The sequence below is a fragment of the Arthrobacter gengyunqii genome, from assembly GCF_023022985.1.
In the GTDB taxonomy this organism is placed as follows: domain Bacteria; phylum Actinomycetota; class Actinomycetes; order Actinomycetales; family Micrococcaceae; genus Arthrobacter_B; species Arthrobacter_B gengyunqii.
Genome location: NZ_CP095461.1, coordinates 3132088 through 3186740 on the forward strand (window position 1 = coordinate 3132088; position 54653 = coordinate 3186740).

General features: G+C 65.9%; 55 protein-coding genes, 2 pseudogenes and 1 riboswitch (2 of these 58 only partly in view). Of the genes and pseudogenes, 14 read left to right on the forward strand and 43 right to left on the reverse strand.

All coding sequences use genetic code 11. The features are described 5' to 3' along the window. The 6 genes from menD to hisC all read right to left on the reverse strand — a co-directional run. Positions 1-88, reverse strand: partial view of a 2-succinyl-5-enolpyruvyl-6-hydroxy-3-cyclohexene-1-carboxylic-acid synthase gene (gene menD / locus MUG94_RS14405; protein ID WP_227906784.1) — the 5' portion only. The gene continues 1661 nt to the left of window position 1, outside the view; 88 of the gene's 1749 nt are visible here — the first part of the coding sequence; its start codon is at positions 86-88; its stop codon lies off the left edge, out of view. A gap of 58 nt (positions 89-146) precedes the next feature. Further along, positions 147-1862 (reverse strand): thiamine pyrophosphate-dependent enzyme, encoded by a 1716-nt coding sequence (locus MUG94_RS14410; RefSeq protein ID WP_227906785.1) that lies wholly within the window; start codon positions 1860-1862, stop codon positions 147-149. Positions 1863-2102: 240 nt separating this feature from the next. Beyond that, positions 2103-2678 (reverse strand): GNAT family N-acetyltransferase, encoded by a 576-nt coding sequence (locus MUG94_RS14415; protein WP_227906787.1) that lies wholly within the window; start codon positions 2676-2678, stop codon positions 2103-2105. 84 nt (positions 2679-2762) lie between these two features. After that, positions 2763-4529 (reverse strand): BCCT family transporter, encoded by a 1767-nt coding sequence (locus tag MUG94_RS14420; RefSeq protein WP_279324708.1) that lies wholly within the window; start codon positions 4527-4529, stop codon positions 2763-2765. 263 nt (positions 4530-4792) lie between these two features. Next, the gene (locus tag MUG94_RS14425) at positions 4793-6445 is read right to left on the reverse strand and encodes a thiamine pyrophosphate-binding protein (protein WP_227906791.1); all 1653 of its coding nucleotides are present in this window, start codon (positions 6443-6445) and stop codon (positions 4793-4795) included. A 15-nt stretch (positions 6446-6460) separates the two neighbouring features. Next, entirely contained in the window at positions 6461-7546 is a 1086-nt protein-coding gene (hisC, locus tag MUG94_RS14430) for a histidinol-phosphate transaminase (protein WP_227906793.1), read from the reverse strand. Positions 7547-7868: 322 nt separating this feature from the next. Between hisC and MUG94_RS14435 the strand changes: the two genes are divergently transcribed. After that, complete coding sequence (locus MUG94_RS14435) at positions 7869-9275, forward strand: amino acid permease (protein WP_227906796.1); 1407 nt, start codon at positions 7869-7871, stop codon at positions 9273-9275. A gap of 7 nt (positions 9276-9282) precedes the next feature. Here the strand turns inward: MUG94_RS14435 and MUG94_RS14440 are convergent, their stop codons facing one another. The 9 genes and pseudogenes from MUG94_RS14440 to MUG94_RS14480 form a co-directional block, all read right to left on the reverse strand. Then, positions 9283-9477: a helix-turn-helix transcriptional regulator gene (locus MUG94_RS14440; RefSeq protein ID WP_227890409.1), complete on the reverse strand. Its 195-nt coding sequence runs from the start codon at positions 9475-9477 to the stop codon at positions 9283-9285. Further along, complete coding sequence (locus MUG94_RS14445) at positions 9477-9932, reverse strand: hypothetical protein (protein ID WP_227906798.1); 456 nt, start codon at positions 9930-9932, stop codon at positions 9477-9479. The genes MUG94_RS14440 and MUG94_RS14445 overlap by 1 nt, the downstream gene beginning before the upstream one ends. A 194-nt stretch (positions 9933-10126) precedes the next feature. After that, a complete protein-coding gene (locus tag MUG94_RS14450) occupies positions 10127-10558 on the reverse strand; it encodes a hypothetical protein (protein WP_227906800.1) in 432 nt (143 codons plus the stop codon). Between the two features lie 2 nt (positions 10559-10560). Continuing rightward, the gene (locus tag MUG94_RS14455) at positions 10561-11742 is read right to left on the reverse strand and encodes an alpha/beta hydrolase (RefSeq protein WP_247098819.1); all 1182 of its coding nucleotides are present in this window, start codon (positions 11740-11742) and stop codon (positions 10561-10563) included. After that, a complete protein-coding gene (locus MUG94_RS14460; protein WP_227906803.1) occupies positions 11715-12719 on the reverse strand; it encodes a hypothetical protein in 1005 nt (334 codons plus the stop codon). The genes MUG94_RS14455 and MUG94_RS14460 overlap by 28 nt, the downstream gene beginning before the upstream one ends. Beyond that, the gene (locus tag MUG94_RS14465; protein ID WP_227906805.1) at positions 12716-13186 is read right to left on the reverse strand and encodes a hypothetical protein; all 471 of its coding nucleotides are present in this window, start codon (positions 13184-13186) and stop codon (positions 12716-12718) included. The genes MUG94_RS14460 and MUG94_RS14465 overlap by 4 nt, the downstream gene beginning before the upstream one ends. Before the next feature lie 309 nt (positions 13187-13495). Beyond that, entirely contained in the window at positions 13496-14878 is a 1383-nt protein-coding gene (locus MUG94_RS14470; RefSeq protein ID WP_227906807.1) for a rhodanese-like domain-containing protein, read from the reverse strand. 55 nt (positions 14879-14933) lie between these two features. Next, positions 14934-15838: pseudogene (locus MUG94_RS14475) on the reverse strand (sulfite exporter TauE/SafE family protein); the annotation flags it as partial. Then, positions 15835-16479 (reverse strand): rhodanese-like domain-containing protein, encoded by a 645-nt coding sequence (locus tag MUG94_RS14480; RefSeq protein ID WP_227906810.1) that lies wholly within the window; start codon positions 16477-16479, stop codon positions 15835-15837. The pseudogene MUG94_RS14475 and the gene MUG94_RS14480, both read right to left, overlap by 4 nt. A 119-nt stretch (positions 16480-16598) precedes the next feature. Between MUG94_RS14480 and MUG94_RS14485 the strand changes: the two genes are divergently transcribed. After that, positions 16599-16856: a metal-sensitive transcriptional regulator gene (locus MUG94_RS14485; RefSeq protein ID WP_104053005.1), complete on the forward strand. Its 258-nt coding sequence runs from the start codon at positions 16599-16601 to the stop codon at positions 16854-16856. Between the two features lie 116 nt (positions 16857-16972). Further along, a complete protein-coding gene (locus MUG94_RS14490; protein ID WP_227906812.1) occupies positions 16973-17542 on the forward strand; it encodes a hypothetical protein in 570 nt (189 codons plus the stop codon). A 32-nt stretch (positions 17543-17574) separates the two neighbouring features. Here the strand turns inward: MUG94_RS14490 and MUG94_RS14495 are convergent, their stop codons facing one another. The 5 genes from MUG94_RS14495 to MUG94_RS14515 all read right to left on the reverse strand — a co-directional run bounded on the left by MUG94_RS14495 (position 17575) and on the right by MUG94_RS14515 (position 22387). After that, entirely contained in the window at positions 17575-19662 is a 2088-nt protein-coding gene (locus MUG94_RS14495) for a PhoX family protein (protein ID WP_227906977.1), read from the reverse strand. A 206-nt stretch (positions 19663-19868) separates the two neighbouring features. After that, the gene (locus tag MUG94_RS14500; RefSeq protein WP_227906814.1) at positions 19869-20762 is read right to left on the reverse strand and encodes an LLM class flavin-dependent oxidoreductase; all 894 of its coding nucleotides are present in this window, start codon (positions 20760-20762) and stop codon (positions 19869-19871) included. Positions 20763-20830: 68 nt separating this feature from the next. After that, on the reverse strand, positions 20831-21073 hold the full coding sequence (locus tag MUG94_RS14505; protein WP_227906816.1) for a GNAT family N-acetyltransferase: 243 nt from the start codon (positions 21071-21073) through the stop codon (positions 20831-20833). Positions 21074-21101: 28 nt separating this feature from the next. After that, positions 21102-21359, reverse strand: coding sequence for a hypothetical protein (locus tag MUG94_RS14510; RefSeq protein ID WP_227906817.1), 258 nt, complete (start codon positions 21357-21359; stop codon positions 21102-21104). Further along, positions 21356-22387, reverse strand: a complete 1032-nt coding sequence (locus tag MUG94_RS14515; protein ID WP_227906819.1) for an o-succinylbenzoate synthase — start codon at positions 22385-22387, stop codon at positions 21356-21358. The genes MUG94_RS14510 and MUG94_RS14515 overlap by 4 nt, the downstream gene beginning before the upstream one ends. A gap of 98 nt (positions 22388-22485) precedes the next feature. Here MUG94_RS14515 and MUG94_RS14520 point away from each other — a divergent pair, with 98 nt between their 5' ends. After that, positions 22486-23397, forward strand: a complete 912-nt coding sequence (locus tag MUG94_RS14520; protein WP_227906821.1) for a phosphatase PAP2 family protein — start codon at positions 22486-22488, stop codon at positions 23395-23397. On the opposite strand, the gene MUG94_RS14525 is transcribed toward MUG94_RS14520, so the two are convergent. The 5 genes from MUG94_RS14525 to pdhA all read right to left on the reverse strand — a co-directional run bounded on the left by MUG94_RS14525 (position 23369) and on the right by pdhA (position 29420). Further along, positions 23369-24700, reverse strand: coding sequence for an MFS transporter (locus MUG94_RS14525; RefSeq protein WP_423724275.1), 1332 nt, complete (start codon positions 24698-24700; stop codon positions 23369-23371). The genes MUG94_RS14520 and MUG94_RS14525 overlap by 29 nt on opposite strands. After that, on the reverse strand, positions 24685-25536 hold the full coding sequence (locus MUG94_RS14530) for an MBL fold metallo-hydrolase (protein WP_227906825.1): 852 nt from the start codon (positions 25534-25536) through the stop codon (positions 24685-24687). Before MUG94_RS14530 ends, MUG94_RS14525 begins: the two co-directional genes overlap by 16 nt. Positions 25537-25695: 159 nt before the next feature. Beyond that, a complete protein-coding gene (locus MUG94_RS14535; RefSeq protein WP_227906831.1) occupies positions 25696-27141 on the reverse strand; it encodes a dihydrolipoamide acetyltransferase family protein in 1446 nt (481 codons plus the stop codon). Next, positions 27138-28253: an alpha-ketoacid dehydrogenase subunit beta gene (locus MUG94_RS14540; RefSeq protein WP_227906833.1), complete on the reverse strand. Its 1116-nt coding sequence runs from the start codon at positions 28251-28253 to the stop codon at positions 27138-27140. The genes MUG94_RS14535 and MUG94_RS14540 overlap by 4 nt, the downstream gene beginning before the upstream one ends. A gap of 12 nt (positions 28254-28265) precedes the next feature. Then, positions 28266-29420 carry a pyruvate dehydrogenase (acetyl-transferring) E1 component subunit alpha gene (gene pdhA, locus MUG94_RS14545; protein WP_423724276.1) on the reverse strand — a complete coding sequence of 385 codons (1155 nt, stop codon included), beginning with the start codon at positions 29418-29420 and terminating at the stop codon, positions 28266-28268. Positions 29421-29603: 183 nt separating this feature from the next. On the opposite strand from pdhA, the gene MUG94_RS14550 reads away from it, so the two are divergent. Further along, the gene (locus MUG94_RS14550; protein WP_227890428.1) at positions 29604-30068 is read left to right on the forward strand and encodes an Lrp/AsnC family transcriptional regulator; all 465 of its coding nucleotides are present in this window, start codon (positions 29604-29606) and stop codon (positions 30066-30068) included. A gap of 116 nt (positions 30069-30184) precedes the next feature. Here the strand turns inward: MUG94_RS14550 and MUG94_RS14555 are convergent, their stop codons facing one another. From MUG94_RS14555 to paaA, 11 genes are all read right to left on the reverse strand, one after another. Continuing rightward, positions 30185-30439, reverse strand: coding sequence for a DUF6480 family protein (locus tag MUG94_RS14555; RefSeq protein ID WP_104160330.1), 255 nt, complete (start codon positions 30437-30439; stop codon positions 30185-30187). Between the two features lie 192 nt (positions 30440-30631). Next, the gene (locus MUG94_RS14560) at positions 30632-31873 is read right to left on the reverse strand and encodes a Dyp-type peroxidase (protein WP_227906839.1); all 1242 of its coding nucleotides are present in this window, start codon (positions 31871-31873) and stop codon (positions 30632-30634) included. After that, positions 31873-32466: a copper chaperone PCu(A)C gene (locus MUG94_RS14565; RefSeq protein WP_227906841.1), complete on the reverse strand. Its 594-nt coding sequence runs from the start codon at positions 32464-32466 to the stop codon at positions 31873-31875. The genes MUG94_RS14560 and MUG94_RS14565 overlap by 1 nt, the downstream gene beginning before the upstream one ends. 134 nt (positions 32467-32600) lie before the next feature. Next, positions 32601-33284 carry a copper resistance CopC family protein gene (locus MUG94_RS14570; protein ID WP_227906842.1) on the reverse strand — a complete coding sequence of 228 codons (684 nt, stop codon included), beginning with the start codon at positions 33282-33284 and terminating at the stop codon, positions 32601-32603. 69 nt (positions 33285-33353) lie between these two features. Then, positions 33354-33998: a hypothetical protein gene (locus MUG94_RS14575; RefSeq protein WP_227906844.1), complete on the reverse strand. Its 645-nt coding sequence runs from the start codon at positions 33996-33998 to the stop codon at positions 33354-33356. Positions 33999-34543: 545 nt separating this feature from the next. Beyond that, positions 34544-35311, reverse strand: a complete 768-nt coding sequence (locus MUG94_RS14580; RefSeq protein ID WP_227890434.1) for an enoyl-CoA hydratase/isomerase family protein — start codon at positions 35309-35311, stop codon at positions 34544-34546. 23 nt (positions 35312-35334) lie between these two features. Then, positions 35335-36528: a 1,2-phenylacetyl-CoA epoxidase subunit PaaE gene (paaE, locus tag MUG94_RS14585; RefSeq protein ID WP_227906845.1), complete on the reverse strand. Its 1194-nt coding sequence runs from the start codon at positions 36526-36528 to the stop codon at positions 35335-35337. A gap of 3 nt (positions 36529-36531) precedes the next feature. Beyond that, positions 36532-37050, reverse strand: a complete 519-nt coding sequence (gene paaD, locus MUG94_RS14590; protein ID WP_227906847.1) for a 1,2-phenylacetyl-CoA epoxidase subunit PaaD — start codon at positions 37048-37050, stop codon at positions 36532-36534. 6 nt (positions 37051-37056) lie between these two features. After that, positions 37057-37881, reverse strand: a complete 825-nt coding sequence (paaC, locus tag MUG94_RS14595; RefSeq protein ID WP_227906849.1) for a 1,2-phenylacetyl-CoA epoxidase subunit PaaC — start codon at positions 37879-37881, stop codon at positions 37057-37059. Continuing rightward, entirely contained in the window at positions 37878-38255 is a 378-nt protein-coding gene (gene paaB, locus MUG94_RS14600; protein ID WP_227890438.1) for a 1,2-phenylacetyl-CoA epoxidase subunit PaaB, read from the reverse strand. The genes paaC and paaB overlap by 4 nt, the downstream gene beginning before the upstream one ends. A gap of 3 nt (positions 38256-38258) precedes the next feature. Then, on the reverse strand, positions 38259-39266 hold the full coding sequence (gene paaA, locus MUG94_RS14605; RefSeq protein WP_227890439.1) for a 1,2-phenylacetyl-CoA epoxidase subunit PaaA: 1008 nt from the start codon (positions 39264-39266) through the stop codon (positions 38259-38261). Positions 39267-39415: 149 nt separating this feature from the next. On the opposite strand from paaA, the gene MUG94_RS14610 reads away from it, so the two are divergent. The 3 genes from MUG94_RS14610 (at position 39416) to MUG94_RS14620 (ending at position 42758) form a co-directional block, all read left to right on the forward strand. Beyond that, entirely contained in the window at positions 39416-39808 is a 393-nt protein-coding gene (locus MUG94_RS14610) for a PadR family transcriptional regulator (RefSeq protein WP_423724277.1), read from the forward strand. Continuing rightward, the gene (locus tag MUG94_RS14615; protein WP_227906851.1) at positions 39795-40496 is read left to right on the forward strand and encodes a hypothetical protein; all 702 of its coding nucleotides are present in this window, start codon (positions 39795-39797) and stop codon (positions 40494-40496) included. The genes MUG94_RS14610 and MUG94_RS14615 overlap by 14 nt, the downstream gene beginning before the upstream one ends. Before the next feature lie 87 nt (positions 40497-40583). Then, positions 40584-42758 carry a S9 family peptidase gene (locus MUG94_RS14620; RefSeq protein ID WP_227890441.1) on the forward strand — a complete coding sequence of 725 codons (2175 nt, stop codon included), beginning with the start codon at positions 40584-40586 and terminating at the stop codon, positions 42756-42758. A gap of 24 nt (positions 42759-42782) precedes the next feature. On the opposite strand, the gene MUG94_RS14625 is transcribed toward MUG94_RS14620, so the two are convergent. Beyond that, on the reverse strand, positions 42783-43472 hold the full coding sequence (locus MUG94_RS14625) for a DedA family protein (protein WP_227906853.1): 690 nt from the start codon (positions 43470-43472) through the stop codon (positions 42783-42785). A 221-nt stretch (positions 43473-43693) separates the two neighbouring features. Between MUG94_RS14625 and MUG94_RS14630 the strand changes: the two genes are divergently transcribed. The 3 genes from MUG94_RS14630 to MUG94_RS14640 are packed head-to-tail and all read left to right on the forward strand — an operon-like array spanning position 43694 to position 46262. Then, positions 43694-44173 carry a hotdog fold thioesterase gene (locus MUG94_RS14630; RefSeq protein WP_227890443.1) on the forward strand — a complete coding sequence of 160 codons (480 nt, stop codon included), beginning with the start codon at positions 43694-43696 and terminating at the stop codon, positions 44171-44173. A 60-nt stretch (positions 44174-44233) separates the two neighbouring features. After that, positions 44234-45586, forward strand: a complete 1353-nt coding sequence (gene paaK, locus MUG94_RS14635) for a phenylacetate--CoA ligase PaaK (protein ID WP_227906855.1) — start codon at positions 44234-44236, stop codon at positions 45584-45586. A 37-nt stretch (positions 45587-45623) separates the two neighbouring features. Further along, positions 45624-46262 carry a TetR/AcrR family transcriptional regulator gene (locus MUG94_RS14640; RefSeq protein WP_227906857.1) on the forward strand — a complete coding sequence of 213 codons (639 nt, stop codon included), beginning with the start codon at positions 45624-45626 and terminating at the stop codon, positions 46260-46262. Between the two features lie 89 nt (positions 46263-46351). Here the strand turns inward: MUG94_RS14640 and paaZ are convergent, their stop codons facing one another. Beyond that, positions 46352-48448, reverse strand: coding sequence for a phenylacetic acid degradation bifunctional protein PaaZ (paaZ, locus tag MUG94_RS14645; RefSeq protein WP_227906859.1), 2097 nt, complete (start codon positions 48446-48448; stop codon positions 46352-46354). A gap of 314 nt (positions 48449-48762) precedes the next feature. Beyond that, positions 48763-49146 carry a hypothetical protein gene (locus MUG94_RS14650; RefSeq protein WP_227906987.1) on the reverse strand — a complete coding sequence of 128 codons (384 nt, stop codon included), beginning with the start codon at positions 49144-49146 and terminating at the stop codon, positions 48763-48765. 45 nt (positions 49147-49191) lie between these two features. Here MUG94_RS14650 and MUG94_RS14655 point away from each other — a divergent pair. Continuing rightward, positions 49192-49941: pseudogene (locus MUG94_RS14655) on the forward strand (SGNH/GDSL hydrolase family protein); the annotation flags it as partial. A gap of 2 nt (positions 49942-49943) precedes the next feature. Here MUG94_RS14655 and MUG94_RS14660 read toward each other — a convergent pair. Together MUG94_RS14660 and MUG94_RS14665 are read right to left on the reverse strand one after the other, a co-directional pair. Then, entirely contained in the window at positions 49944-51023 is a 1080-nt protein-coding gene (locus MUG94_RS14660) for an ATP-dependent DNA ligase (protein WP_227906861.1), read from the reverse strand. 22 nt (positions 51024-51045) lie between these two features. After that, positions 51046-51597, reverse strand: coding sequence for an RBBP9/YdeN family alpha/beta hydrolase (locus tag MUG94_RS14665; RefSeq protein WP_227906863.1), 552 nt, complete (start codon positions 51595-51597; stop codon positions 51046-51048). A 73-nt stretch (positions 51598-51670) separates the two neighbouring features. Here MUG94_RS14665 and MUG94_RS14670 point away from each other — a divergent pair, with 73 nt between their 5' ends. After that, positions 51671-52696: an LLM class flavin-dependent oxidoreductase gene (locus tag MUG94_RS14670; RefSeq protein ID WP_227906865.1), complete on the forward strand. Its 1026-nt coding sequence runs from the start codon at positions 51671-51673 to the stop codon at positions 52694-52696. Between the two features lie 58 nt (positions 52697-52754). Then, a riboswitch (SAM riboswitch) is annotated at positions 52755-52894 on the forward strand. A gap of 15 nt (positions 52895-52909) precedes the next feature. Further along, positions 52910-53293 (forward strand): hypothetical protein, encoded by a 384-nt coding sequence (locus tag MUG94_RS14675; RefSeq protein ID WP_227890452.1) that lies wholly within the window; start codon positions 52910-52912, stop codon positions 53291-53293. Here the strand turns inward: MUG94_RS14675 and MUG94_RS14680 are convergent. Further along, positions 53250-53975: a tyrosine-protein phosphatase gene (locus MUG94_RS14680; protein ID WP_227906866.1), complete on the reverse strand. Its 726-nt coding sequence runs from the start codon at positions 53973-53975 to the stop codon at positions 53250-53252. The two genes, MUG94_RS14675 and MUG94_RS14680, sit on opposite strands and share 44 nt — an antisense overlap. Positions 53976-53984: 9 nt before the next feature. Further along, a protein-coding gene (locus MUG94_RS14685) for a 3-hydroxyacyl-CoA dehydrogenase family protein (protein ID WP_227906869.1) crosses the window boundary here: on the reverse strand, positions 53985-54653 show its 3' portion. The gene runs 180 nt beyond the window's last position; the window shows 669 of its 849 coding nt (coding positions 181-849); its start codon lies off the right edge, out of view; its stop codon occupies positions 53985-53987.

Here is a 54653-nt window from a genome sequence, read left to right on the forward strand (position 1 = left end):
CCTGCAGCGAGCTGAGGTTGTTTGCTGCTGTGGGCTCAGACGAGCCGTCAGAGGGAGACGGGCTGGGGGATTTCGAGGTTCCGGTCACCTACCCATCCTAGGGTTGCCGGGTGCGGGTGGGGTGTCCGCTCCCCCGAACCCGTTCCTCAGTAGGCCCGGACCCGCTGTTCCACCACCAGGTGGATGAGCGCAAAGGTCTTGTCCTCATCAATGGCCCGGAGCGCCGCCTCGACAGCGCCGGGAACATCGGCGTCGCGCTCCACCCTGACGCCGAAGCCGCCAAAGGCCTGCGCCATTAGCGCGAACTCGGGGTTCTTCAGCTGGGTGCCGGAGACCCGGTCCGGATAGTGCCGCTCCTGGTGGGTGCGGATGGTGCCGTACTCCTGGTTGTCCATCACGATCACCAGCGGGGTGGCCCCGTACTGCGCGGCGGTGGCCAGCTCCTGGCCGTTCATCAGGAACTCGCCGTCGCCGGCAATCGTCACCACGCGCCGGCCCGGATGGGTCAGGGACGCAGCGACCGCCGACGGCACGGAGTAACCCATCGACCCGTTGCGGGCACTGAGCATGGAGGCGTACCGCTTCGTCGGGAAGTACCGGTGGGCCCAGTTGGTGTGCTCGCCGGCACCCAGGGTGACCACGGCGTCGTCGGGCAATGTTGGCACCAGATGCGCCATCAGCGTGTCCATCCGCGCCTGCCCCGCGCCGGGGGCGGCCGGCGGCAGGGCGGCGAACGCTTCCTGTTCACCGCGCATGCGGGAGGTCCAGGCCTTCCACTCGTCCTTCACCGGCAGGTCCATCAGCACCAGGTCGCGGACAAAGACGTCCGGCTTGGCCACGATCTGGTAGGAGACCGGGCCGGAGCGGCCGCGCAGCGAGGGGTCGATGGAGACCAGGAAGTTCTTCTTCGCCCAGTCCTGCCGGACCACAAAACCGTCGGTGAGCACGTCGCCGGGCACGGTGCCCACGAAGATCAGCAGGTCGGTCTCTTCGAGCAGGTCGTAGGTGGGCTTCGGCCGGCCGTAGCCGATCGGCCCGACATAGGAGGGCGAATCGAAGGGCACCGTGCCCTCGCAGCGCCACTCCGCGGCGGCAGGCAGGTGGTGTTCCTCCAGCCACCGGGTCAGGGCATCCGCCCCTTCCTGCGTCCAGTCATTGCCGCCGGTCACAAACAGCGGCTTGTCCGCTTCCTTCAGCGCCGCCTTCAGCGCCTTCCAGTCCGTCACGGTCATGCCGCCGGGGGCGACGGGAATCGGCGGATGCAGGACGGCGCTGATCTCCTGCCGGATAATGTCCTCGGGCAGGCCGACGACGACGGGGCCCGGGCGGCCGCTCATCGCGGCGAAGATCGCTTCGGCCACGATTTCGGACGCCCGCTCGGCGTGGTCCAGCACCATCACGCGCTTGGCTCCCGTATCGAACCAGGCCTTGATGTCGAATTCCTGAAACGCCTCACGGTCCCGGTGCTCAAACGGAATCAGCCCAACAAAGAGCACCATGGGGGTGGAGTCCTGCCAGGCCGTGTGCAGGCCAACGTGCGCATTGGCGGCGCCCGGTCCGCGGGTGACCATGGCGATCCCCGGCAGTTGCTGCATCTTGCCGGCGGCCTCCGCCATGTAGGCGGCCCCGCCCTCGTGCCGGCACACGATGGTTTCAATCGACGATTCGGCCAGGCCGTCCAGCACGTCCAAGAAGCTCTCGCCGGGCACCACATAGGTCCGCTTCACCCCATGCGCGGCCAGCGAATCGACAATCACGTGGCCCGCCGACTTTGTTGCCGGGGCATCGGTTGCTCCCGCCGTGGAGGGAGCTGGCACGCGGGAAATGGAGGATGCCTGAGGCAGCCCTGACGTCGTTGTCATCAATTCGCTTTCGTTGCTCGGATACATCGGTCTGTGCCGTCATGCTGTCAACGGCTGGCCTAAATCCCCTTGTCACGCCACCTGCTGCGCTCCGGGGTGGGATCATAGTACCGACAGCGGCCGGCAGACCGGCGAAATGTGACGCCGCCGGAAATCGAGTCGTCTTGGCCACCCAACCAGCAGGTGCTTCCGCGACCCTTGGCACCAAACCGGCACGGCCTCGTTTCCTGAGGCATCTCCTCAGGAAACGCGGGATCCGCACCATTCGTCTGCCAGCACTGCATAGCCATACCCGTCGAGCCAGCGGCCCGAGCGGTGCAGGGAGGCCTGGCGGGTCACTGTTTCCCGCCGCATACCGGCCTTTTCCATCACCCGCCACGATGCCACATTTTCCGCCAGGCATTCCGCCGTCACACGGCGCAGGCCGAGGTCCTCAAAGCAGATGCGCAGCAGCTCGGCCACGGCTTCATTTGCATACCCCTGGCCCGCGTAGTCGGGCGCAATGACGTATCCGATCTCGGCCTGGGTGGCGTGTGCCTGCGCCTGAACTTCCTTCTGTGCCCACGCGTCCCGGATGCCCATGTAGAGGTCGCCGATGTGGATGTCGCCACGTTCCACAACATAGATGCACGCCAACAGCTCAGGCTGCCGGGCCCGTTCGATGAAGGCGTCCAGGTCCGCGGGATGCGATGCCAGCCATTCCGACACCTCCGGCTTGCGGTAGTACTCGAAGATGCGCGGCAGGTCTTCGACAACGGCGGGACGGATGGCAAGGCGGGCGGTGCTGGCGGGCCATAGGAGATCAGCAGGTTTCACGGACGGCATACTAGCCGCGGCTGCTTAAAGAGCGGAAGCGGGAACCAGAGGGTTCCCGCTTCCGCTTTCAGTCAGGCAAGAGTGCTAGTCGACGGCGCCGGCCTTTACCTTGTCCGGCTGCTCCTCCGGCCCCTCCACGACGTCCGGATCCTGCACGTTGTCCGTGTACCACTCGGTCAGCGCGGGGTTGTCGCTCCCAAAATCGGCGCCGGCGCCTTCGGCCTCCGGCACGTGCGCGGTGCCGAAGACAAAGTCGTCGCCGTGTTCGTCGATGCCTCGGCGGACGCCGCCCCTAATGGCTTCCAGCGCATACCGGCGGCGGATCATCAGTGGGTCGTTGCGCAGGTCCTTGGCCCAGGAGACCATCACGCCGACAAGGATGATGGTAAACGGGAGGGCGCAGGTCACCATGATGGCCTGGAGCCCCGAAAGGGCGTTCTGTCCCCCGGCCAGCAGCAGGAACATGGCGATCAGCCCGAGTGCCGCCGACCAGATGATGGTCACCGATTTCGAAGGCACGGGCCGGCCCGACTGGGACATCGAACCCATGACGTTGGCGGCCGAGTCCGCGGCGGTGACGAAGAAGACCAGAATCGCAAGCATGCACACGATGGGCGTCACGGAGCTGAACGGCAGGTTGGCCAGCAGATCGAACATGACGTTCTCTCCGGAGCCATTCACGGACAGGTCCACCCCGTTCCGGTTCATCCAGATGGCGGTGCCGCCGAAGACCGTGTACCAGCAGATGGAGATGGACAAGGGAACGAAGACGACGACGGTGACGAACTGGCGCAGGGTGCGGCCCTTGGAAATTTTGGCGATGAACATTCCCACGAACGGCGACCAGGAGATCCACCAGGCCCAGTACAGGGTGGTCCAGCCGGTCAGGAACTCCTCCTGCTCGGCGCCCTGGCCGGCGAAGACGGTCAGCATGTCCGGCAGGTTTCCGACAAACGCGATGAGCGATGTCGGCAGCAGATCGAGCAGGAAGAACGTCGGCCCGGTCAGCAGGACAAAGAGCGTCAGCAGAATGACCAGGGTCATGTTGAGGTTGGAGAGCAGCCGGATGCCCTTCTTGATCCCGGCGACCGCGGAGATGGTGAAGACAACCGTCAGGATGCTGATGGCGACGACAACGAAGCCGTTGCCCAGCTCCTGGCCCGTGATGATCGAGACTCCGGTGCGGATCTGGAGCGCGCCGATGCCCAGCGAGGTCGCGGTGCCGAACAGTGTCACCAGCACGGCGGAAACGTCGATGATCTTTCCCAGCACGCGGTTGTTGCCGTCGGGGAAGACCGGTTCAAACAGGGACGAAATCAGCGGCAGCCGGCCGCGCCGGAACGAGGCGTAGGCCAGGGCGCCGCCCACCAGGGCGTAGATGCACCAGGCGAGACTGGCCTGGTGCAGGAAGGTGGTCGTCATGGCCGGCAGGATGGCGGCGGAGGTGCCTGCCTCGGCATCAGTCGAGGGCGGCGGGGAGAGGAAATGGCTGAGCGGTTCCATCGGTCCGTAGAAGATCAGCGCGATACCCAGACCAGCTGCGAACAGCATGGAGATCCAGGACGCCGTGGAGTACTCCGGCGTGCTGTCGTCGGCCCCCAGCCTAATCTTGCCGGTCGGTCCGAAGCCGACCACCAGCATGAAGATCGCGGCGGCAACCATGGTGGCGTTAAACAGCCAGCCGAAATGCACAACCACCCAGCCCTGCATGCCTGTGCCTACGGAACTGAGGTTGCTGGGGGCAAAAATCGCCCACGCCAGAACGGCGAGAGAGATGGCCATGGCAAAAATGAACACACTGCGCCGGGTCGGATAGCTGACCCCGGTATCCTCAACGCTGATGCCCGGCACAAGTCCGGGATGAATGCCGAAGATTGGTTCCAAAGCCGCGTGGCGCAGTGCCTTCTTTACCCGTTCAACAGACCGCCCGCCGGGTTTCCCCTGCGGACCGGATGCCGGTGGCCTGTCAGTGCGGCTTGCGGCTCCGTCTAAACGTGAAGGGTCAGAATTCATAACGAACGACTTTAGCGCACTAGTGCGCCACTACTTGCATCCATAACGATTGGGCAACGATGCAAGCAGCACCGTGAAGGAGGCTTCGGCTGCCGTGCTCCCTACCCGACAGACGCCGCAGCAAGGATGGGCGCCATGCTCTCCTGCATGTAATCGGCCACCTCGCTCTGAGTGACAGCAACATCGAGTACAAACAGACCCTCGGCACCGTCGGCCAGCCATTCCTTGAGAACCTGGAGATCGCTCAGTGAACGCATTTTCACGCCATGCGCACCCATCGCGTGCCCCAGCGCACTGAAGTCGACCTCCGGTATCTGCATGGCCGTATCATCAAGGCCTCGCGCTGCGTACTGGTGGACCTCGGCCCCGTACGCAGCATCGTTGAACACCACCATGACCCCGCTCGGAATGGCGCGCACGGCCGACTCCAGATCCGCCAGAGCCATCAAGGCTCCGCCGTCTCCGGCAATCAGCACCGTGGTCCGGTCCGGACGGGCCACCGCCGCACCCACCGCCGCCGGAATACCCAGACCGATGGACTGAAACGCAGTGCCCACCATCATGAGGCCCTGCGGGTCCGGCGCTTGGCAGTACATCGGAATCCAGCCGCAGAAGTGCCCGCCGTCCTGGACAATGGTGCGGTTAGCAGGCAGGACGGCGTCGAGCTCCTGCGCGACGGCACGGGGATTCAGCCGCCCGTCGGCTGCGAATTCATCCGCGGCAGCGACAGAGGAGAACGACGCCGCGGTCACTTCCGGATGCTGCGTCCGCCAGCCCTCCTGCACGCCGGAAACCGCTGCTGCCAGTGCCACGGCGGTTTCCCTGGCGTCTGCCTGAACGAAGCAGGAAACCCGCGGGTTTGTAGGCGCATCGAGTTCATCAATCTGAATGACCTCGGCGTCTTCCGCAAAGAGGGATCCGTAACGGGCCTGGAAAGCGTTGAGGCTGGCGCCCGCCACGAGGACGAGGTCCGCGGAGCGCATGAGCTGCAGCGGTGCCGGAAGCGCAAAACCGCCTGCGATGCCCAGGTCCCAAGGCGTATCGAGATAGTTCCTTGCCATGAGGGAGGTCGCGAACATGGCGCCGATCCTGTCCCCCAATTCCACCAGCGCAGTCCCGGCACCGGAGACCACGGCACCGTTGCCGGCCAGGATCAGGGGCCGCTTGGCCCGGTTTATCAGGGCCGCTGCGCGTTCCACGGCGTCAGGCTCTGGCTGCATCCGTGCGGCAGGCTGCAGAGATGCCGGCTGCTCCTGCGGCCCGGCTGCTTCGCTGGCCAGGTCATAGGGAATGGAGACGATCACGGGACGCCGGTCATTCCTGGCGGTTGACCAGGCCTCTTCGGTGAGGCGCTCGGCGTTGCCGGCGGCGACGGTGAGAGTGAATACTCCCAAGCCCTGGGCAACCATCAACTGGTCGATGTCCCACGGCCGGGCTCCGGTGGTCGGAGCTTCCCCCACAACAAGCACCATGGGGATCCGTGCCTTGGCGGCCTCGGTGAGGGCGGTCAGGGAGTTGGTAAAACCGGCCCCGTAGGTCACGGTCGCCACGGCAATCTTGCCCGAGGCACGGTAATACGCGTCAGCCATGGCAACGGTTCCGGCCTCGTGCCGGGCGCTGATGTACGGCAGGCCGCGGGCCGTGAGATTGGAGGTGAAAAAGGCGTTGCCGTTTCCCATCAGGCCAAACACGACCTCAGTGTGACGCGCGCACACTTCAGCGACGACGTCGGATACGTTCAGTTGTTCTGTCATGTCGGTTCCTTGAGATCAGTGCCGGGATGCCAGCAGGCCGGCTGACTGCCGGGCGACGTCCAGAATTCTGTCATTGGCAGCAGGTGCGCCTACGGTGATGCGGATGCCCTCGTTCGGAAAGACGCGGACGGAAAGGGCGTTCTCTTCAAAGAGCGCGGCAAGGGCGGCCGTCCGGTCCCGGCTGTCCAGCCAGAGGAAGTTGGCCTCCGACGGAAGAACGGGCAGCCCGGCCGCCAACAGTGCGTCGTACACGCGCCGGCGCTCCGTCACGAGGACGTCGATCCGCTCCTGGAGTTCGTCTTCGGCCTGCAGGGATGCCAGTCCCGCCTGCTGTGCCAGCGAAGTGACTCCGAACGGAACAGCCACCTTTTGGAGATTGGTGACCAGATCCGGTGCGGCGATGGCATAGCCCAGCCGCAGCCCGGCCAGCCCGTAGGCCTTGGAGAAGGTGTGCAGGACGGCAACGTTGGGATACTTGCGGAACATTTCGATCCCGACGGCGGTGTCGGCGTCGCGGTTGAAGTGGACATAGGCCTCATCCAGTACAACAAGGACGTCCGCGGGGACGGATGAAATGAAGCTGTCCACCGCTGCGGCGCTGAGGACCGTGCCCGTGGGATTGTTCGGATTGCAGAGAAAGATCACCCGGGTTTTCGGGGTAACAGCGGCGGCCATGGCCGCCAGGTCATGGCCGCCGTCCTCGGCCAGCGGAATGGGCTGCGGTTCCGCCCCTGCCGTGGTGGCCAGAAGCGGGTAGGCCTCGAAGGAACGCCAGGCGAACATCACCTGATCATTCGGGTTGGTCACGGCGAGGATGATCTGACTGGCAACCTCCACCGACCCGGCACCGAGCGCAATGTTCTCCGTTGAAACCGCCCAGCGCGACGCGATGGCACCGCGAAGCTCCTCCGCTGCCATCTCCGGATAAAGATTGATGCCGGCAACGGCGCCGATCACTGCCTCCACCACGGACGGCAGGGGCGGATACGGATTTTCGTTCGAGGAGAGCTTGAAGGCCTCCAGGCCGCCAACGTCCGCGGGTGTCTTTCCCTGGCGGTAGGGCGGGAATTTGTCGAGTCCGGCACGGTGCGGGATGTTCATGGTTCTCCTGATGAGCCGGAACTGAAGGATAAAGGGCAGCGGCTGTGCGCTGCCCAATGAGGTTATGTAAGGTAGGTCACTCAAAACAAGCTGCACAGCAGACACCTCACAGAGTGCCACCTTAGACCCGGTTCTGCGGGGTTCTGGCTATACAAATTGCACAGTATTTCCCCATGAATTTGCTCCTGACGCATTTTGTGATTAGCGTCACTGCGAGGTTGCCGCCTTCGGACCTCACTCACTGACGAGTGTGCCGCCGGCCAGCCCCCGATTCTTTACGAAGCGGAGCACCTCCGCATCCTGACGCTTGTGAGGCCCCTGCATGACCAGTGTTGATCTGACAACCAGCCCGGCACCACCCGAGAACCGGCCAGGTCTGGGACGGTCAATGAACTCCCGCCAGCTGACCATGATGGGGCTCGGCAGTGCGATTGGTGCCGGGTTGTTCCTCGGCTCGGGGGTAGGTGTCCAGGCGGCCGGGCCAGCCGTCCTGATTTCCTACCTCGTGGCCGGCGCGCTGGTCATCATCGTGATGCAGGCTCTGGGAGAGCTTGCCGCAGCCAATCCCAGTTCGGGTGCTTTCTCCGTCTACACCGAAAAAGCCTTTGGAAAGACGGCCGGATCGGCTGTCGGCTGGCTGTGGTGGTTCCAGCTCGTTGTGGTGATTGCTGCTGAAGCCATAGGCGCCGCAGGCCTTTTGGGGTCCGTTTTCCCGGACCTGCCGGTCTGGCTCATGGCTTTGTTCTTCATTGCAGTGTTCTCACTGATCAATGTGACCGGGGTGAAGAACTATGGAGAATTTGAATTCTGGTTCGCGATCCTCAAGGTCGCCGCCATTGTGGCGTTCCTCGTGATCGGTGCCGCCCTCATCTTCGGCTGGCTGCCCAACGTATCCTCGCCGGGATTGACCAATCTCTTCGGGAGCGATGGTTTCGCACCGACCGGGCTGGCAGGCATCGCCTCGGCCCTTCTGGTAGTGATCTTCGCATTCGGCGGCACGGAAATCGTGAGCGTTGCCGCAGCCGAAACCGCCGATCCCATCCGCAGCGTGGGCAAGGCGATCAAAACCGTTGTCTGGCGGATTCTTGTGTTCTACATCGGCTCATTGGCAGTGATCGTCACCGTCATCCCCTGGGATTCGGAAGCACTGGATTCCCCCTTCGCCGCCGTCCTGGCCTCCGCCCAAATCCCTGGTGCCGAGACCGCGATCATCCTGGTGGCAGCCGTGGCGCTGCTGTCGGCGCTCAACGCCAATCTGTACGGGGCCTCCCGCATGGTCTATTCGCTGGCTGAACGCCGTGACGCACCCAAGGGGTTGCTGCGACTCAACAAAGCCAAAGCACCTTTCGTTGCAGTGCTCATCTCGGTGGCCGTGGGGGTTGTCTCCACTGTGCTGGAGCTCTTCTTCCCGGACCGGGTGCTTCCTGCTCTGCTGAACGTCGTTGGGTCCACGGTGCTCTTGGTTTGGGCTTCGGTCCTGCTGTCCCAGTTCGTACTTCGCCGCAGGGCAGACCGTACCGGCCAGTCCCTCAACCTGCGAATGCGAGGCTTCCCCTACCTGACGGTCGCCGGCATCGTCCTTCTCGCGGCCATTCTTGTGCTGGCCTGCTTCGATCCGGCTGCACGGACACAGTTGCTTTCCACCGTTGCGCTCGTGGCGTGCATCGCCGTCGCGTGCAAACTGGCGCATACCTCCCGCACCCGGCGAAGTGCCGCCGCTGACAGCTAACCGGCGCTTATGCGTCGGGCGTGAACAAATCTTCGATGCGGCAGTGGAAGACCTCTGCGAGCCTGAAAGCAAGCGGCAGCGAAGGGTCATACCGACCCTTTTCGATGGAGATGATGGTCTGGCGGGATACTCCGAGCTCATCAGCCAGCCGCTCCTGCGACCAGCCAATCTCCTGGCGGCGCTGAGGCAGCGCATTCTCCATCAGACAGCAGCTTTCTTTAGCCACAGATAGCGTGCTGCGAAATCGAGCATGGCAAATCCGACCACGCAGGCAAGGGCCAGGCTGGGGTCGGCCTCAAGTCGCGTGAAAGTGAACGCAACGGAACCGAGCCCTCCGACGAGGAGAATGTCTCCAAAAGCTCCGCTTGCCGCCTTGTCATACCATGCGGATTCAACGGAATCCTCAGGTTTGTCGGGGGCGCCGGCCAGGGTGGAGAAGTCAACAAGCATGCCCCACCCGAACGCTGAGGTAACCGGCAAAGTACAAAATGCCATCACGGTGAACTCCAGCAGAGGATTCCCGCCCCCGCCCAACCAACTGAAGAGCCCGCCCAAGCCCGCGGAGAAGACCAGGCCGATTCCCAGCGCAGCACCCCATAAGGCAACTGCGCCGCCGCCAAAGCGTGCTCGTCCCCAGCGGGTCTTTTTCACCTTCATGTCACGGTCTCTCTGCCGGTGGAAGCTACACGTAAAGGAGACTGTACTGACAAGCTCACTTTACGTAAAGGGTGCTTGACTACACACCGCGTCCAGCACCGGTCAGATGATCGCGGGGCCTCCATGCGACGCCGCGATTGTTCGCAACGCAGTTATGGGCAGAGTGCTGTTGCCTGAAGGCCGCGTGAGCAGCCTCAGTATTTCGTTGAGTCGTCCAGCAGTGCAGCGATAGCGTCCAGTGTTTGGCTGTCCACCTCAGACAGGGTGCGGGTGGCGAATTCGCGAACCTTCGCCCGCCGCATCGCCGCCAGCAGCTCCAACTCGCTCTGGATCCGCTCTGGAACTTCGCCGTCGGCCTCCAGCAGGTATGAAGGATTGATCTGGAAAAACTCGGCGAGGCCCGTGATCACCTCCGCGGGCTGGCGGACCGTGGCATCCCCTGATTTCATGTGATGCCAGCGGGTGCGTGAGAGCTTGATCCCTTTCTCGGCAAGGGCTGACTGGATGTCATGGAATTCGAAGGGTTTGCCCTCGGACGTCTGGACGACATCCAGCAGCAGATCGATTTTCCGGGCGAGGATTTGGGATTCCCTCAGGTTGCGCTGGGCAGCGCTTTCAGCGGCCACGGTTATTTTGCCTCCGAAACTGGGTAGGTCGGGTCAACATATGCCTCCAGGCCGAGGCTGCGGCACCAGGCCTGGACGGATCCATTCCACAGTTGCGGAGCAGAGTTCCACTCCAGCGTGTGATGGGCGCCGTCGAACTCAACGAATCCCACAGGCTGGCTTTGCCGGGAAACGAATGCCCGGGAAAGCTGGACGGGTACGGAGCGATCCTCAGTACCGTGAAAAATCATAGTCGGGATGCTTGGATGTTTACCCATGTATGTCGCGGGCATTTCGCGCCACCTGATGATGGGTTCACCCCGGGGGCGAATGAGGTTGACGGTGTGCGGCAGCCACCGGGCCAGGAACCCGGGACAGCCCGCACGCCGCAGCTGCGCCGAAATTATCGCCGGCCAGTCCAGCGCCGGCGACACCAGGAGCGCGCCCGCGGTGCTCGGCGCCGGGCACCGCTCGATGGTGCGGAGCACGATGGAAGCGCCCAACGACCAACCCACGAACAGGATCCTCCGGGCCCCGTGATCCAGTGCGTAGCGCCTTGCCGCCTCGATGTCTTTCCACTCGGTGAGTCCCAGGTGGCTGCGGACCGGCGTTGGACTGAGGTCCAGGGATGTGCGGTACGTAGGCAGCAGCGAGGTATAGCCGAGGGCGGCGAAAGCTTCCACTCCGCGCAGGCACTGGCTTCGCGAACTGCCCAACCCATGGACATGGATAACCCATACACCGCTGCTTGCCGACGACGACGGAACCACCCAGGCGGGAAGCCCCCGAGTCGTGACATCCTCCGCGGCGAATCCGAAGTCCGCCGGCGTCTCCCCCAAATGACCGCTGAGGCGGCCCGTGCCGTCACGAAGGAGTTGGGCAGCATCACCGCGCTCCACCGCCCGCCGTGCAAGGACTCCGACGGCGGGCGGCCCCAGCACCACTAACCCGCCGCCCGATGCAGCACGCATGCTGAGGCGCCCGGGATGGGCGGCAAATCCGTTTCGATCGAAATCCAGATACTCCTCATTGCCGGCCCGTTCCTGCCCCCGGATCGGCTCCAGTCTCATGGCGGGACCGGCATCCGTGACTTTTGCCCGGATCAAGGAACCTGCCAGGCCCGGAAGGCAGGCGAGCACCGCGCCTGCTGCCAGCACACCGACGTTTGGCCACGCCGTCACAGAGAGCGCCCCTGCTTCAGGCACAGCGCCTCGGCCTGGCTCACCACGTCTCTGTCCGCCGGCGATATCTGCCGGCCCCGGTTCTCGGCGAGGTCCATCCAGTCATGGATCTCAATCACCAGGCGGTGAATCGTATCCTCGGCGTTCCGCGTGCTTTTTCCATGCGTATCGGCAACGGACTGGGCGGTGGTTCCCACCAAGCTGACAGCGGGCGTCTGAGCGACGGTGGACAGCCATACCGCCCTGAGCCGCGGCTCGAGGACGCGGATCTGGCGACGGACGCCAAAGTCGCTGAGGAACCGGCCAATCGGTGCCACGGCCAGCCCTGAGGACAGCAGCAGAACCGTCAGTGGGTTGGCCACATCGTAGACATTCGCGACGGCGCGCCTCAGCTGCTCGTTTCCCGTCACGTTGGCCATGTCCATGACGATCACCGAGCCGCACAGGACGATGCCCGCAACGCATCCCAGTGCAATAATCCGGAACCCCACGCGAAAGCGCCTGCGTCTCATGAGCGGCACGTTTCGAAGGCAGGTGGCCAGTGTCCCGGCCATTACCGCCAGAATATAAAGGTATTGAATTCCCGAGTAGACGGTTGCCGCCGGCTGATGGCCGTAATCCTGCATGAAAGACGCGGAGGGTTCGGGGTCATCAATGAATGCAAAGCTCACCGCCATAATGACAACCGTGATGACGGCTGTACGTCGCAACCAAAGTGCTTTGGCACCGTCTGCCAGGCCAGCGGCCCCCGCGGCGTGGGCGATTGCCCGGGACAGGTAATACACACCAAAAATGAGTAAGACATTGGCGGACAGGTCAAGCCCGTTGGGCCATGGCAGTCTCTCGGCGGCCCACAGATAGAGGCCATCAATGTCCGCGGTTAAAGACGCGGCTATGACAATGGAGGCTTTCAGCAGCGTGTTGTCCGGACGGGTGCGGGCGCGGAGCGCCAGCGTAAGCACAAGCAGCCACATGAAGACGGCAACAATCACGTTGTTCATTCGAAGTACGCCTCATACCGGTAAATTTCACGGCTGGATTCTCGGATTGCCGCTGCCATAAGGTCAGCGAGATGCTCAGCAGCGGCTTCCAGGTCAGACCGGAAGTCTCCGCGCGCCAAGGCCTTGGCCACCACCTCGCCCGAGAGTTCGCGGAAGACCTTGACCCCCTGCCACGATGCCTCAACACGTTCGTCATGGCGGAGGATCATGTGTGACAGCTCGTGAAGAATCAACTGCTGGCGATGCAGCGTCCCCTGAGCGGCGGAGTGGTAAACAACGTCCACTTTTTCCCGTGGAATCCACAGCCCGCAAATATTCGTGCCGGTGAGCTTTTCACTTTGGACAATCATGATGGGACGCCGTCGAATCTTCTCGACGTGCCGGGTAAGGGATTCCAGCGTTACCTGAACAGGCAGCTGAAGGCGGTCGAACGCACTTCTTGCCGTTTGCCGAACGTCTTTCTCCATGGGGTTCCTCAATTTTTTGGGGCCTCACGCTAAAGTCTAGGTCGGAACATGTTCCAATCATGTATCGTAGGAGCGCCGGCCCGTGCCGCCCATCGTGAAAACTGTCTTGCGGAGTTGGGGGACTCCGCGGGTTTTCGCAGCATGCCCGGAACGGGCCGGCACCTTTTTATCTCGGATCGTTTCAGCAGCAAGATGCAAAAAAGCCCGGGAAGCGGCCGGCTTCCCGACCGCTTCCCAGGCTCATTCATCTTCCCGGGCTCATTCATTCTGCAGTGTCTGCCGGCGCCGCAATTCGTGCTTTGACGCTGGTTACTGCTGCGCCACCCAGGCGGCGTAGCTGCCGTCCAGTTCGACGACGTCGTACCCTGCGCGGCGCAGGCCGCTGGCTGCCACGGAGTTGCGCACACCGCTCTGGCAGTAGGTCACGATGGTGCCGTTATCCGGAAGTTCCTCCAGGTGCCACAACACCCGCCCGCCGCTGAGCTGGTGCGAACCGGGAATGTGCCCGGCGGAGTGCTCGGTGCGGTTGCGGACGTCCAGCACCATGGCGGCGTCGAATTCCGGAAGTTCCGACGGCTGGACCAGCGACGGAGTGAATTCCGGCAGCCCGTCGATGCTGGTGACGTAACCGGCAACGTTGTCGATGCCCACGCGGACCAGGTGGTCCCACATTTCCTGCGCCTGCTCCTGGCCGTCGGCCAGCAGCACCAGCGGGCTCTGATCCTTTTCCGGATCCACCACCCAGGCACCGAAGCTGGCAACGGACTTGCCGGCGGGAATGTTGAGGGATCCGGCAACAGTGCCCTCATGGACACGGGCGTTGGAGCGGGTGTCCACGAAAATCGCACGGTCGGCGGCGAGATCACTGACGACGTCGTCGGTGGCCAGTTCCTGCAGCGGCGCCCGCTCGCCCATGACGGCCGGGCCCTGCCGGTTTTGGCGCTTCATGCGGCCGAAGTAGGCGTGGGCGTCGGGCTGTCCGTCCAGCAGCTCGTCAATGAAGCCCTGCTCGTCGTTGTTCTCCAGGTACGGACCCCACCATGCATAACGGCGTTCGTAGCCGACAGTGGAGGACGGGATGGCACCCAGGGCCTTGCCGCAGGCGCTGCCGGCGCCGTGACCCGGGTGCACCTGGACGTAGTCGGGCAGGGTCAGGAACTTGTCCCGCAGGCTGGCGAACAGCTGCTTGGCACCTGCAAAACGGGTGTCGACGCCGCCGGCGGCTTCGTCCAGCAGGTCCGGACGGCCGAGGTCACCGGAGAAGATGAAGTCACCGGAGAGCAGGTAACCGGGCTGATCACTGAACGCGCCGTCAGTGATCAGGAAGGACAGGTGCTCCGGGGTGTGGCCGGGGGTGTGCAGGGCCTGGACCGTGATGTTGCCGAGCTTGACGGTGTCCAGATCATGCAGCCGTTCGCCGTCGAAGTCGTACTGCCAGTCGGGTCCGCCTTCGCCGGAAACGTAGATGGCGGCGCCGGTGGCGGCGGCCAGTTCCCGGGTGCCGGAGAGGAAGTCGGCGTGGATGTGGGTTTCGGTCACGGCCACGATCTTCATGCCGTTGGCGGCGGCGAGAGCCAGGTAACCGGCAATGTCGCGGCGGGCGTCGACGACGATCGCCTCGCCCTTGGCCTGGCAGCCGATCAGGTAGCTGGCCTGGGACAGGTCTTCGTCATAGATGCGTTCGATAAGCATGGGTTCTGCTCCTTCTGTTGTGAAGTGGAAGGTTTGTTGTCTGTGGAGCTAGGCCGGCAGGTGCCGGGACGCGTCGCCCCGGTGCCGGTTGGTTTTACGCAGCGGGCAGGAAGGGATGAACAGCCAGCAGACGGCCACCGCAGCCAGCGCAAGTGCCGCAACGCCCCCGGCGAGAATCAGCTGGAGATCCGCCGGTGCCTGCTGTATGAGCACGAAGGCGCCCATGACCAGGACAAACCAGCCAAAGCCCTTGCGGAGCGCGGTCTCGGGGATCCGGCCGGTGAGCTTGGCACCGATCAGGCTGCCGACAATCGCAGCGGCCGTGACGGCCAGGACCAGGCTCCAATCCAGCTGGACCGTGGTGAGGTAGCCGGCGAGTCCGGCGAAGGACTTCATACTGATGACCACCAGGGAGGTGCCCACGGCAATGGACATCGGCAGTCCGCCAAGCAGAGCCAGGGCGGGAACTACAAGGAATCCTCCGCCGGCACCCACCAGTCCGGTGACCAGGCCCACAACGAGGCCCTCGACCAGGATTTTTCCGAGCGGCATCCGGCGCGGAGCACCGCCGCTGTCAGTGCCTGCCGCCTGTTTGTTCTTACGGCCGCGGATCATGGCGGCCGAGGTGGCGACCATCATCAAAGCGAAGGCAACCAGCAGAATCTCGCCGGGAATGAAGCCGCCCAGCAAGCCGCCGGCAAAGGCGCCAAGCATGCCGGCGGCACCGAAGATGAGGCCGGTGCGCCACATTACCCGGCCGCTGCGGGCATGGCTGATCGCGCTGACCGCTGAGGTGACACCCACGACGAACAGCGATGCCGCAATGGCGTCCTTGGCGTCGAACCCGGCCACGTACACCAGGATCGGGACGGTCAGGATGGAGCCGCCGCCGCCGAGGACACCGAGGGAAAGCCCGATGAGAATGGACAGCGCCAGAACGAGGATCAGTGTCGGGGTCATGATGCCGCCGCGGCATCCCCGGTTGCACTCAGCGGCAGGCTGGCGAGGACGTCTTCAGGTGTCGGTTCAACGGCGGCTTTGTTCCACGGCATGACGGAAAGCGCCTGGCCCATGGCGCAGGTGTTGGTTGCCGCGGAGAAGGTCAGGCCGGCCCCAATGACGCCGGCCAGGGTCCGGATCTTGGGCGAGGCGAAGCGGCCGCCGGTCAGGCCGGCCAGCACGAGGGACCCGGCTGCCAGGCGCACCTGGCGCTCCAGATCCCAGCGTTCCTTGCCGCGGACAACGTTGCCGCCGGCCGCCGCGTAGCCCGGTACACCTCCGGTGAGGACGGTGGCTGCATCTATGCCCGCTGCGCCCAGCCGCTGGCGCGCCTGCTCGGCACGGACACCCGACTGGCAGACCAGAACGACGCTGCCGCCGAGGCGTGTTGCCACGGAATCGGCATGGTCCTTGAGCAGCGGAAGGGGCACATTGACGGAACCGGCAATGTGCAGGGACTCGAATTCAGCTGCGGAGCGGACGTCCAGGACGATCAGGTCCGGGCGCTCACGCTGCCAAGCCTGCAGCGTCTGCGCATCGAGTACGGTGACGGCCGATGCGGGAGTTGCAGAGCCGGAAGTCGAGGGTGTTGCGGAAGCCATGGGGTCCTCTCAGGACGGGGAAGATGAATACCCCACCGAGTATTACTTATACCCCCGGGGGTAGTCAAAACACCCGCCGGGGTATAGGCTGGGATCTTCCCTAGCTTCGGAGACACTCCATGGAACTTGATGCAACAGAGCTCACCCCGGTCATCAACCGGCTCAAGCGTGCGCAGGGCCAGCTGAGCGCTGTCACCCGCATGCTGGAGGAAGGCCGGGACTGCAAGGACGTTGTCACGCAGCTGGCCGCCGTCTCCAAGGCGTTGGACCGGGCAGGTTTCCTCATCATTGCCACCGGGCTGCAGCAGTGCCTGACCCAGGAAGACAACGCCATGGACAAGAAAGAACTGGAACAGCTCTTCCTGTCCCTGGCGTGACACGGGTCCGGGCGAAGAAGCCCGGCCGGCGGCGGGGCAATTTCGGGAAGGCCTTGTTCCGGAGGCAGCATGTAACGAGCCTTTAAGGGAGCAACAGCTCCGTCAAAGGAATCGGCATGAAACTCTCCATCAAACTGGCGGCTGCCGCAGCGGCCGTTGCCTCCCTTGCCCTCTCCGCGTGTACAAACGACCCGGACCAGGCGGCTGAAGCACCCGTCACGATTACTGTGTCGGCCTCCGCAGGCACTGAGTCAATGCGGCCGGAAACAACGTCACCGGCTCCAACCATTGCTTCACCCCCGCCGACACAGCAGCGCTCCAACAGGTCAGCACTGGAGATGACGCCGGAAGAGGCCATGCATGCGGCCAATAACGGTGAAATCACCATGTCCGAATACTGCGCCCGGGATACCTTTTTCACGTCCGGGGATACCCAGATGTGCTACTTCTACAAAAATCCGGAGCCGCTCTGGCCGCAGGACTATGAAGAGATTTCCTGGCGTGACAGCCCCACCAGGTTCACCTTTACGTATGATCAGGCCTATGCGGCTTGGCAACAGGGGACGCCTTACTACGTAGCATTCTGCCTCAACTACGAGCCGGTAACGTCCGGCGGTATTTCCCAGTGCGACGGGATTCAACTGGGAACTGTCGACGGCTTCACCGGCGAGTACATCGGCCCCTGACGAACCTGACTGGGGCTGCCCTACGCTCCTACTTAGAGTCGGCCCCTTTTGCCGCGTCCCTTGTGCCCGGGCCGTCCGGGGTTGGCTTCCTCGCGGTACACCTGCACCACGGCTGGCCGGGGCGCCCGGACTTCCCCGGCAGCCGGCACGGCGCCATCGGGAACGTAGTCCGGAAAGAAGGACGTGTGCGCGCCGTAGCTGCCGTCCTCCCCCGGATGCTGCACGGCAACGAACACCATGGATTCCTCGTCATGGATCACCGGCCCGCAGGTCTCTCCGTCACGGGGCACGGAAAGGAACTGCTCCACCTTGCCGCGGTCGCGTCCGGCAAGCGCCACTTTGAACAGTCCGTCGTTGTAGCCGATTCCGGACGGAGCGCCGTCGGTGGAAATCCAGAGGTTGCCGGTGGAATCAAAGGCCAGGTTGTCCGGGCAGGAAATGGGGCTGACCAACTCCTGCGGATAACCGCTGAAGTAGGTGGCATCCCCCTGCGCCGGGTCCCCGCAAAGCATCAACAGGTTCCAGCGGAAGCTGGTGGCCGTGGCGTCGTCGCGGTCCTCGATGATTTCCACAATGTGCCCGTCACGGTTTTCCCGCCGCGGATTCACTTCATCGGCAGCTGCGTTGGCGCCGACGCCGCGGTTGGAGTTGTTGGTGCAGGCCACGTAGACCCGCCCCGTGGCCAGGCTCGGCTCCACGTCCTCGCAGCGGTCCATCTTGGTCGCCCCGGCCTTGTCCGCAGCGAGGCGGGTATAGACCAGCACCTCCGCCACGCTCATGCCGGGGATGGCCGATTTGCCGCGCACCACCAGCGGAAGCCAGGTGCCCCGGCCGTCGAATCCGCCGTCAGCGGGAACAGCTCCGGTACCGTCGATTTCCGACTCGGGCGAATTGCCCGCGAACCGCGCCACGTACAGGTCGCCTTCGCCGAGCAGCGTCATGTTGTGCCGCTTGTCGTTCTTCCGGTACTTGTTCTTCGAGACAAACTTATAGAGGTAGTCGAAGCGCTCGTCATCGCCCGAGTACGCCACGGCCTTGCCGTTGCGGGCAATGATGACGTTTGCGCCCTCGTGTTTGAACCGGCCCAGGCTGGTGTGCTTGCGTGGCACGGAATCCGGATCCTCCGGGTCCAGCTCCACGATGTAGCCGAACCGGTTAGGTTCGTTGCGGGTTTCCGGGGTACGCGCATCAAAGCGCGGGTCCTCCTGCTCCCAGCCCATGGCCGTCGCGTCGCTGCCCAGGCCATACCGCTTGTCCTCGGCGCTGGTGCCGCCGGTGCGGAAGAACCCGTTGAAGTTCTCCTCGCCGGAGAGCACCGTTCCCCACGGAGTGCTGCCGCCGGCACAGTTGCCTAGCGTCCCGAACACAAACCGCCCCTCCGGATCGGTTGCCGTTTTGAGCAACTCCGTTCCGGCTGCCGGTCCCGTGAGTTCAAAGACGGTGTCCAAGGTGATGCGGCGGTTGAGCCGGGCGCCGCGGACATACTGCCAGGGTGTGCCCCGGGAGCCGCGTTCCAGTTCCACCACTGACATGCCGACGGCGTTGCGGAAGATGGCGCGCCGCTCGGCTTCCTCGGCGGCGGAGGCCGGGGCAGCCGGAAACATGATCTCCGGGTTGACATACTCGTGGTTGCACACGAGCAACCCCTTCTTGCCGTTGGGCTGGCGCAGGATCTCCAAATAGTCGTTGTTGTACCCGAACTGGCGGGCCTGCGCGGCCGCGTTCTGGGCTCCGAAATTGAACTCGGGGGAATCGGTGAACAGCGGATCGCCCCAGCGCAGCAGCGGTTCCCAGTCATACCCCTCCGGGACGTCAAAGCAGTCCACCGCCGCGTCCACGGGTGCGATGGGTGCGAAACCCAGGGACTTCCCCGGACCTCGTCCGCCGCCCGGCCCGGCCGGTGCCGCTGTCGCCGGAGCGGCGCCGCCGAGGGCCAGCACTGCGGCCCCCAGCGCGCCGGCTGCTCCGACCCCCAAAGCTGTGCGCCGTGAAAACTCGGCCGACACGATGTCCCGGAAATAGCTGTTGGTGGAAGTGTTGCAGACTGCTTTGCTGCAGGCGTTGTCGCACTTCAGAGCGCAGGTGACAGCACTGCGCTTGCCTCGGGTGTGCCCAAGCATGGGCAACAGCCGCCTCTTCGGGGCGGCGCCGGCGAGACTTGACTCGGCGTTCAGGGCGGACTCAGAAGCGGACGGCACAGTATTGGACAGATCGGTCAAGGGTCGGGCCTTTCTCCGGCGGATGTGTCGCTGCCCACGCTGGCAGTGAAAAGCGACGCGCAGGAGGCGGCCGGTTGAACGCCGGGTTAACAACTCCAGCAGGTGCCCTACCGCGCGGCGGCAACCAGCGCCCGCACCTCAGGGGCCACGTCCTGCCCGAACCGCAACAGATCCTCCGGACTGTCGCTGGCAAGGAGGAAGCCGGAGATCCCGTATTCCAGCGCCAGGTCCGCCAGGTCCCGTGCCCACTGCGAGGCTGGACCCCGCAGCAGCCCGCCGCCGGTGGATTCGAACGAGCCGGCAATGTTCAGCAGCCGGCGCACCGCCGCCGGATCACGCCCGGCGGCGACGGCGGCGTCGTCAATCCGGGTGTTCATGGCCGCCAAATCGGCCGGGCCGCCGCGGAGGTAGCTGAGCGTGGGCACCAAGCCATCAGCCGTTTCCCCGGTGAGCCGGAGCATGCGCGGCTTGTAGGCACCCAGCCAGATACCGACGTCGTGCGCCGGTGCGGGACCGCGCTTGGCGCCGTGGACCTGGTGCACCTCTCCGTCCACCCGCAGCGGCGTCCGGTCGGTGGCGGACCAGACGCCGCGGATGATCCGGATGGCTTCAGCCAATCCCGTGACTGCCTGGCCAGGTTCGAGCCGCTGGCCGCCGACAGCCTCTATGGCCTCCCAGAAGGCCCCGGCACCCAGTCCGAGTTCGAACCGTCCGCCGCTGAGCAGGTCCAGGCTGGCCGCACTGCGCGCCACAATCACCGGCTGGCGCAGCGGCAGGTTCAGAACATTGGTGGCGAGGGTGATCTGCTCAGTTCTGGCAGCTGCGTAGGACAGCAGTGTCCAGGTATCCAGGAACCGGGGCTGATAGGGATGGTCCTGGAAGGTGGCCAGGTCCAGCCCGGCCCGTTCCGCCGTGACGGTCAGCTCCACCGCCTGCTGCGGCGGTGAGGCCGCAGGTGTGAGGAACGCTCCGAAGAGCAGGTTTCGGCCGTAGTCGGGCATGAGGCGCTCCAAGTCGTTCAGCCTAGGGCATCGGTCCCAGCCTGAGGGCACCGACTTTTGGAAGACCGCTAGAGGAAGAGTTTGAACCCCACATGCGACGGAGTAAAGCCCAGACGCTCGTAGAACCGGTGGGCTGAATCGCGTGCCCTGTCGCTCGTGAGCTGAACCATCGAGGCGCCGCGCCGCCGCCCTTCTTCGACCGCCCAGGCCATCATCGCCGAGCCAAGTCCGTTGCCGCGCAGCCCGGCATCCACCCGCACCGCCCCCACGAGCAACCGGGAGGCACCGGCACGATGGGTTGATCCTTGCACGTTGCCTTCAGCCGAAGGATCCGGCACCCTACTTCCGGGTGGCGCGGATTGCGTCGGCGATGGTCGCTCCCGGATGCTGCGCCCGGTACTCCTTCACCCGTGCCGGGTCGGCATCGCCGGCGCTGTTGTCCGTTCCCAGGCGGCCAACAACGCGCGGGGCAACAGCCCCCAGAAGCAGCGCCAGGGCCACCAGGCCGAGCCCCAAAAGAAGGTTGTCCGCAAAGATCCACACGGCCAGCCCGGCAACCGCCATCAGAACCGTCAGTGCCGGAAGTACGTACTTCATGCTGTCCTGTCCCCTCTCATCAGCTGCCCGTACACCCGTTCCAGACGGTCCAGCCACCACTGGGTCACGTCCGGATTGGCGGCATAACGCTCCAGCAATTCCTCAGACACCGGCACGTCGCGCACCGCCAGCGCGCCGCCGTCGGGCAGCATGGGCTGCTCAGCGACGTCCCCCGTCATCAGCGACAGTGTGCCCAGCCCGCAGGCATACGGCAGCTGGGGCAGCGAGGCCGCCAGCGCGACGCCGGCCCGGATTCCCACCGAGGTGTCCAGGGCAGAGCTGACCACGGCGGGAAGGCCGGCCGCGGCCACAATCTCCAGGGCGCGGCGCACCCCACCCAGCGGAGCCACCTTCACCACAATCAGGTCCGCGGCGTCCTCCCGTGCCACGCGCAGCGGATCGGTTTCCTTGCGTACGCTCTCGTCGGCGGCAATCAGCACCGGGATTCCGCGGCGTGCCAGTTCCTGCCGCACTTCCCGCAGCCCGGCGATCTCCGGTACCGGCTGCTCGGCGTATTCCAGTCCCGCTTCGGCCAGTGCTTCCAGGGCGGCGACGGCGGTGGGCACGTCCCAGCCGCCGTTGGCATCCACGCGGATGCCTGCGTTGGGGAGCAGCCGCCGGACTTCTGCCACCCGGGCCAGGTCCTCGGCCACGGTCTGGCCTCGCTCGGCCACCTTAACCTTCACCGCGCCCACCGCACCAAACCGGGCGAGGACTCCTTCAACCTGGTCCACGGCCACCGCCGGTACGGTGCCGTTGACCGGAACGGAGCCCCGGACCGGTTCCGGATAGCCCTCCGCCGCCGCTTCCAAAGCTGCCGCAAGCCACGGCGCGGCCTCGCCGTCGTCGTATTCGGGAAACGGGGAAAACTCGCCCCAGCCGGCAGCCCCGGGAATCAGGAGGGCCTCACGGTGCAGGATTCCGCGGAAACGGACCCGCATCGGGATCGAGACAACGCGGGCACCGGCGAGCAGTTCGGACAGCTCCGGGCGGGACCCGGGCGCAGAGGAAAGAACGGGAGTAGCCACCCAGCCAGCCTAACCCCGGGATCTGCCCGGCACAGCATGACGGCGATCACGCCGAACGTTCAGACAAGTGCCAAGATCCAGTGGCAGACTAGGAGGCAATGAATACCCGCGATCTCCTGAACCGCCGCGCTCCGATCCGGCGCGCGCCCGCCTCCAATGCAGCCCTGTTCCTGTTTGGGGCACTGCTGTGTGCCGCCGCGGTTGCGGTGACGTACTGGGGTTTTGTCCGCACCACCACGGGGCAGCTGGCCGATGAATCCGCTTGGCGCGAGGCCGAGGTGGCCATGCCCGGCACAAAGCTCCCGGTGCTGGAATTCCTGGACAACCTGCCGCTGCTGTCCGTGTTTATTGCGGGGGCCGTGGTGCTGGTGATGACCATACGGCGACGGCGGCTGGCGCCCGCGGTGATTGCCCTGGCAACTTTCGCTGCAGCGAACATCAGCAGCCAGCTGCTCAAGCGGCTCTTTCTCGACCGTCCGGACCGCGGTGTCATCACGCTGGACTTCAATTCACTGCCCTCAGGCCACACGACTCTGGCCGCCTCCGCGGCCGCCGTCGTATTCCTGCTGGCTTCCCCCCGCTGGCGTCCGGCGGTTGCCCTGGCGGGCGGCAGCTACGCCGTGCTCGCGGGGGCGTCCACTTTCGTCAACCTGTGGCACCGGCCGGCCGACGTCGTGGCTTCCTTTCTGGTGGTTGCCACGTGGACGCTGATCGGCGGGCTCATCATGCTGCGCACCACGCCGGAGTGGAATTACTGGCCGCCAGGCGGCCGGGGCCGCGGTTCAGTTCCGGTGTTCGCCGCGATGTGCTGGATCCCCGGACTGCTGTCGCTGCTGATCAGCGTCGGCTCCTACCTTTACGCCACCAGCGGCACCACCGTGCTGGGCAGCAGCGGGTCCATGCTGCTGTACTTCTGGTCCGGCCTGGGCCTGATCGTTGGTGTGGGCTACGTGCTCAGCGCGCTGGCCTGCTGGGTCTTCTCTATGCAGGCGGGAGATCCGGCCCGCTGACCGGACCGGCCGCCCGGCCGCTTGGCTGCCCGTAGCCGGGACGGCCCTTGGGCACCCATTTCCACAGGGCCGCCGCGCCCAGCAGACCAAGGACGGCGGTGGCCCCGATGCCGGCGGACAGCGAGACCAGTGCCGTCACCGCTGAGAGCAGTGCCGGCCCGGCCATGGTCCCGCTGTCCGCGAGCAGCCGCCAGATGCCCAGGAACTGCGGGCGGCCCGGCGAGGGCGAAAAGTCCGCTCCGAGCGTCATCACAATGCCGGAGCCGATCCCGTTGCCAAAGCCCAGGATCAGGGACACCAGCAGCAGGCCGGTCCGGTCGGTGGTCAGCGGCATCAGCGCCAGTCCCCCAGCCATGGTCAGCATGCACGGCACGGCCACCCAACGCCGCCCCCACAGGTCCATGACCTTGCCCGCCGGATAGAAGATCAGCATGTCGATGGCACCGGACAGCCCGTAAATCAGGGCGGTCTGGGTGGGATCCAGGCCGATGTGCTGGGCCCAGAGCGGAATCACCGCCTGCCGGGAGGCACGCACCGCCGCGATCAGCAGGATGCCCAGGCCCAGGGTGCGGAACACCTTGCCGTGGGTGCCGAGGACGGAGCGCACTGTGGGTGCGGGCACGGCCGGATCACCCGCGCCGCGGCGTCCTCTGCGGGCGGAGCCTCGTGGACCGGCGGCTCGTCCCGTGCCCGCCGGGACAGGCGCCCGCAGTTCCGGCACCCGCAGGCTGATAATCGCTGCCAACAGCGCGGCGGCGGCACCCACCCAGTAGGCTCCCGCGATGCCGGCGAAATGGATGACCCCGGCGGCGGCGAAGGGGCCGGCGAAGACACCGATCCGGTTCACCCCGCCCAGGGTGGACAGTGCCCGGGCACGGAAATACAGCGGTACTGCCTCGGTCAGGTAACTTTGCCGGGCCAGGCCAAACACCGACCCGGCCATCCCCACCATGAACACGGCCAGTGCAAACAGCCACAGCACGGGCGCCAGGGCTGCTGTGGCCATGGCCGTTGCACACCAGAGCGCAGCGATGACCAGCGCCCACTTTTCACCGAACCGGGTGGTAAGCACCGTGGCCGGCACATTGGTGACCAGGGACCCCACTCCGGTCAGCGTGATGACCAGGGCCGCCAGTGCCACGGTGGCGCCGAGATCCCGCGCCGTGAGCGCGATCACCGGCAGGATGGCTCCGGTGGCCAGACCGTACAGGAGCGTCGGCCCGAACGCCGGAATGGCTATGGATTTGAGGCTAAAGGATTCTGCGGGCACGGGTTCAGGGTATCGCCCTATTGTTTGAGCCATTTCCAGCGGGCCAGGGTCCGCAGCCGCATCAGCAGGGCGCGGGACTGCTCCGGCCCGTACGGCAGGATGGGGATGGCCTTGGTCATGTCGGTGGACGCCTGGTCCATGGCGCTGCGGGTGACGGCGACGGCGGTGCGCATCTTGTTCATCTGCGTGGTCACGAAGTCCACGGTCACCGGTTTGCCGTGGCCCGGCACGAAGACCGTATACAGGTCCTCCAGCGCGGTCATTTTGCCCAGCGTGCGGATCCATTCCTTGGGAAAGGAATCCTCGAAGGACGGGTCCGCGCCCTGTTCCACCAGATCTCCGGTGAACAGAACATCGCCGGCGCCGACGAGCAGGTCATGGTCGGTGTGGCCCCGGCCCAGATGGAAGAGTGTCACGGAGATGCCGCCCAGGTCCAGGTCCACCGGGGAACCGTCCACCAGGCGGTTGGGTGCCAGGATCTCGGTGTGCACGCCCTCACCGGCGGCCATCTCCGCTTCCACGCCGGCGACGGCGGGGCGCTGGGACTCGCCGTGGTCCCGGATGGCCTCGGCGCAGCGGCTGGTGGCCCAGATGTCCTGGACGCCGTTCGCCGCCAGCACGGCGTTGCCGAAGAAATGATCAAAGTGCGCATGGGTGTTCACGGCGATCAGCGGCAGATCGGTGCGCTCCCGCACCGCCGTCAGGATGGCGCAGCCCTGCCGGGGACCGGCACCGGTGTCGATGATCAGCGCCTGCTCATCCCCAATGACCAGTCCGGTGTTCATGCCGAAGCCGGGGTTGGCGTGCACCAGAACCCGCGGCGCCACTTCCAGCCACTGCTCGGTTTCCTGGCCGGTTGCTTGGGTCATGGGTCCGTCCTTTGTGAGTCCGTAAACTGCCCGGGGCCTTGGGTGCACCGGCGTGAGTCTCTTCCAATTGCTGGTTCCAAGGTATCCCGGCCGCGGCCGCCGGACCACGACGGCCCGCAAATGTTGCGGAACGTCATGGGCCGGCCGGGACGCGCGCCGTCAGAGGTCCGCGAGGACGCTGCCCGGGTTCTCGATGGCATCGGCCACATAGCGCAGGAACCCGCCCGCGGTGCCGCCGTCACAGATCCGGTGGTCGAAGACCAGGGTCAGCTCGGTCATTTTCCGCACCACGAGGGCGCCGTCCACGACCCAGGGCTTGTCGATGATCCGGCCGATCCCGAGGATGGCTGATTCCGGATAGTTGATGATGGCGGCGCTGCCGTCCACGCCGAACACTCCGTAGTTGTTCAGCGTGAAGGTGCCCGAGGTCAGCTCCGTTGGAGTGGCCTTGCCGTCCCGGGCCGACGCCGTGAGCCGGCGGATTTCCGCATCCAGGGTGCGGGCATTCATGGTGTCCGCCCGGCGGATGGACGGAACAACCAGTCCGCGGTCGGTCTGCGCCGCGAAGCCCAGGTTGACGCCTTCATATGCGGTGATCCGGGCTCCGCCGTCGGCGTCCTCGGATGCCGGATCGAACCGGGCATTGAGCTCCGGGTATTTCGCCAGCCCGGCCAGCACGAAGCGGGCCAGGAACGCCATCAGCCCCGGGGTGTTCTCCGGGTGCCGGCGCTTGAGGTCTGCCCGCAGCTCCAGCAGAGCGGTGGCGTCAACATCCACCCAGACCGTGGCTTCGGGGATGTTGGCCCGGCTGGCGGCGAGGTTGGCGGCGACCGTTTTGCGCAGTCCCTTGACCGGTGTCCGCGATGCGACGGCCAGGCCGGTACGCGGATCGCAGTCGGCAGGGGCTGCCTGAGTTGCCGAGGTTGCGGGGGCTGCGGCGGGTTCGACCTTTTCGATTGCGCCTGCCCGGAACAGAGCCGTTTCCACGTCGCTGCGGAGGATCAGTCCGTTGGCGCCGGAGCCCGTCAGATCAGCCAGACGGACGCCGTTCTCGCGGGCGAGCTTGCGGACCAGCGGCGAGATGCACCGCGGCGCTTCGGCCGGGAGGTCCGGGACTATTGCCAGCACCGGCGCCGGCGGGGCTGATGAAACACGAGCCGGAGCTGCAACCGGTCCGGCCGCTGCGGTACGCGGGCGGCGGGTCCGGCGTGCCACGGCGTGTCCGCCGGGGGTGCCGTAGCCGATCAGTACGTTGCCCGAACCAGCCTTTTCTTCCTGCCGATATGCCTCTCCGTCGGGGTCGCTGCGATCCGGTGCCGGGGTGGACCCGGCTGTTGCGCTTGCCAAAGGACCAGCCGCAGCGCCGGCTGCGGCTACAGAGATCAGGGGACGCCCGACGTCGAGCGTCTGCCCGGCTTCGCCGTGCAGCTGTGCCACGGTGCCGGCAAACGGGGAGGGAACTTCCACCAGGGACTTGGCGGTTTCCACCTCGGCCACCGGCTGGTCCACGCGGATCTCGTCGCCCACGGCCACCAGCCAGGTCACCAGTTCGGCTTCGGTCAGGCCTTCGCCCAGATCAGGGAGCAGGAAGGTGCGCGTGCTCATCGGTCCTCCCACTGCAGTTCGTCAACGGTGTCCAGGATCCGGTCCACGCTGGGCAGGAACCAGTGCTCGAGCTTGGGTGCCGGATAGGGAATGTCGAACCCGGTGACGCGCAGCACCGGCGCGGCCAGGGAATGGAAGCAGCGTTCCTGGACGCGGGCCACGATTTCCGAGGCCACGGAGGCGAATCCGGGTGCTTCAGAGATGACCACGGCGCGGCCGGTGCGGCGGACCGAGGCGGTGACGGTTTCATCGTCGAACGGCACGATGGAGCGCAGGTCGATGACTTCCAGCGACCGGCCCTCTTCTGCTGCGGCTTCGGCGGCAGCCATGGCGGTGGCCACGGAGGGGCCGTACGCGATCAGGGTGGCGTGGGTGCCGGAGCGGGCCACGGCGGCGGTGCCGATGCCGCCGGGAAGCGGGCCGCCGTCGTCGTGCGCTGTGACGTCCCCCGTGACATCTTCCGCGTCAAACCGGCTGCGCAGCGCCGCGAGGTCAACCTGTTCCTTGGTCCAGTAGAGCTTCTTGGGCTCCAGGAAGACCACCGGGTCATTGAGCCGGATGGCTTCGCGCAGCAGGGTGTAGGCGTCGGCGACGGTGGCGGGCGCCACGACGGTCAGCCCCGGAGTGTGCGCGTAGTAGGACTCGGAGGAGTCGCAGTGGTGTTCCACTCCCCCGATGCCGCCGGCGTACGGAATGCGGATCACCATCGGCAGGCGAACCTTGCCGCGGGTACGGTTGGCGGTCTTGGCGACGTGGCTGACGACCTGTTCAAAGGCCGGGTACGCGAATGCGTCGAACTGCATTTCCACCACGGGACGCATGCCGTTCATGGCCATGCCCACGGCCATTCCCATGATGCCCGACTCGGCCAGGGGCGTGTCGAAGCAGCGGTCCTGGCCGAAGCGGGCGGTCAGCCCGTCGGTGATCCGGAAGACCCCGCCCAGCGGTCCCACGTCCTCACCGAACATGACCACGGCGGGATTGGCTTCCATTTCATCGGCCAGTGCGGTGTTCAGGGCCTTGGCGAAGGTCAGGGACTCGGGGGCAGCCGGGCCTGGTGCCGCCGGTGCTTCGCGGGTCTCAGGAACTTCGAGGGTTTCGGTAACGGTCATCGTGGCTGCCTTTCAGGCCTGGCGCGAGAGTTCGTCGCGCAGCAGGTTTGCCTGCTCATTGAGCTGCGGCGTGCGTCGGGTGTAGACGTGGTTGAACAGTTCCAGCGGATCCGGTTCCACGTCGGTGTTCAAGCCGTCGCGCATGTGGGCTGCGATGTCCTCGGCGTCGGCCGCAAAAGCAGCTTCGGCGTCGTCATCCAGCAGGTTCAAGCCGCGCAGGTAGGTGCTCAGGCGGGTGATCGGGTCCCGCGGCACCCACTTCTGAACGTCCTCCTCCGTGCGGTAGCGGGTGGCGTCGTCGGCGTTGGTGTGCGCCTGCATCCGGTAGGTGTGTGCTTCCACGAGGGACGGTCCGTGGCCCTCGCGCGCCCGGTCCACCGCCGCGCCCAGGACGGAGAGCAGCGCCGCCAGGTCATTGCCGTCCACCCGTTCCCCGGGCATGCCGTAACCGATGGCCTTGTGCGCCAGGGACGGCGCCACGGACTGGCTCGCCAGCGGCACGGAAATGGCGTACTCGTTGTTCTGCACAAAGAAGACCACGGGCACGTGGAAGACGGCGGCGAAGTTCAGGGCCTCGTGGAAGTCGCCCTCGCTGGTGGCTCCGTCGCCGCACATGGCCAGCACCACGGTGTCTTCGCCGCGGAGCTTGGCCGCGTGCGCTACGCCGACGGCGTGCAGCAGCTGGGTGGCCAGGGGTGTGGCCTGCGGGGCGGTGTTGTGCTCATAGGGGTCGTAGCCGGAGTGCCAGTCGCCGCGGAGCAGCGTCAGGACCTGCAGCGGTTCCACGCCGCGGGAAATCACCGCCACAGTGTCGCGGTAGGTGGGGAAGAGCCAGTCGTTTTTATCGAGAACGACGGCGGCGGCCACCTGGCAGGCTTCCTGGCCGTGGGAGGAGGGATAGACGGCCAGCCGGCCCTGCCGGACGAGCGCGTTGGCCTGGTCATTAATGCGCCGGCCGGCGATCAGCCGGGCGTAGGCGCTGCGGAGAGAGTCGCCGTCGGGCAGGGGGTAGCGGTCATCGTGGCGGTGGACTCCGTCCGGGTCCACCAGCTGCACGGGAGACTCCGAGGGCAGCAGGTCCGAGCTGCCGGCGGTGCCGAAACGGCGTGCGTCCCGGCGGGGATCTTCCATGGCTCCGGGGGGCGGATTGCCCGTTGAGATAGTCATATTGCCTCCGTCAGCTGCCCTTCCACCGCCTCTTCGCCGTGGATGTTTCGTCATCCCAGTATGCTGACCAACCGTTATTCGTATCCACAGGCAGCCGAAAGCGTGGATGGATACGGCCTATACGGCTAGACTGATGGACGAAATGCAAAAGTGAGCTGGATTACACCGGAGGATATGGACACTATGGCACGGGACGGAACTGAGCAGGCGGCCCCGCGGCTGGATGACATTGACCGGGCCATCCTGACCGAACTTACGGGCAACGGGCGGGCCTCCGTCACCGCCGTGGCCGAGGCGGTCCACATCTCCCGGGCGCATGCCTACTCGCGGATCGCCAAGCTGACGGAAACGGGCGTGCTCAGCAGGTTCACCGCCGTCGTTGACCCCGTAAAGGCGGGACTGCGGTCCTCGGCCTACGTGACGCTTAAGGTGCGCCAGCACTCGTGGCGGGAACTGCGCGAACAGCTTCGCACCATTCCCGAAATCCACCACATTGCGCTGGTGGGCGGTTCGTTCGATGTGATCCTGCTGGTGCGGGCCGAGGACAATGTGCACCTGCGGCAGGTCATCTTCGACCAGCTGCAGTCCATGCCCGGCATCCTGGACACGCAGACCTTCCTGGTGTTCGAGGATTTGGACGCGCGGTAAGGGCAAGGCCTGGACCCTACACCGCGCGGCCCCCAAAACAGCAAAAGACCCTGACGCAGCAAGCGGCCCGCCACCCGGAAGTCCGGGGGCGGGCCGCTGTGCAGTGCTGCAGGGACTCAGTTTTCGTCGTGCCCCTGGTCCATGCTCATCTGATCCTCGGCGGGAGGGGTTTCTCCCGGGGGAACGCCGCCGCCGGGTTCCAGGCCGGTGACGTTCCCTGCCGCGGGGTCCGGGTTGGCAAACTTACCCTTTTCCGTGCTGGTGTCGGCGTTGCCGCCGCCCTCCCGGCTGGAGTCCTGCAGTTTCTTGCCGGCATCCTTGGGCTTGTCGGGATTGCCCGGGTCATTATTCGGATCGTAGCTGTCCGTCATCTGTGCCTCCGTCTCTCCGTGACTGCTGGTGCTTCCGGGGTGGCCCGGGCAATAATCAGCATGCTGATCATTAGTTTCCAACGTAGTCTCTGGCGCCCCGGAGAAACAACCCGGCCCAGTTCAGGCCCGGCGTTGCGGTGCGGCGGTTGCTCAGGCGGCGGTGCTCAGCCGGCGGTGCTCAGCCGGCGGTGCTCAGTCGAAGAGCTCCTCCCCCACAAAGCCATCCTCCCTGGCGCCCGGGGGAACGGCGAACACCGCCGAGCCGATCGGCGTCGTCCACTCGTTCAGCAGGTCCAGCTTGTCCAGGCGTTCCTGGATCGGCAGGAACTGGGCACTCACGTCGGCCTGAAAGGAGACGAAAACCTGGCCCGCGTTGGAGACCGGGCCGCCGGGCTCCGGGGCGTCGTCGTAGTTGTACGAACGCCGCAGGATCCGCTGCCGGGGGTTGTCCGGCCGTGCCCGGCGCATATGGGAGTAGTCGGGAATCACGGGGAAGCCGAGCGCGGTGACGGCCTCGAAGTCGGGGTCGTCATGCTCCGCCGAGCCGGTCAGGGGCGCGCCGCTGGCCAGCGTGCGGCCCACGGCTTCCTCCCGTCCGTGCCGGTCCAGTTCATCCCAGGTGTCCAGGTTCATGGCGATACGGCGGATGATCATGGACGTTCCCCCGTCCAGCCACGCAGGGATCTCAGCGTCGCCCCAGACCACGCGGTCAAACTCCGGCGTCCCTGGAACGGGGTTGGCGGAGCCATCCACTTGCCCAAAAAGGTTCCGCATCGTGGTTCCGGTTTGCTCGCTGCCGTACGCGCGGCGGAACCCGGACTGGATCCAGCGCACTTCGGCGAACGCCCGGCTGTCCTTCAGGAGCATCCGCTGGGCGTGGGCAACGGTCAGCGGATCATCGGCACAGATCTGCAGCAACAGGTCTCCCCCGTTCCAGCGCTCCTGCAGCGCGTCGATGCCGAAGGCCGGCAGCGGAGCAAGCCACGGCGGCGCCAGGTGCGGAGCAACAGCGTTCACCAGTCCCGGCCCAAATCCAAAAGTGACGCTGAGCCGGGCAGGACGAACCGCCAGCTCCGCTTCCGTGTCCGCCAGGGCCGGGCGGCCCTGTGTCAGCGCCGCGGCGTCGTCGCTGAGGAGGCGGAGCCAGGACCGGATACGGTCCCGGTCCACGTCTCCGCGCAGGTCCAGTGCGGCAAAGACGGCGTGCGCCTGTGGCCCGGTGGCGATCCCCGCCTGGTGCTTTCCATAGAAAGGAACCGTCTGGGAACCGTTGGCTCCGCCCTCGTCCAGCCCGGTGCGGACCAGATCCGGTTCCGGGGCGGCGTTGCCGCCAACCCACTGCGCGCCCGCTGCTGCGACCGCACCCAATCCGGCGGCCGCACCGCCGAACAGCAGGCGACGGCGGCCAACGCCCCGGGGTGTTTCCTGGCTCATCAGTGACCCATGGAGGGTTCTTCGCTGCCGTGTGCGGCACCGTTGCCCGCATCATGAGCTGCATCGTTTTCCGAGGAAGAGTCATCGGATTCGTAGTTCTCATTGGCGCCGGCAAAGTCCTTGGCCGTGGCTTCCATTTCCAGGCTGCTGCCGTCGCCGAGTTCCAGCGTGATGGCCAGCGTCTCGCCTGCCAGCAGTTCATCGGTGAGTCCCATGAGCATCAGGTGGTTGGCACCGGGTTCGAGGACATATTCTCCGCCCGCCGGGACAACGAAGCCGCCTTCGACTTCCCGCATTTTCATGGCGCCGTCCGAACCGGCGCCCGTTTCATGCAGTTCCACCGCATCGGCGGCAGGTGACGTCGCGGCCACCACCGTGATGTCTTCCTCGCCGAAGTTTTTCAGGGTGCCAAAGGCACCGGTCATGTCACCGGCACCTTTGGCCTTGGCCCAGGCTCCGGTCACGGCCAGGTGCTGGGATTGCTGGACGGTGGCCTCAGCAGAGGAGCCGGTCGCCGGGGTGTCAGCGGCGCAGCCGGCAAGCCCAGCGGCGGAGAGTGCCAGGACGGCAGCTGCAAGGGTGAGTTTCTTCATTTGGAGTACTCCGAAAGGTTTGGTGCGCGGGCGCGCTCAAGGTGCCCGGGCGAAAAGGGTCTTATAGATGCGCAACCTTGCGGCTGTGTTGGATGAGCCGCACGGGTTTTCCGGCGCGGCACACGGCGGCGTGGCTAGGAGCCGGCTCCGCGGCGCTTCTTCAGCTGCGCAACGGCAGCCCAAACGGCGAGGGCAACGATTGCTCCCACAGCCGCGCCGCCGAGGGCCCAGGGCACATGCGATGCCACCGATTCCTCCGTTGCTGCGGGGCCGGAAGACTCAGCCGTCGGCTCGGCGGTGGCGGGAGCTGATGCTGATTCGGTAGGTGCACCGGCGGGGGCGCTCGTCTCCGCGGCAGCCGGAACCGGTGCGTCCACGGTGAAGCTGAATGTTCCGGTGATGGGGTGTCCGTCGCTGGAAACCGCGCGCCAGTTGACCTGGTAGGTGCCGTTTTCAAGCGCCGGCAGCGCCTGCACCAGGGTTTCCCGGTTCAGGACGGGCTCCGACTCGACCAGGTCGGTTCCGGCTGCGTCGGCGACAATCACCTTGTTGCCGATGTCCATCAGTTCGGAGCTAAAGACCAGTTCAAGTTCCGCCGGGGCTTCCTCCAATACGGTGCCGTCCGCCGGCGTGGAGGAAACAAGTTCGTCATGGGCCAGTGCTGCCGGAGCGGCCATCAGCGCTGTTCCGAACCCCGTAAACAGCAGGGCTGCCAGCAGGAACGCGCGGAAGGCCAGCAAGCGGCGGAACGCAGCGCTTTGGGAGCGAGGGACGGAACTGAGCTGGCGGGAAAAGGGTGTTGCGGAGAGCGAGGGCATGACTGCTTTCTGCGCCGGTTCGTTACCGACGGCTGCCTGGGAGTAAGGCGCCGGGCAGGTGCGCGGAGCCTAGAAGGACACAGCAGCGGCCGGCGGTCCCCGGTGTCTCATCACCAGCAGAGGAACACCGAGGTTCCGCAGCGGGTCAGCAGGGAGGAGGGTGGAGAGCTTGGGAATCCGCGGACCCATCGGCAGCGGCAAAATACGCGGCAGGATGGCGGTGATGGACAGGCGCATGGCTGCCAGGATCCGCAGCAGGGCGGCTTCGCCGTTGCGGATGAGCAACACGGTGGCTGCGGCGGCGAGCAGGTGGCCGAACCACATTGCCGCCGAGGAATGCCCGGCAGCTCCCAGGGCTCCGGCGTCAGCAAACTGAGCGGCCATTGCCCCCGGATCAGCATGGGCTGTGTGCCCGGCGTGACCCGCTGTGCCCAGGGCGGCAGCAGAGGGACCGACTGCCAGCCCCGCTCCCCCGACGGTAAAGAGCAGGTGGAAAATTCCTTGGCTGGCCAGCACCGCGGCGGAGGTTCGCGGCAGCGACAGCACGCGTCCGGCGAGGGCACAGGACACCATGGCGGACAGAGCAAGGGCGAACAGCACAATGAACGGATTCGGAATGACGCCGCCGGCAAGGACGTGGGAGGCTGCGGCGACGGCCGTGGCCGAAAAAGCTGCGGCCCAGCCGCGCACCAGACGTGCGGCGCGCGTGCTCATCATCCCTCCCAGAGTCTCCTCGGGCCGGGTGAGCGGTTGCTCGGTCCGGCTGCTGACATTGTCCCCGGATTTCTACGGGTTGTCGAATACGTTGCGGGCCGCCTGCCCCGAATCCTTCGTGCAGATACCGGGACCAAAACCCGTTCCCCCGAATCCTTCGTGCACATACCGGGACCAAAACCCGTTCCCCCGAATCCTTCGTGCACATACCGGGACCAAAACCCGTTCCCCCGAATCCTTCGTGCACATACCGGGAGCAAACTCGTCATTCGAGGCCTTTTAAGCCCGCTATCTGCACGTAAGAATTCCCGTAGTCCCGTTATCTGCACGAAGGATGACGGCGGAGTATCGAGTGCGCAGTTCCTGCGGGTACCGGGAGCCGTTGGCTACTCCGTGTGCAGATCTGGCGACCTTTCCGGGCGGGAGGCCACCAGACGTGCACACACGAAGGGACCGCTCGGCGGCAGGCCACCGGAGACGCACCCAAGAGGAGCCGCACACAAGAGGAGCCGCGCACACCGAACCACTGGACCGCCGCCCGGCCGCTACCCCTGGAAGACGGGCTTGCGCTTGTCGATGAACGCCGAGAAACCTTCGGCATAATCCTTGGTCCGGCAGAGCTCACCCTGAGCGGTATTCTCGGCCTCCATGGCGGTCCACAGCCCCACCCGGGAGTCGCGGATCTGCGCCACCAGCGACTTCGACGCCCGGAACGCTCCGGTGGCGCCGGTGGCCACGCGTTCCACGATGGCCCGGGTGCGGTCCTGCAGTTCTTCGGCGGGGAACGCACGGCTGAACAGCCCGGCGGCCACGGCTTCGGACCCGCTCATCAGGTCAGCGGTGTAGATCAGGTCCAGGGTCCGGTGCGCGCCGAGGCGTTCGGTGAACAGCCAGTGCCCGCCGGAGTCCAGGGTTGCGCCGAGGTTGGCGAACGGTGAACCGATTTTGGCGTTGTCTGCCACGTAGACCACGTCGGTGGCCACGAGCAGGCCCAGTCCGACGCCGAGGCACGCGCCCTGCGCCGCAGCGAAGGTGGGTGCAGGGAAGGCCGCCATCTTCTTCAGCAGCGGTGTCACCAGGTCACCCAGGTAGGCGTAGGCGTCGTCATTGGCGGGGTCGACGGCGGAAATGTCGCGTCCTGCACAGAATGCCCGGCCTTCACCCCGCAGCAGCAGCGCCCGCACACCGGCGGCTTCGGCGTCGTCGTATGCCCGGGAAAGCTCAGCCAGCGCCTCCTCGTCCAGTGCATTTAGCTTTTTGGGGGCGTTGAGGACAATTTCGGCGATGCCGCCGCTGACGCTCAGTTCAATCAAGGGGTGCTCCGTTCCTTCAAATGCTAGGCGTCGTAATCGACGGTGACGTCGGGGCTGGTGGGGCGGCTCTGGCAGGTCAGGACGTAGCCCTTTGCCAGTTCATCCGGTTCCAGGGCGTAGTTTTCGTCCATCTCCACGGTGCCGGTGACGACCTTGGCGCGGCAGGTGCCGCAGACGCCGCCGGCGCAGGCGAATGGAACATCAGGACGGACCCGCAGCGCGGCGTTGAGGATGGACTCGCGGGCGTGGGTGGGGCTGGCCACCTTGCCCTGCAGCCCGTCCAGACGGAACGTGATGGAGTAGGTGTCACCGCCGGGTTCGACGACGACGGGACGGCCGGCTGCGCCCTCCGGCTTGCCGGGCTGGCCGGTGCTGAACAGCTCGAAGCGGATCTTGTCCGATTCCACGCCGCGGTCCGCGAGGGTGTCGCGGCACATCTGCACCAGTTCAAAGGGACCGCAGAGGAACCACTCATCCACCTGCTGCGTCGGCAGCACTGAGTCAATCAGCGTGGCGAGCTTCTCGGCGTCGATCCGGCCGGAGAGCAGCGGTGAGATGCGCTGTTCGCGCGAGAGCACGTGGTGCAGGGCGAACCGTGCGGGGTAGCGGTCCTTCAGGTCCGCCAGTTCCTCGAGGAACATCACGTCCATGGCCGCCTTGTTGGCGTAGACGAGGTCAAAGCGGGTGGTCTCCGACGCCGCCAGCACGGTGCGGGCGATGGCGATCACCGGGGTGATCCCTGATCCGGCCGCAACTGCCGCAAAGACATTCTCCCCGGCGATGTCCAGGTCTTCGGGATGGTTCAGCCCGTTCATCGGATGCTTGGAAATGAAGCCGCCGGCCGGGCTCATCACGTCCAGCACATCGCCGGCCTTGAGGAACTGGTTGGCCCAGGTGGAGAACTTGCCGCCCAGGTCGCGCTTGATCGCCACCCGGATTTCTCCGGGCCGCGGTTCGGCGCAGATGGAATAGCTGCGGCGGATTTCCTGTCCGTCGAGGGTGGTCCGCAGCGCAACGTACTGGCCCGGCAGGTAATCGAAGGACCCGGCCAGCTCGGCCGGAACCGCGAAGGTCACCTCGATGGCATCCTCGGTGAGCCGGCGCACTTCCGCCACGGTAAGGGGATGAAAGGCGGTCCGGCGGGAGGAAGCGGCGGCCGGCGACGGCACGGCGGCGTCCGCGGCGGACGGTGCCGGCGCGGGAACGGATGTAGTCATGGGTTAGAGCACCTTGAAATAGTCGAAGGGTTCACGGCAGTCCTGGCAGACGTAGAGCGCCTTGCAGGAGGTGGAGCCGAAACGGGTCAGTTCGCGTGTGTTGAGGGACGAGCACTGCGGGCATTTCACGCTCAGCCCCAGCCGCACCGGACCCGCGGCGGCCTTGCCGGAGGGCGGGGCGATGCCGTAGGTGTTCAGCTTGGCCTTGCCCGCCTCGCTCATCCAGTCGGTGGTCCAGGCCGGGGCAAGGACCAGGTCCACGCGTACGTGGGCATAGCCGGCAGCGTTCAGCGCCGCGGTCACGTCCTGCCGGATGGCGTCCATGGCCGGGCAGCCGGAGTAAGTGGGCGTGATGGTCACAGTGACGGCATCCGGTCCGGCAAGTTCAACCGCCCGGAGCACACCGAGGTCCTCGATAGTGAGGACCGGAATCTCGGGATCGCAGACCGTCGCGGCAATGTCCCAAGCGCGGGCGGCCTCAGGATCGGCGGGCCGGAGCGTCCGGGCCTCAGTGTCGTTCATGGCCGCTTACCAGCTGGCGCCGGGATGCTCGCGGGCCAGGACCTGCATCTCGGCCAGCAGGTACCCCAAATGTTCGCTGTGCTTGCCGCGGCGGCCGCCGCCGGGTGCTGCCGGCACCGCCGGCACCTCAAGTCCGGCTTCGCGCAGCACGGCGCCGACGCCGGCGTCGAACCCTCCGCGCAGCGCGGACGGCAGCACTGCCGCTCCGGTTGCGGCCAGGGAGACAGCCAGATCGTCGTCCTCAAAGAGTTCGCCGACATACGGCCACGTCAGTTCCAAAGCGCGCGTGATGCGGCGCCGGGATTCCTCGGTGCCGCCGGCCAGGCGCAGGACCCACTGGGCGCTGTGGTCGCGGTGGTAGTCAACTTCCTTGACGGCCTTGGCGGCGATTGCGGCCAGGGTCGGATCCGTGGAGGACATCAGCGCGGTGTACAGCTCATACAAGTAGAAGGAGGCCACGAGCTGGCGGGCAATGGTCCGCCCGAAGTCGCCGTTGGGCTGTTCGAACAGGTGCGCGGAGCGGAATTCGCCCTCGCGGCGCCAGTAGGCGAGGTCGTCTTCGGTCCGGCCGGACGCTGACCCGGCGTAGGTCAGGAAGGAGCGGGCGTGCCCGAGCAGGTCCAGCCCGATGTTGCCCAGTGCAACGTCCTCCTCCAGTTCAGGGGCGCGGGAAATCCACCAGCCCAGCCGCTGGGCCAGGATCAGGGAATCATCGCCGAGGCGCAGGGCGTATTCGGCAACGTCGGCCGGAGCCTTGATGCCCGCGGCGGCAATGTCCTCCGGGCGGAGGGCGTTGCCGGGGGTGATGCGGGTGGCGCTGTCCGAGCTCATAGGTGCTTCACTCCTTCGGACTTGGTGTAGTAGGTGGCGTGCCGGTAGTCCTTGCCCTGGGGGGATTCAAAGAACTGCCCCTTGGCGTCGGGGTCGGAGGCAATAATGGCCGACGCCGGCACCACCCAGAGCGAAACGCCTTCGTTGCGCCGGGTGTACAGGTCGCGGGCGTTGCGGACGGCCATGTCGGCGTCCGGCGCATGCAGCGAGCCGGCGTGGACGTGGGACAGTCCGCGGGAGGATCGGACAAAAACTTCCCACAGCGGCCAGGCTGAACTCAGTGCTGCGGCCTGGGCCGCCGTGCCGGCCTCGGCGGAAGTCTGCGTGCCTACTGGCTTGGCGCCGTCGTCGCCCGTTGTTGAACCCGAAACCATGATCTAAGCCACCTCTGTCTTGTGTGCCGCTGCCTGCTTTGCTGCATACGCGGCGGCTGCTTCGCGCACCCAGGCGCCGTCTTCGTGTGCCTCGCGGCGGCGGGCCAGGCGCTGCGCATTGCAGGGCCCGCGTCCGGCGAGGACTTCCTTGAACTCGTTCCAGTCCAGGGGAGCGTGCTCCCACTGCTGCGTGTCCTCGTTGTAGCGGATCGAGTCATCCGGCAGGGTCAGGCCCAGGACCTTGACCTGCTCCACGATCATGCCCACAAAACGGGAGCGCAGTTCATCATTGGAGAAGCGCTTGATGTTCCAGGCCATGGACTGCTTGGAGTTGGGCGAATCGTCATCCGGCGGGCCGAACATCATCAGCGACGGTGCGTACCAGCGATTGATGGCGTCCTGCGCCATTTCCCGCTGCGCCTCCGTGCCGTTCGCCAGTTCCAGCAGGATCTCGAAGCCCTGACGCTGGTGGAAGGACTCTTCCTTGCAGACGCGCACCATCGCACGTCCGTAGGGGCCGTAGGACGCACGGCACAGCGGAACCTGGTTGCAGATGGCAGCGCCGTCCACCAGCCAGCCGATCGCTCCCATGTCCGCCCAGCTGAGGGTGGGGTAGTTGAAGATGCTGGAGTACCGGGCCTTGCCGGCAATCAGGTCCTCGGTCATTTTTTCGCGCGGCGTTCCCAGCGTCTCCGCAGCCGAGTACAGGTAGAGGCCGTGCCCGGCCTCATCCTGGACCTTGGCCATCAGGATGGCCTTGCGCTTGAGGGAGGGCGCGCGGGTAATCCAGTTGGCTTCAGGCTGCATGCCGATGATCTCGGAATGCGCGTGCTGGGAGATCTGCCGGACCAGGGTCTTGCGGTAGGCCTCGGGCATCCAGTCGCGCGGTTCAATCCGCGAGTCCTCTGCCAGCAGCTGCTCAAAGTAGGCCTCGGGGCCGGAGTCGTCTGACCCGGAGCCAGCTGCCGGAACGGACTGGAGTCCTGGAGAAGCATCGGTATGCATCGACATATCTGTCACCTCACTGTGCGGAAAGAAGCCGGGTGCTGAAGCGCACAAATCATTACCGACCGTTCGGTCAGGATATAGGCGTGACGAAGGCCACGTCAAGATGACGGCACTAGATAGACAGACAAACTAGTTGGTGAGAGTATTTAGCCGTGCAGAACATTTCCTGGCCCAGCGACTGGATGCGGGCAACGCTTGGGCTCTGTGTCCTCAAAGCGCTCGACGGCGGCGCCACCTACGGTTACGCCATCGCCTCCCGACTGGAGGAGCAGGGCCTCGGCGCCGTCAAGGGCGGAACACTGTATCCGCTGCTGACCCGTTTTGAATCGGCCGGCTGGGTCACCGTCCAGTGGCGTGCCGGTGACGGCGGGCCGGGCCGCAAGTACTTCTCCCTGACCAGCCTGGGCCGGCGGGAGCTGGCAGACCAGCACGAGTTGTGGGCCCGTTTTGCCGGCACGGTGACCAGCTTTCTTGATCACCGGGAACCGCATGACACCAACCCGGACGAAGACTTCCCTGAAAGGGGCACCAATGGAAACCAGTGACAGAGCCACCAAACACTGGTTTGACGACCTCGTGGTCGAACTGCGGCTGCAGGACGTCCCCGGGGACGCCATCGGGGACGCCGTGGCGTCCGCCCGCGAGTTCCTGGCTGACTCCGGCGGGACTCCCATCGAGGTATTCGGATCCGCGCGGGCCTACGCCGAAAGCCTGGATCTGCCCCGCAACCCGGCGTCGCTTTCAGGCATGGCAGCACTGCTGGTTCCCACCTGTCTGGGGCTGCTCGGCTTCTTTGCAGTGGCGGCCGCGGTCAGTTCCACGGATGCTGCTGTTGATGTAACCCTTCCCGGCCTGCTCCTTATACTGACCGGCCTGGCCCTTGCCGCCTGCGCTCCCTGGCTCCTGGGCTTCTTCATCCGCGGACCGGTTTGGCGTCCCGCCGCCGGATTGATGGTGGTCTTCACACTGCAGGTCCTGATGGCAGTGCTCGCGAAGGACACCGTACTCTTCACGCTCCCTGCGGTGCCCACCGCCCTGATCGGCGGGCTGGTCCTGCTGTCCACTTCACTCTGGGGACAGTTTCGGAAGGGTGCGGCGCCGGATCCCCTGGTGGATCCGATGGCCGGCCCACCGTCCTCATCCTTCGGCATTACCCTGCTGGAAGTCCTCGCCAACTGGATGCTCTTCCTGGCAGCCGCCGCGATGGCAGCCTGGTTCCTGCTCCGGACCTGATCCCCGGACCGGACCGGACCGGTAAGCCGCGAGCATAAACACTGCGGGGTTCTTCGCCCGTCCGGACGGTGTCGATATATTCGGGACATGACTACTTCCTCCCATCCTCCCGTTGCCAAAAAGGTTCCCACCGAGCGCGTCCACCACGGAGACACCTTCGTTGACGAGTACGAGTGGCTGCGGGAGAAGGAAAACCCCGACGTCGTGGCACATCTCAAGGCCGAAAACGCCTACATGGAAGAGGTCACGGCCGACCAGGAAAAGCTGCGCCAGGAGATCTTCGACGAGATCAAGAACCGCACCGAGGAAACCGACCTGTCCGTCCCCGCCCGCAAAAAGGGCTGGTGGTATTACTCCCGGACCGAAGAGGGCAAGCAGTATTCCATCCACTGCCGCACCGCTGCCCAGGACACCGGCGATCTGGACGCCGACTGGACTCCACCCGTCGTCGAACCCGGCGTTCCGGTGCCCGGCGAGCAGATCCTGATCGACGGCAATGCAGAGGCCGAAGGCAAACCCTTCTTCTCCCTCGGCGGATTGGCTGTGACCGAGGACGGCAACCTGCTGGCCTACTCGCAGGACAACGCAGGCGACGAGCGCTTCACTCTGCGGATCAAGGACCTGCGCACCGGCGAACTGCTGCCGGACGAGGTCACCAACGTCTTCTACTCGCTCGCCTTCTCCCCCGACGGCACCCGGGTGTTCTACACGGTCGTGGACGATTCCTGGCGCCCGTACCAGATCAAGGCGCACACCCTCGGCACCCAGGTGGAGGACGACGTCGTCATCTACCAGGAGGACGACGTCGCCATGTGGACCGGCTTTGACCTCTCCGCGGACCGCAGGCAGCTGTTGATCGGCATCAGCAACTCCGAATACTCCGAGTACCGGGTCCTGGACTTCGAGGATCCCGCGGGCGAGGTCCGGACGCTGATTCCGCGCAGCGAACGCATCCTCTACGAGGCCGAACCCGTCACCATCGCCGGCGAGCGCCACTACCTGATCACGCACAATAAGGATGCACTGAACTCCATGCTCTCCCTCGTGGCGGAGAGCGACTTTGCCCTTCCGTTGGCGGAGCAGCACTGGAACACCGTGGTGGCGCACGACGACGCCGTGCGCGTCAACGGTGCGGCCGTCACCAAGACGCACGTCATCGTTTCGGTCCGCAAGGACACCACCGAACGCGTGCAGGTGCTGCCCCTGGAGGGCCTGGGCACCGAGGTGCAGGGCGATCCCGTGGAACCGGCCTTCGATGAAGAGCTCTACACGGCCAACCTGGCCAACGCGGAGTACGACTCCCCCATCATCCGGCTCAGCTACACCTCCTACCTGACCCCGCCGCGCGTCTATGACTATGTGCTGGCCACGGGCGAGCTGGAGCTGCGCAAGGAAACTCCGGTCAAGGGCGGCTACAACCCGGCCGAGTACGTTGCGGAGCGGGCCTGGGCCACGGCGGCCGACGGTGCACGCATTCCGCTGTCCGTGCTGCGCCGGGCCGAGCTGAAGCAGGATGGAACAAACCCTGCGCTGGTCTACGCCTACGGCAGCTACGAAATCAGCATGGATCCGGCGTTCAGCGTGGCCCGCCTGTCCCTGCTGGACCGCGGCGTCATCTTCGTCGTCGCGCACATCCGCGGCGGCGGCGAAATGGGACGCACTTGGTACGACCAGGGCAAGAAACTGAACAAGAAGAACACCTTCACCGACTTTGTGGACGCCACCGATTACATGGCGTCCTCAGGCTGGGTGGATCCGTCCCGGATCGCGGCCATGGGCGGATCGGCGGGCGGACTGCTGATGGGCGCCGTGGCCAACCTGGCGCCGGAGAAGTACAAGGCGATCGTGGCGCAGGTTCCCTTCGTGGACGCCCTGACCACCATCCTTGATCCTGAGCTGCCGCTGTCGGCGCTGGAGTGGGAAGAATGGGGCAATCCCATCACCGATCCCGAGGTGTACAAGTACATGAAGGAATACACCCCGTACGAGAACATCCGGGCCGTGGACTATCCGCGCATTGCTGCTGTGACCAGCTTCAATGACACCCGGGTGCTCTACGTGGAGCCGGCCAAGTGGGTGGCCAAGCTGCGCGAGGTGACCACCGGTTCGGAACCGATTGTTATGAAGATCGAGATGGACGGCGGGCACGGCGGCGCTTCGGGCCGCTACGAGGCCTGGAAGGACCGGGCCTGGGACTACGCGTTTGTGCTGGACGCCCTCGGCGCCACAGAGCCGATTCCGTCCGCCGCCCCCGCTAAGTAGGAGCGGACGCCGGGAGCCGGGCGTTTAGTCGCCCGGTTCCGGCGCCGGTCTGTTCAGTGGACGTCCGGGGGCCCTTTTGTTCCGCTTGGGGCGCTTGTTCTGGTGGAGCAGCGTGAGCGAAATGGTCACCACGGTCAGCAGCACAACGCCCACCACAATCAGGTCCAGATGATCTCGGATAAACGGGAACCGGTCCCCCAGGACGTAGCCCAACAGGGTCAGCCCTGTCCCCCAAAGCAATGCACCCGCGGCATCGAAGGCCACGTAGGCCGAATAGTTCATCTTGCCCACCCCGGCCACAACCGGAGTGAAAGTCCGCACGATGCCCACAAACCGGGCCAGAGTGATCGCCTTTCCACCGTGCCGGGCAAAGAACGCTTCGGCGCGGTCCACGTTCTCGCGCCGGAAAACCCGTGAATCCTGGCGGGAAAACACCGCAGGCCCGGCCCGCCGGCCGATCCAGTACCCCAACTGGTCCCCCAGGAATGCCGACAGGGAAATCAGCAGCCCCAGCACCCAGATGTTGATGTGCACCGTTCCGGCGGCCACCAGGAGCCCGGCAGTGAACAGCAGTGTGTCCCCGGGCAGAAAGAACCCCACCAGCAGCCCGGTTTCGGCAAACACAATGCCGCAGACCACCAGCACCACCCAGGGCCCCAGCGCTGGATCCGCCAGGAAGACCTGCGGATCCAGCCAGTCAGGAAGCACAGCCACCCCAAATACTCAGGGCCCTGCGCCTGGCGGCGGCAACAGCCCCGCATGAATCCACCGTTCTGAAAACCACCTTCCCAACGTACGCCAGCCCGGGGCGGTGTGTCGCGCAACGGCATAAACAGCTTCGGCAACCAGATGACGCTTCCGTGACACGCGCTTGACAGTGATAGCCCTCACAGGATTACCTAATGAACATTCGGTAAATAAAGCGAGAGGCTCTCATGGCTGACATTGATGTCGCCGCTCAGGCGCAGGAACACGGGCTGGACCATTCGATCCTGGAGCACGACGCCACGGCGCGCTGGCTGGGACTCACCGTGGAGCATCTGGCCCCGGGGGAAGCCACCATCGCCATGATGCTGCGCCCCGAGATGCTCAACGGATTCAGCATGGCCCACGGCGGAATGGTCTTCGCCTTCGCGGACACCGCCTTCGCCCTGGCCTGCAATCCGTCCGCCGCCAGCCTCTCCGACATGGAACTGATCACCGTCGCCTCAGGCGCTGACATCAGCTTCATTTCCTCAGCCCTCCCCGGTGAAACCCTTCGGGCAGTGGCCGGACACCGGGCTTCCGCCGGACGCAGCGGCGTGTACGACGTCGAGGTCACGGCTTCCAGCCCCGACGGCAGCAGCCGGGTGATCGCGGAATTCCGCGGCCGGTCCCGTGCGGTGCCGAACCCCGCTTTCCGCTCCCGCAGCTGACCGGCTCAGCTGCGCCCCGCCTCCTTCTTGACAATGACGTTCCAATCCAAAGGGCATTCCATGATTTCCTTCCCCGCACCGCTCAAGTCCACCGCGGCAGACCCGGCCGCGCTTGATCCCGAAGAGCGGATGAGCCGCGATGAAATTGAAGCCCTGCAGCTGACCCGGCTGCAGCACACGGTCAAGTACGCCTACGAGCGCGTGCCCCTGTACACGCAGAAGTTCGACGACGCCGGCGTCCACCCCGAGGACCTTCGGGAACTCTCGGACCTGGCCAAGTTCCCGTACACCACCAAGGAAGACCTGCGCCAAACCTATCCGTTCGGCATGTTTGCCGTGCCGCAGGACCAGGTGGCAAGGATCCATGCTTCCTCGGGCACCACCGGCCGGCCCACCGTCGTCGGCTACACCGCCGGTGATCTGGACCGCTGGAGCACGCTGGTGGCACGGTCACTGCGCGCCTCCGGAGTAAAACCGGGCTACAAGGTCCACAATGCCTACGGATACGGCCTGTTCACCGGCGGTCTGGGCGCCCATGCCGGCGCCGAGAAACTCGGCTGCACGGTTATTCCGATGTCCGGCGGACAGACCGAACGGCAGATCCAGCTGATCACCGACTTCCAGCCGGACACCATCCTGTGCACCCCCACTTACCTGCTCACCATCGCCGACGCCATGCGGTCCGCCGGCATCGATCCGCGGTCCACCTCGCTGAAGAACGCCGTGCTGGGCGCGGAACCGTGGACTGAAGAAATGCGCCACGAGCTGGAAGTCTCCATGGACCTGGACGCCTGTGACATTTATGGCCTGTCCGAAGTGATGGGGCCGGGCGTGGCCGGAGAGTGCGTGGAGTCCAAGGACGGCACGCATATCTGGGAGGACCACTTCCGCCCCGAAATCATCGACCCGTTCGATGACACCAAGGTGCTCGGTGACGGTGAACCGGGCGAGCTTGTCTTCACCTCCCTCACCAAGGAGGCCCTGCCGATCATCCGCTACCGCACCCATGACCTCACCAGGCTGCTGCCCGGCACCGCACGCCCCGGCATGCGCCGCATGGGCCGGATTACCGGTCGCAGCGATGACATGATCATCCTGCGCGGCGTGAACCTGTTCCCCAGCCAGATCGAAGAGATCGCCCTGCGCATCCCCGCGCTGAGCCCGCACTTCCAGCTGGAGATCACGCGCCCGGGCCGCATGGACGAGCTCACGGTCAAGATTGAACGGCGCGAAGACTCGACCTCCGACGAATGCATAACCGCCGCCGCGGAACTGCGGGCGCAGATCAAGATCCATGTCGGGTCTTCCTGCTCGGTGCAGGTGGCCGAACCCGGAACCCTGGGCCGCTCCAGCGGCAAGCTCCGCCGCATCTATGACCTGCGGGCCGCCGAAGCGGGCCTGGTCCAGAGTTGAGCGTTCCCTGCCGAACGGTCGTGAGAAAATAGGACCCATGCCTTCAACACCAGCCGCCGCCGCCTCAGCCGCCGGGGAGGCTTCGGCTGCCAACCGCCGTGGCCGCCCGGGATACGACCAGCAGTCAGTGCTTGCCATTGCCGTGGACGTCTTCAACAAACACGGCTATGAGGCAACGTCGATGGGGATCCTCGCGGAAAATCTGGGCATCACCAAGTCAGCGATCTATCACCATGTGCCGTCCAAGGGGGACCTGCTGCGCCTTGCGCTGGAGAACGCGCTTGGCGGGCTGGAGGCCGTACTGGACGATACCCGTGCCTCCACCGGTCCCGCGGATGAGCAGCTGGAGTTTGTGCTGCGCGGGACCATCAAGGTCCTTACCGAGCGCCTGCCGTTCGTGACGCTGCTGCTGCGCCTGCGCGGCAACACCGAGATTGAACGCGATGCCTTGGCCCGGCGCCGGGAATTCGACCACCGGGTGGCCAAGCTCGTGGACGCGGCACGGTCCGAAGGATCGTTGCGCAGCGACATTGATCCGCGCACCACCACGCGCCTGCTGTTCGGCACGATCAACTCGATTGTCGAGTGGTACAAGCCGGGCGGGCCCATTTCCCCGGACCAGCTGGCCGATGACGTCATCTCGATCATGTTTGACGGGCTGCACTCAAGGTCCTGACCCGCTCCGGCGCAGGAAGAGGCCGGCGGATCCTTCGATCCGCCGGCCTCTTCCTGTTGGCCTGTCCTGCCCGTGTCCCTGGGACCGGATCAGTCGGCGCTGCGGTTCTTCTCCACCAGGGTCAGCACATCGTAGGTGGCCACGACGTCGTCGTTCTGGTTTGTCAGCAGCGCATCCCAGGCAACCTCGCCGTATTCATCGGTCTCCCTCGGCGTGATCTTCTTGGCGGTGAGGGTAACCCGGATGGAGTCTCCTGCGGCCACCGGCGTGATGAAGCGAAGGTTCTCCAGGCCGTAGTTGGCCAGGACGGGACCGGGCTCCGGATCCACGAACAGGCCGGCACCCCAGGACAGCAGCAGGTACCCGTGGGCCACGATCCCGGGGAAGAACGGATTGGCCTCGGCAGCCGCCTGGTTAGTGTGCGCGTAGAAGGTATCCCCCGTGCTGTTGGCGAACGCCGTGATGTCCTCAAGTGTGACCTCGCGCAGGTCGGAGCGGACGGAGTCGCCGATCTTCAGTTCGGAGAGGTCCTTCCGGAAGGGATGGGTGCCGAAGTTCCGATCCGCACCCGTGTGCCAGACGCCGGTGAGGGCGGTGAGCATGTTCGGGGACCCCTGCACGGCGGTGCGCTGCATGTGATGGAGCACCGAGCGCATTCCGCCCAGCTCCTCACCGCCGCCGGCGCGGCCGGGTCCGCCGTGGATCAGGTGCGGCACGGGCGAGCCGTGGCCGGTGGAGCTGCGGGCGTCCTCGCGGTTCAGGAGAAGCACCCGGCCGTGGTGCGCGGCGATCCCCAGGGCCAGCTCGCGGGCGGTGTCCGGATCATTGGTGCACACAGTGGCCACGAGTGATCCCCCGCCCCGGGCAGCCAGGCGCACGGCGTCAGCGGCGTCGTCGTAACCGATCACCGAAGCCACCGGACCGAACGCCTCCACCGAGTGCAGCGCCTCAGCCTCGGCATCGGCCCAGGTCAGCAGGATGGGAGCCATGAACGCTCCACTGTCCGCCACGCCGCGGGTGCCGTCAGCCCGAACAACTTCCGGCGCTTCCAGGGAACCGTAGGCCAGGGCAGCGCCGGCGTCGAGCAGGGTCTGGACGGAGGAACGCACCCCCTCAAGCTGTTCGGTGGAGGCCAGGGCGCCCATGGTGACGCCCTCGGCGCGGGGATCGCCCAGCACCACGCGCTGCTCGATGCGCCGCGCGGCCGCGGCAACGACGTCATCCACCAGCCCGGCGGGAACAATCGCGCGGCGGATGCTGGTGCACTTCTGGCCCGCCTTGACGGTGATTTCGGTGACCAGGGATTTCACGAAGGCATCGAATTCCGGGGTGCCGGAAACGGCGTCGGGGCCCAGGATGGCGGCGTTCAGCGAGTCGGTTTCGCAGGTGAAGCGGACCCCGCCAACGGCGACGTTGGGATGGGATTTCAGCAGCTCGGCTGTGGAGGCAGAGCCGGTGAAGGAAACGTAGTCGCGGTAGTCCAGGTGGTCGAGCAGGTCCCGGGCGGAACCGGAGATCAGCTGCAGGGATCCAGCTGGCAGGATGCCGGCATCGATAATCAGCTTCACCGCGTCCGCGGTCAGGTAGCCGGTGGGCGTGGCCGGCTTAACGATGCTGGGCAGGCCGGCAATGAAGGCCGGGGCGAGCTTCTCCAGCATCCCCCAGACCGGAAAGTTGAAAGCGTTGATCTGCACGGCCACGCCCGGCAGCGAGGTGTAGATGTGCTCGCCGAGGAAGGACCCGTCGCGGGACAGCGACTCCGCAGGACCGTCCACCAGCACGGTGGAGTTGGGCAGTTCCCGGCGGCCCTTGGACCCGAATGTGAAGAGCACGCCGATGCCGCCGTCAATATCCACCAGGGAATCGGTGCGGGTGGCGCCGCTTCGCGCGGACACCTCATACAGCTCGTCGCGGTGGGCGTTGAGGTAGGTGGCCAGCTCCTTGAGCTTGAGCGCACGCTGGTGGAAAGTGAGCGCCTGCAGCCCCTTGCGGCCCACGGTGCGCGCATGCTCGACGGCGGCAGCCAGGTCCAGACCCGCTGTGCTGACCAGGGCCAGCGTCTCGCCGGTGCTGGCGTCGCGGACCTCGGCCGAACCTGCGGCAGAGAGCTCGGAGCGTTCCGGTGTCCACCAGGAATCCCGAACGTAGCTGGGGACTACCCGGACGTCTATGGCTGTGGAGGTCATCGTTGACTGGCCCTTTCGAAAAATGTTGATCGGGACCGGCGGTCCGGCCCTGTCCGCGCCTGCTCCGGCGGCAGGTCAGCAGACCATCCCCACCGGATAACTGACCGGACGTTCAGTAATAGGAATTAGCCTACAGCAGGATGTGGCGCAGCACACCCTGTGTGTCGGTCACCGGAAATCTACCCGTTCTGCACTCGGATGCCCTGTCCACCGTGTCCTGCGGAGATTGCGCAGGACTACGTTGGAGCGCACACCCGCACCCTTGAAGGAGCATCATGCACGAGTTCCAGACTCCGGCCGCAGCTTCACCTCCGTCATCCCCCGGCCCTTCGGGCAAATCCAAGCGGCCCGCCCGGCTGCGGCACAGCGGCCTTGTTGGCGCCATGCTGCTTGGCCTGACCGGGGTGTTGTCCTCGGCGGTGGCTGCCGTGCCAGCTTCCGCGGCGGAAACCGTGTCCGGTTCCGGCTCCGGACAGGAGGCCCAGTCCTACGGCGGTTACGGCGGTTATGGTCATGGAAAAGGCCGCGGCAATGGAGGCGGACACGGCGGCGGTCACGGTGGCGGCGGCAATGGTCACGGCAATGGAGGCGGACACGGCGGCGGTCACGGTGGCGGCGGCAATGGTCACGGCAATGGAGGCGGACACGGCGGCGGTCACGGTGGCGGCGGCAATGGTCACGGCAATGGCGGGGGTCACGGGAATGGCAAGGACAGAACGGTCGACTACGTAGCGTTCGGAGATTCCTACGCTTCAGGGTTCGGCGGCGGCCCGCTGCTGGACGCCTGCCGCCGCACGGCCCAGGGCTATCCGACCCTGCTGGATGCCCTGCCGCGGGTGGAGCTGGACAGCGATCAGTCCTGCGCCGGAGCCACGGCGCTGACCACCGACCCGGCCCCGCCCGCAGGCCCCGTGGACCTGCCTGAGCAGATCTCCACCGCCGTCTCCGCCGATCTGCTGAACCGGCAGACCGATCTGGTCACCGTCACCATTAGCGGCAATGACGTGCAGTTCGGCTCCGTAGTGGCTGCCTGCGCCGGAGCGGCGCTGCCGGAGACCTGCGCCCCCGCACTGGCTGCGGCACAGGCCTTCGCGGAGACCGCCGTCGTTCCCCAGCTGCAGGCCAGCTTTGCCCAGATCCGCGAAGCTGCACCGCGGGCAGAACTGGTGGTGGCCGGCTACCCGCACCTGTTCGAGGCCAGCACCCCTGGCCTTCTCAGCGTGGAGGCCCAGACCCTGTTCAACGCCGGAACCGATGCGCTGAACGCCGTTGTCGCGGGGCAAGTGGGCGACGGCACCTTCGTGGACGTGACCGAAGCTTTTGCCGGCCACGGCATCGGCTCACCGGACCCCTGGATCCTTGCGGACGGCCCCTTTGCCCTGCATCCCACGGCCACCGGGTACAGCGAGGGGTACTTCGCCGCCATTACCGCCGCAGTGGACGTGGAACGGCTGGGCCAGAACGGCCGGGGACACTGCCGCGGCCGCGGTTAAAGCTAGCTTCCCGCCGGCGCGCTCAGCACTTCCGTGAGGTCAAATTTCACCGGCTCCTCCAGCTGGCCGTAGGTGCACGAGTCCGGTGAGCGGTCCGGCCGCCAGCGCAGAAACTGCGCGGTGTGCCGGAACCGTTCTCCCTCCATGTGGTCGTACTTGACCTCCACTACGCGCTCGGGCCGCAGCGGCACAAAGGAGAGATCCTTGCCGCCGCTCCAGCGGCTGCCCTCGGAGTTGCGGGGCGTGCGCGTCCCGGCGTCCTGTTTGTCCGCCGTCCACGGGTGGTCCGCCGAATCCGAGACGAGCGGCTGCAGTTCCGAGAACAGTTCACGCCGCCGGGCCATGCTGAACGCTCCGGCCACCCCCACGTTGGTAAGTTCACCGTCGTCGTTGTAGAGACCCAGCAAAAGCGAGCCGACGGCGTCGGGGCTGGACTTGTGCACCCGGTAGCCGGCCAGTACGCAGTCCGCGGTCCGTTCGTGCTTGTACTTGGCCATGGTGCGTTTGCCCGGCTGGTAGGAATCCGCCAGGGGCTTGGCGACGATGCCGTCCAGGCCAGCACCTTCAAACTCGCTGAACCAGCGCTGCGCGGTGCCCGGATCGGTGGTGCGGGCGGTCAGATAAACGGGTGCGTCGGCGTCGGCAAGCGCGGCTTCCAGCGCACTGCGGCGCTCCGCGTACGGTCGGTCCATGAAATCGGTGTCGTCCAGCGCCAGCAGGTCAAAGGCAACAAAGGCCGCCGGTGTCTGCTCGGCCAGCAGCTTCACCCGGCTGGCTGCCGGATGGATGCGCTGCTGCAGGACCTCAAAGTCCAGCCGCTTCCCTGATTCGCTGATCAGGATAATCTCGCCGTCCACCACGCAGCGCTCGGGCAAGTTGGCTTTGAGCGCCTCAACCAGTTCCGGAAAGTACCGGGTCATCGGTTTTTCGTTTCGGCTGCCGATCTCCAGCTCATCCCCGTCGCGGAAAATAATGGAGCGGAAGCCGTCCCACTTGGGTTCATAGGAGTATTCACCCTCGGGCAGAGCGGTCACGGCTTTGGCCAGCATGGGAGCCACAGGCGGCATTACCGGAAGTTTCATGCGCCCATTCTTACCCGACTTTTCAGTCGAGGGGAACGACGGCACCCAGGCCCGCGGCAAACGCCGTCAGCAGGTTCCGCCCTTGCTGCCAGTCGCCGATGCCGCTTTCGTCATTGATGTGTGTCAGCGGGCCGGCGTCGATCACGGGGACATTCCAGGCTCCGGCCAGCAGCCGTGCTCCCGGGAGCGTGCAGTACGGATCATTCTCGCTGGCGATCAGCAGTCCGGGCACCGGCAGCGGCTGCAGCCGCGGGTCCCGGAAGGAGCCCGCTGTGTCGGGAAAGGCAGGCTCGGCCGGATCGGGCGGAGCCACCAGCAGCACGCCGCGGGCGCCTTCGGGGTTGCGCAGCAGCCACTCGGCAGAGGCCAGGCAGCCCAGGCTGTGGGCCACGAGGATGGTGTCGCCGCCGCGGGAGCCGGCGGCGTCGTCGAGCGCACCCATCCAGTTCTCCAGGTTCGGGTCATCCCAGGACGACGGCGAAATCCGGGACACGTCCGCCGCACCGTCCTGCCACCGGCTTTGCCAATGCTCGTCATTGGAACCGCCGATCCCGGGGACCATGGTCAGGTGCATGCTGTTCGCCTCTCATCCAATGGCGCCGAGGAGCCGGCAACCGGGAATATCTGCTCGGAAACCGGTGCTGTGAATGAACATGAAGAAGATCGGTTTCCTGTCCTTTGGACATTACCGCGACGTGCAGGGTTCTTTTGTCCGCACCGCCCGCGACGCCCTGCTGCAGACCGTTGAAACGGCGGTGGCGGCCGAGGAAGTGGGCATTGACGGAGCCTTCCTGCGGGTCCATCACTTTGCCCCGCAGTTCGCTGCACCGTTCCCCCTGCTGTCCGCCATGGCTGCCCGGACTCACCGGCTTGAACTGGGCACGGCGGTGATCGACATGCGGTACGAAAATCCGCTGTACATGGCCGAAGAAGCGGCGGCCACGGATCTGATCAGCGGCGGCAGGCTGCAGCTGGGGCTGAGCCGCGGTTCACCCGAGCCCGCGCTGCGCGGCTATGAGGCATTTGGCTACGTTCCCACCGGGGATAGCACCGATGCGGATGAGGCCCGCAAGCACACGTTGGTGTTCCGGGCGGCGATTGCCGGTGCAGGCCTGGCGAACGCGGATCCGATGATGACCGGCAGTTCCGACGCGCTGGCCATCGATCCGCAGTCCCCCGGCCTGGCAGAACGGATCTGGTGGGGTTCCGGCACCCGGGCGACGGCCAAATGGACCGGCGAGCAGGGCATGAACCTGATGAGCTCCACCCTGCTGACGGAGGACACAGGCGTGCCCTTCGACGAACTCCAGGCGGAGCAGATTGCGGTGTTCCGCAAGGCCTGGGCCGACGCCGGGCATGAAGGAGCTCCGCGGGTGTCCGTCAGCCGCAGCGTCATTCCGCTGGTGACCGACACCGACCGCCGGTATTTCGGCCTGCGCGCGCAGGCCGAGGGCCGCGACCAGGTGGGACGGCTCGACGGTGGCTTGGCCCGGTTCGGCAAGAGCTACATCGGCGAACCGGATGTCATTGCCGCCCAGCTTGCCGCCGACACCGCGGTTCAGGCTGCGGACACGCTTCTGGTGACGGTTCCCAACCAGCTTGGCGTGGACTACAACGTGCAGCTGCTGGAGAACATCGTGAAGCATGTCGCCCCCGCGGCCGGCTGGCGGTGATGTTTCCCGTCCGGCGCAGGTTCCGGGCTGTCACCGGCATACGCTAAGGTGGTGACAGCTTCACGAGAGGTGGCCAACGCGCCCGGAGGAATCCGGGCACGTAAAAGCTCCGACTGGCCTCACACCAACCCCATTGTTCGGCGGGTGGTTCGGATGACGAAGCGGCCTGACGCCGCCCGGCGCAGGCAAGGACAACCTGTAAAGGAACACACTGTGAGCATCTCCAGTGACACCCGCTGCATCAGCTACACCCCCGGGCACAACGTCCACCTGATTCACGGCAAGCGCCTGGCTGTTTACGATGACTGGGTGGATGCCCAGGCCTATGTCGATCTCGATCTGGACCTGATCCAATTGGTGGTAGACGGCGAGCAGCAGCTGATGTGGTTCCATGACCTGCCTTCCCTGGCGCAGGCGCTGGCCCATTCCAACGGCCAGGCGCAGTGGTGCGCACGCTATTCATCGTTGCTGGTGCCCGGAGGCTTCGACAGCCCCGCCCGGCGCTCTTTTTTCTACTTGGCGACGCCGGAAAGGGTCCATCCCTGTAAACGGCTCAGCGCAAACGACTCCGAAGACGCCCAAGCTCAGCGGGGCTGAGCCCGGCTGAGCGCAGGTACTGTTCGGCGTCAAAACCGTCCAGGGCGCGGAGCAGTTCACGCCGTCCGTCGGCCACCCGGGCGTCTTCCTGCTCGGGAGTCAGCGGCTTTTCGCGCGGATGCACCTGAGTGGCATGGAACGCGTTGATGCCGCGGACTGCCTGCTCATAGTCGTCGGCAATGGCCTCCGGTGATGCCCCGGCCAGCTGGAGCAGCAGCATGGCAATGAGCCCGGTGCGGTCCCGGCCGGCCGAGCAGTGGATCACCACCGCGCCGTCGCCGGCCTCCGCTATGGACTCAACGACGGCGGCGATCTTCTCCGGCCAGCGGCGCAGGTTTTCCCGGTAGTAGCGCGGGGAGTCCATGTACGGGCCGCACAAGGCGGTGAAGTCGGGGTCGTTCGCTTCCTGGGTGGGCCGGGTCAGGAACGTGATGCCTGCGGCGGCGTCGGGGCTCACTTCCGGGTCGGTGTCCCGGCGGCCCTGCTCCACGTCGTTGCGGAGGTCGATGACGGTGCGGACGCCGTCGTCGTACGCCTGCCGCCAGCCGTTTTCCGTCAGCCATTCGGACCGGCCCATCCGGAAGATCCGGCGCGGCGCCACGGCCCCTCCGCCGGAAAGGGGAATGCCGCCGAGGTCACGGGCGTTGGCGGCGCCCTCCCACTCCACTCCTCGGTTGCCCATCATGCCCTTCTAGGACCAGTCGAAGAAGCCCTTGCCGGATTTGCGGCCGAGCTCGCCTCGGGCCACTTTGTCCCGCAGAATCTGCGGCGGCTCGAACCGGGGACCCAGCGTGGAGGCCAGATACTCTGCGATGCCCAGCCGCACGTCCAGGCCCACAATGTCTGTGGTCCGCAGCGGACCCGTGGGGTGCTTGTAGCCCAGGACCATGGCCGCATCGATGTCCTCTGCCGAGGCCACGCCCTCTTCCACCATGCGCATGGCTTCCAGGGCAATGGCCACTCCCAGCCGGGAACTGGCAAAGCCTGGGGCATCGTTCACGACCACCGGGGTCTTGCCCAGGTCCTGCGCCCAGGCGGCGGCCGCCTCGGCCAGCTCCCCGGAGGTCTGCTTGCCCAGCACCACTTCGATCAGGGTGGAGGCAGGCACCGGGTTGAAAAAGTGCAGGCCGCAGAACCGTTCCGGGCGCTGCAGCTTTTCCGCCAGCTCGGATACGGACAGCGAGGATGTGTTCGAGGCCAGCCAGGCCTCGGATCCCAGCTGTTCCTCGACCGCAACCAGGGCCGTCGACTTCAGGCCAAAATCTTCAGGCACCGCTTCCACCACCAATCCGGCTCCGGAGAAGGCCGCATAGTCTGTGGACACGGACAGGCGCGCGGTCAGGTCCCCGATGGTCTCGGT

What these genes read in the sequence shown, in the direction of transcription:
- MUG94_RS14410 (WP_227906785.1), bottom strand. Translation starts at nt 1,862, where the DNA reads ATGACAACGACGTCAGGGCTGCCTCAGGCATCCTCCATTTCCCGCGTG.
- MUG94_RS14425 (WP_227906791.1), bottom strand. Translation starts at nt 6,445, where the DNA reads ATGACAGAACAACTGAACGTATCCGACGTCGTCGCTGAAGTGTGCGCG.
- hisC (WP_227906793.1), bottom strand. Translation starts at nt 7,546, where the DNA reads ATGAACATCCCGCACCGTGCCGGACTCGACAAATTCCCGCCCTACCGC.
- MUG94_RS14435 (WP_227906796.1), top strand. Translation starts at nt 7,869, where the DNA reads ATGACCAGTGTTGATCTGACAACCAGCCCGGCACCACCCGAGAACCGG.
- MUG94_RS14440 (WP_227890409.1), bottom strand. Translation starts at nt 9,477, where the DNA reads ATGGAGAATGCGCTGCCTCAGCGCCGCCAGGAGATTGGCTGGTCGCAG.
- MUG94_RS14445 (WP_227906798.1), bottom strand. Translation starts at nt 9,932, where the DNA reads ATGAAGGTGAAAAAGACCCGCTGGGGACGAGCACGCTTTGGCGGCGGC.
- MUG94_RS14460 (WP_227906803.1), bottom strand. Translation starts at nt 12,719, where the DNA reads ATGAACAACGTGATTGTTGCCGTCTTCATGTGGCTGCTTGTGCTTACG.
- MUG94_RS14465 (WP_227906805.1), bottom strand. Translation starts at nt 13,186, where the DNA reads ATGGAGAAAGACGTTCGGCAAACGGCAAGAAGTGCGTTCGACCGCCTT.
- MUG94_RS14470 (WP_227906807.1), bottom strand. Translation starts at nt 14,878, where the DNA reads ATGCTTATCGAACGCATCTATGACGAAGACCTGTCCCAGGCCAGCTAC.
- MUG94_RS14480 (WP_227906810.1), bottom strand. Translation starts at nt 16,479, where the DNA reads ATGGCTTCCGCAACACCCTCGACTTCCGGCTCTGCAACTCCCGCATCG.
- MUG94_RS14485 (WP_104053005.1), top strand. Translation starts at nt 16,599, where the DNA reads ATGGAACTTGATGCAACAGAGCTCACCCCGGTCATCAACCGGCTCAAG.
- MUG94_RS14490 (WP_227906812.1), top strand. Translation starts at nt 16,973, where the DNA reads ATGAAACTCTCCATCAAACTGGCGGCTGCCGCAGCGGCCGTTGCCTCC.
- MUG94_RS14495 (WP_227906977.1), bottom strand. Translation starts at nt 19,662, where the DNA reads ATGCTTGGGCACACCCGAGGCAAGCGCAGTGCTGTCACCTGCGCTCTG.
- MUG94_RS14500 (WP_227906814.1), bottom strand. Translation starts at nt 20,762, where the DNA reads ATGCCCGACTACGGCCGAAACCTGCTCTTCGGAGCGTTCCTCACACCT.
- MUG94_RS14510 (WP_227906817.1), bottom strand. Translation starts at nt 21,359, where the DNA reads ATGAAGTACGTACTTCCGGCACTGACGGTTCTGATGGCGGTTGCCGGG.
- MUG94_RS14520 (WP_227906821.1), top strand. Translation starts at nt 22,486, where the DNA reads ATGAATACCCGCGATCTCCTGAACCGCCGCGCTCCGATCCGGCGCGCG.
- MUG94_RS14525 (WP_423724275.1), bottom strand. Translation starts at nt 24,700, where the DNA reads ATGGCTCAAACAATAGGGCGATACCCTGAACCCGTGCCCGCAGAATCC.
- MUG94_RS14530 (WP_227906825.1), bottom strand. Translation starts at nt 25,536, where the DNA reads ATGACCCAAGCAACCGGCCAGGAAACCGAGCAGTGGCTGGAAGTGGCG.
- MUG94_RS14535 (WP_227906831.1), bottom strand. Translation starts at nt 27,141, where the DNA reads ATGAGCACGCGCACCTTCCTGCTCCCTGATCTGGGCGAAGGCCTGACC.
- MUG94_RS14540 (WP_227906833.1), bottom strand. Translation starts at nt 28,253, where the DNA reads ATGACCGTTACCGAAACCCTCGAAGTTCCTGAGACCCGCGAAGCACCG.
- pdhA (WP_423724276.1), bottom strand. Translation starts at nt 29,420, where the DNA reads ATGACTATCTCAACGGGCAATCCGCCCCCCGGAGCCATGGAAGATCCC.
- MUG94_RS14550 (WP_227890428.1), top strand. Translation starts at nt 29,604, where the DNA reads ATGGCACGGGACGGAACTGAGCAGGCGGCCCCGCGGCTGGATGACATT.
- MUG94_RS14555 (WP_104160330.1), bottom strand. Translation starts at nt 30,439, where the DNA reads ATGACGGACAGCTACGATCCGAATAATGACCCGGGCAATCCCGACAAG.
- MUG94_RS14560 (WP_227906839.1), bottom strand. Translation starts at nt 31,873, where the DNA reads ATGAGCCAGGAAACACCCCGGGGCGTTGGCCGCCGTCGCCTGCTGTTC.
- MUG94_RS14565 (WP_227906841.1), bottom strand. Translation starts at nt 32,466, where the DNA reads ATGAAGAAACTCACCCTTGCAGCTGCCGTCCTGGCACTCTCCGCCGCT.
- MUG94_RS14570 (WP_227906842.1), bottom strand. Translation starts at nt 33,284, where the DNA reads ATGCCCTCGCTCTCCGCAACACCCTTTTCCCGCCAGCTCAGTTCCGTC.
- MUG94_RS14575 (WP_227906844.1), bottom strand. Translation starts at nt 33,998, where the DNA reads ATGAGCACGCGCGCCGCACGTCTGGTGCGCGGCTGGGCCGCAGCTTTT.
- paaE (WP_227906845.1), bottom strand. Translation starts at nt 36,528, where the DNA reads ATGACTACATCCGTTCCCGCGCCGGCACCGTCCGCCGCGGACGCCGCC.
- paaD (WP_227906847.1), bottom strand. Translation starts at nt 37,050, where the DNA reads ATGAACGACACTGAGGCCCGGACGCTCCGGCCCGCCGATCCTGAGGCC.
- paaC (WP_227906849.1), bottom strand. Translation starts at nt 37,881, where the DNA reads ATGAGCTCGGACAGCGCCACCCGCATCACCCCCGGCAACGCCCTCCGC.
- paaB (WP_227890438.1), bottom strand. Translation starts at nt 38,255, where the DNA reads ATGGTTTCGGGTTCAACAACGGGCGACGACGGCGCCAAGCCAGTAGGC.
- paaA (WP_227890439.1), bottom strand. Translation starts at nt 39,266, where the DNA reads ATGTCGATGCATACCGATGCTTCTCCAGGACTCCAGTCCGTTCCGGCA.
- MUG94_RS14615 (WP_227906851.1), top strand. Translation starts at nt 39,795, where the DNA reads ATGGAAACCAGTGACAGAGCCACCAAACACTGGTTTGACGACCTCGTG.
- MUG94_RS14620 (WP_227890441.1), top strand. Translation starts at nt 40,584, where the DNA reads ATGACTACTTCCTCCCATCCTCCCGTTGCCAAAAAGGTTCCCACCGAG.
- MUG94_RS14630 (WP_227890443.1), top strand. Translation starts at nt 43,694, where the DNA reads ATGGCTGACATTGATGTCGCCGCTCAGGCGCAGGAACACGGGCTGGAC.
- paaK (WP_227906855.1), top strand. Translation starts at nt 44,234, where the DNA reads ATGATTTCCTTCCCCGCACCGCTCAAGTCCACCGCGGCAGACCCGGCC.
- MUG94_RS14640 (WP_227906857.1), top strand. Translation starts at nt 45,624, where the DNA reads ATGCCTTCAACACCAGCCGCCGCCGCCTCAGCCGCCGGGGAGGCTTCG.
- paaZ (WP_227906859.1), bottom strand. Translation starts at nt 48,448, where the DNA reads ATGACCTCCACAGCCATAGACGTCCGGGTAGTCCCCAGCTACGTTCGG.
- MUG94_RS14660 (WP_227906861.1), bottom strand. Translation starts at nt 51,023, where the DNA reads ATGAAACTTCCGGTAATGCCGCCTGTGGCTCCCATGCTGGCCAAAGCC.
- MUG94_RS14665 (WP_227906863.1), bottom strand. Translation starts at nt 51,597, where the DNA reads ATGCACCTGACCATGGTCCCCGGGATCGGCGGTTCCAATGACGAGCAT.
- MUG94_RS14670 (WP_227906865.1), top strand. Translation starts at nt 51,671, where the DNA reads ATGAACATGAAGAAGATCGGTTTCCTGTCCTTTGGACATTACCGCGAC.
- MUG94_RS14680 (WP_227906866.1), bottom strand. Translation starts at nt 53,975, where the DNA reads ATGGGCAACCGAGGAGTGGAGTGGGAGGGCGCCGCCAACGCCCGTGAC.